The sequence below is a fragment of the Pandoraea anhela genome (genome assembly GCF_902459655.1).
Classification (GTDB): domain Bacteria; phylum Pseudomonadota; class Gammaproteobacteria; order Burkholderiales; family Burkholderiaceae; genus Pandoraea; species Pandoraea anhela.
The window spans coordinates 1-57,671 of sequence record NZ_CABPSB010000001.1 but is presented as its reverse complement, the minus strand read 5'-3'; the positions used below and the strand labels follow the sequence as shown (position 1 = coordinate 57,671).

Sequence of the window (57,671 nt, the reverse complement as noted above, 5' to 3'; positions counted from 1 at the left end):
ACGAGGCGTTTTATACGCCGGACGGCAAGGAAGTCTGGGTGACCGTTCGCGGCGAAAACTATGTCGCCGTGCTCGATGCGACGACCTTCGAGGAAAAAACGCGCATCGTCACGCCGGCCGGCCCGGGCATGCAGATTTTCTCGCCCGACGGCAAATACGGGTACATCTGCTCGTCCTTCAATCCGGAGACGAAAGTCGTCTCGGTCGCGGACCACCGCATCGTGGGCACGGTCAAACAGGAGAGTCCCTTCTGCCCGAATATCGCCGCCACGCCAGACGGCAAGCAAGTGTGGTTCACCCTCAAGGACGTGGGCCGCACGCAAGTGTTCGACGCGCGGCCGCCGTTCGCGCTCATCAAGACGATCGACACCGGCCCGATCACCAATCACGTGAACTTCGCGCATACGTCAGCAGGTACGCTGGCTTATGTGAGCATCGGCGGTCTCAATCAGGTCAAGGTCTTCCGCACGGACGACTTCTCGCAGATCGCGACCATCGATGTGGGCAATCTGCCGCATGGGGTCTGGCCGTCGGCGGACGGATCGCGCGTGTATGTGGGGCTAGAGAACGCCGATGCGCTGGCCGCCATCGATACGTCGTCGCAGCGTGTCGTCGCGACGATCCCCATCGGGCAGGCGCCGCAAGCCATTGCCTACGTGCCCAATGCGGTGCCGCAGGGCGATGGCCTGGAGAATTTGCAACCGCTCGGGGTCGCGGGCCGAGCCGCGCATCTGACGCTGGCGCCGGCGGGCGGTAACACGGCCCATGCGCCGACCAGCGTGACGCTGTTCGATCAGGGGCTGGTACAGGTGCTGCAAGCGTCCGTCACCGGCCTGACGCCCAAGTCGCCGTACGTGCTGGCGCTCTCGGAGAACGCCGACGGCAGCGGCGACTTGCAGGCGCTGGCGTCGTTCATGACGAACCCGGCAGGCTCGGCCATCGTGAACTCCATCGGTGCGATCCGTCAGGTGGTGTCGCCCGATGCGGGAGACGCGAAGCGCCCGACCGACAAGCGTCGCTATCTGGTCGTGGCGCCGCAAGTCGACGGCAAGCCGGGCGCGCCGGTGCAGGTGCAACGTCTGTAAGACGCACGTCCCGGTGCGCGCGCATGGGAGGCGGCGCAGGGGGGAAGAGGGCGGCCGAATCCGGGTCGCCATCTTCCGTCAGGCCGGCGCCGCGATATCGAGGTCCATCAAGGCGGAACTGAGCGATTTGCCATGCGCGTCGAGCGCGAGGGAGCGCGTCACACCGCCGCCGAGCGCCTTGCCCAGCACGAAATTGAAGGCGGCCAGATTCGGCAGTTCGTAACGCACGACCTCGCCGCGCACGACGTCGCCCAGAAACGCTTTGACGCGCTCGGGCGTCACTTCGTCGCGCAGGTGCGCATAGTGCCGCGCGTCGAAGCACACGAGCGAGACATTGAGCGTGTTGCCCTTATCACCGGTACGCGAATGCGCCAGTTCACGCAGCTTCATCTTGCGCCTCCACAAAAGTGAATGTTGGCCTGGCGTGCTCTCGCCCGAGCAGAACGGATTGAACGGCGAGCACTTCGCGCACCGATTTGGTCGCTCCGCCGCCGCCCGCCGGACCGTTCGTGTACAACGTCTCGACTTCGTTAACGATACGCATGGCCTCCTGTGCCGACGCGGTACGTCCGGCCACGCGCACCCGCACCTCGTAAGGTTCGGCGTGACGTGTCCCGGCCGTCTCGCCGTGCAGCGCGTTCATGCCGATCAGGTCGAAGCGAAGCTCGCTCGTCGCCACACCGGTGATTGCGAGGCGCTCGCGCACGATATCGGCGGCCAGGCGAGCGCGCGCCACGGCCCCCGGTCCCGCGTAGGCTATTTGCCCCTCGCCGATGAACCCGTCCACATACCCGACCGATACCTTGAGTGTGTCCGTGCGAGGCGCGCCGCGCCCGCCGACGACCTTGACGCGATCGGGGGCTTCCTCCTCCACGCCAACCTGCGAGAAATCTGCGACGACATCCGGCTGGAGATAGCGCTGAGGGTCGTGGATTTCGTACAGCAATTGTTCCTTGCATGTCGCAGGCGTCACCTGTCCGCCGGCCTGCGGGACTTTCGTGATGACGACCGCCCCGTCCGACGACACCTCGCCGATGGGGAATCCGAGCCTGGCGAGGTCCTTCACGTCCTTGTAGCCCGGATCGGCGAAGTAGCCGCCTGTGACTTGTCCCGCGCATTCCAGCAAGTGACCGACGACCGTCGCCTGACCCAGCGTGTCCCAGTCGTCCATGCGCCAGCCGAATTCGTGGATCAACGGCGCGGTGAACAAGGACGGATCGGCGACGCGCCCCGTCAAAACGATTTGCGCACCGGCAGCGAGCGCCTCGACGATCGCGCTCGCCCCCAGGTAGGCATTCGCAGACACGATGCGTTCGCGAAACGCGGCGACATGCTCGCCGGTCTCCTCGAACGTCGCGTCGGCCGCGAGCACGACATCGAGCACGTCGTCGCCCGTTACCGCAGCGATTCTGACGTTACCCAGTCCCAGCCGACGCGCGATCTCGGCCGTCTTGCGGGCCGCAGCAAGCGGATTGGCCGCGCCCATGTTGGAAATGATGCGCACACCGTTGCGCAGCGCGGCGGGTAGCACTGCCGTCATGCGCGCTTCAAGCAACGGATCGTAACCGTGCTCGGGCGATCGACGACGCGCCTGTTGGGCGATGGCGATGGTGCGCTCGGCGAGGCATTCGAAAACGAGATAGTCGAGCGCGCCGTGTTCGGCGAGTTCGACCGCCGGTTCGATGCGGTCGCCGGAGTAGCCGGCGCCCGCGCCGATCCTCACGGTGCGGCCCGACGGATAGCTTGGCTTGCCTGTCATGCGTTCAGGTCCATGGAAAAAGGGGGCGCGCACCCAGGGCGATGACTGCGCGTCGTGCAGGTGATATTCAAAGCGGAAACACGCCGAGCGCGACGCTGGCGATCGTCATGACGATGGACGCGCCGAACAACAGCGGGAACGTGAATTTCTGATGGTCCGCGAGATCGATGCGGCACAGACCGACCACGAGGAACGTCGCAGGGGTGAGCGGGCTCACCGGAAAGCCGGTCGTCATCTGCCCGAGCAGCGCAGCCTGACCGACATGCACCGCCGGCACGCCGAGTTGGCCGGCGACCTCCGCAATCACGGGCAGCACGCCGAAATAGAACGAGTCGGGATCGAACAACATGCTCAGCGGCATCGAGGCGAGGCCCAGCGCCACCGGAATGTGGCTGGCCATGCCCGGCGGCACGAAGCCTACGGCCGCCTGCGCCATCGCCTTGAGCATGCCGCTGCCCTGCATCACCCCGGTGAAGACACCGGCGGCGAGCAGGATACCCGCCATCATGAGCGCGGCGCGGGCATGGGCGTCAATGCGCTTGCGCTGCATCTCGACGTCCGGGTAGTTCACGAGCAGCGCCACGCACAGCCCGACCATGAACATGATGGCCGGCGGAATCTTCTCGCCCATCACCACCATGGTGCCGAGCACGATCAGCGTGAGCACGATGTTGAACCAGAACAGCCCGGGGCGGCGCAACGCTTGCGCCTCGGGCGAGAGTTCGCGCCTGGGCATCGGGATCGCGCCGCTCGCCGCCGTCAGCCCCAGACGCTTCTCTTCACGCCGGCCGAGCCAGTACGCCATGCCGAAGACGAAAACCAGCCCGATGGCCTGGACCGGGATCAGCGGATTGAAAAGACTCGAGACCGGCAGATGCAGCGACGCCGACGCGCGAATCATCGGCCCCGTCCACGGCAGAAAGTTGATGCCGGCGGCCATCGATACGGCCGCGGCCAGTACGCGACGATCCATGCCCAGACGGTCGTAGAGCGGCAGCATGGCGGGAATCGTCACGAGGAAACAGACGGCGCCGGACCCGTCGAGGTGAATCAGCAGGGCGAGCAGCGTCGTGCCCATGACGATGCGCGTCGGGCGAGTGCCGACGGCCTTGAGAATCCGGTCGATGATCGGGTCGAGCGTGCCGGCATCGGTGATCGTGCCGAAATACAGAATGGCGAAGACGAACATGCCGACGACGGGCGCGAGACTCTTCAGGCCGTCGAGCACGAACTTGCTCGTCTGGAAGCCGAAGCCGCCGACGAGCGACGCCACGATCGGCACGATGATGAGCGCCACGAGCGGCGACATGCGTTTCGACAGGATCGCGCCGAGCAGCACGACGATGGTAGCCAGCCCCAGTAACGGCAGCATGTGCTTGTCTCCAATGTTGTTTTTTAATGCGATGGAGCGTAAGTTGACGGCTTTGATAACGCAATTGAAATGATTTGATTGCAGCAATCACAAACCATAATTGATCTGAACCTGCGGGACATTCGGGCGTTTATCGCCGTGGCGCGGCACGGCAGCTTCACGCGTGCCGCCACGCAATTGCATTTGTCGCAACCGGCACTGACCGTCCAGATCCGGCGTCTGGAGGAGACGGTGGGCGTGCGTCTGTTCGACCGCAACAGTCGGAACGTGGCGCTCACCCCGACCGGACGCGAGCTGTTGCCCGTGCTGGCGAAGTCGCTGCACGACATGGAGCATGTGCTGATCGATGCCCGGGCGCTGGGCGACGGCGCCAGCGGCACGGTGCGCATGGCCTGTTTGCCGACGTTCGCCGCCAGTGAATTGCCCGAATTGATTCAGCAGATGAATGTGGCCGTGCCGCGCGCGGGCTTTTACATCCGGGACGCCGTCGCTGGCGTGGTCGAAGCGCTCGTGCGCGACGAAGACGTCGACATCGGCCTGACCGGCGGCGAGTGGAAAGACCCGGCCTTCGACGTGCTGTATGCGGGCGCCGATCATCTCGTTGCCGTGTTGCCGCCCGGACATGCACTCGCGCGGCGCAAACGCCTTGCGCTGGCGGATCTGGCCGCCGTGCCGCTGGTGCTCACGGCACAGGGCACCAGCGTGCGGGCCGTGGTGGACGGTGCGTTCGCCAGTGGCGGATGCGCACCGGCCATTGCCTGCGAGCCCACCTACATGATGACGGCCGTCGCCATGGTGCGCGCAGGGCTCGGTGTCACGATCCTGCCGGCGTCGGCGCGTGAAGTCAGAGCGGAACCGCAATTGCGGGTGCGTCCGATCGACCACGACGCGTTCTCGCGTCCCATCGCGCTGATCAAAAAACGGGGACGGACATTGCCGCCGGTCACACAAACGTTCGTGGGTATGGTGCTCGATCGGCTGGCCGCGTCAACCTTGGGAGGATCGCCAGGCGCGTCGCAGTGACCGCCGATAATGGAATCCTGCCTGGCGAATACGTATCCGACCCCCTTTCATCCTAGGGTTTCCACTTAGAGTTTTGTGAGTTTGCGTTACAATCCGCGCTTCGAAACGCTCGGCGTGTGAGATCTCCCAATTCGCCGATGTGCAGACATATTGCGTCTTTCGGGCTGCATCGACGCCGGCAAGCGCCGCGTCAGAGCGATCCGACGACGCCAGACGTTATTTTTGAGGGTGACTCCCATGACGCAAACGGACAACAAGACGGCGCCTGGTCGCGGCGGCAAGCCTTTCACCCGACGCAAGTTCCTCGCCGCGGCGGTCGGCGCGGCCGCCGTATGGGGCGGCTATTCGTACTTCTTCGGCAGCCAGTACCGTGCTGCGAAGGCGGACCGCAAGGTCGACGTGCTGCTCATTGGCGGCGGCATCATGAGCGCGACCCTCGGCGTCTATCTGAAGGAACTGCAACCGGACTGGACGTGTGAGGTTTTCGAGCGCCTGGACAAGGTCGCGGAAGAAAGCTCGAACGGCTGGAACAACGCCGGCACGGGCCATTCGGCGCTTTGCGAACTGAATTACACGCCGATGGACGATAAGGGCAACGTCCATATCACCCAGGCCATCAACATCAACGAGAACTTCCAGATTTCGCGCCAGTTCTGGTCGCATCAGGTGCGCCAGGGCGTGCTCGGCAATCCGCGCGAGTTCATCAATTCGACGCCGCATATGAACCTCGTGTTCGGCGAGGAAAACCGCGAGTTCATTCGCAAGCGCGTCGAGGCGCTGAAGGCGTCTGCGCTGTTCGCCGGCATGGAGATGACGACCGACCCGGCAAAGATCGCCGAATGGATTCCGATCATGATGGAAGGGCGCAAGCCCGACGAGGTGGTGACGGCCACGCGTTCGCCGCTCGGCACCGACGTGAATCTGGGCGAAATCACGCGCCAGTTCTATTCGCATCTGACCGCTAAGGCGGGCGTGAAGCTCACGACCGGCTACGAAGTTCGCTCCATCACGCGTAACGAGGACGGCACCTGGCGCGTGTCTGCGTTCGACATGAACGACAGCTCGAAGATCCAGACGGTCGACGCGCGCAACCTGTTCATCGGCGCGGGCGGCGCGGCCCTGCCGCTGCTCCAGTTGTCCGGGATTCCCGAAGCGAAGCAGTACGGCGGCTTTCCGGTCGGCGGCGAATTCCTCGTCACGGAAAAGCCCGAGATCGCATCGCGCCATCTCGCGAAGGTCTACGGTCTGGCCGATACCGGCTCGCCGCCGATGTCGGTGCCTCACCTCGATACGCGGGTGCTCGACGGCAAGAAGGTCATCCTGTTCGGACCGTTCGCCACGTGGTCGAGCAAGTTCCTGAAGAACGGCTCGTACTTCGATCTGGCCAAGGCGGCGACCCCGTCGAACATCGTTCCGCAGTTGCAGGTCGGCGTTCACGAGTTCGCACTGGTGAAGTACCTCGCCCAGCAGTTGGCGCTGTCGCACGAGGAAAAAATGGCGGCGTTGCGTCACTACATGCCGGAAGCGAAGGACGAAGACTGGCGTCTGTGGGAAGCCGGTCAGCGCGTGCAGATCATCAAGAACGATCCGGAGAAGGGCGGCGTGCTCAAGCTCGGCACGGAAGTCGTGGTGTCGGGCGACCGTTCGGTCTCCGCGCTGCTGGGCGCCTCGCCGGGCGGCTCGACCTCGCCGGCGATCATGCTGTCGCTGCTGGAGCGTGTTTTCCCCGAACAGATGAAAACGCCCGCGTGGCAGCAGAAGATTCGCGAAATCGTGCCGAGCTACGGCAAGAAACTCAACGAGCATCCCGATCTGCTCGCCACGGAATGGGCGACGACGGCACAAACGCTGCAACTGGCGATCGCGCCGCCGAGCCTCGACGGTGTCGCGCCGGCCGCCGCACCGATGGCGAACCCCGGGGTGGTGAAAAAAGTGCCGGATATGGCGCTGTGAGATCGGCGCGGCGCACGTGCTGACCCCCGGTGCGCCGCCGGATATTTCGCGAGAAAAGCAGGGCTACGAATTGTCTCGTAGCCCTTTTCGTTTGCATGATCGACGCGTTGACGAGACTGAAAAACGGGGAGTAACGCATGATATGAACGCGGTCGCCCCCCTTATGGCCGCGACCGGATCGAGAGATTGCAGGATCAGCCAATCCGCTGAAAAATCCGTAACGTCTTGAAGTCGCCGATCTCGACGAAGGTCGGATCTTTCGACCAGTTGGCGATGATCGGCATCGCCAACTGGTACGCCGACGATCCTTTGTAAAACAGCAAATGCCCGTGGGGCGCGATGTGGCGCGCAAAGAGATCGAGTAGCGATTCGTCCGTCATCGCGCCGTATCGGCTGTTCGACTCGTCGCGGAACTCACACAGGTGGAACAGGGTGACGACGTCGAACATGGGCAGCAGCGCCGGATGGCTCGTGTAAATGTCGCCGAAGTACGCGACGTAGGTCTTGCTGATCTCCGGTCGCCGCGTGACCAGATCGATGTACGACTTGTACTCCTTCGCAGACGCCGTGATGCCCAGCACGGTGTTGTTCAAGTGCGCCTGCGCGCACTCCACGCCGACGTGGTGATGGCCTCCGGTGCCGAAATGGTAGATTCGTGCGCCGCTCAGACCCACCGATTCCAGCCATTCGACAAAGTGCACGTCGCAGGGACACTCCCGGGTGCGCAAATCCCAATACTTCTTCCACGTATTCATCGGCATTCGATAGGCCTCGTAGATGCTTCACAGCGATAGGGGGCGCCGGATCGCCCCGGTTCGCAGGGCAAAACGGCGGCGAATCATGTTCGGCACGATACCGGCGGATTGCGCGCGGCACTGTCGAGATCTGTGCATCTTCGTGGCAATGTGTCGTGATCGCCCCTCCATGGCTGCGCCGCACGCCGACGGCTAAGGGTTTTCACTGGCCTAGTCAGGCTTGCTCTCGCGCATCAAATTTCTTGTTTGTGCGTGCCGGGAGGCATCGCAGATCATATTTCGAAAGGGAAGTCCACCACGATCCACTCGGATCGACGGGGCTTTCCGTCCACTCTGGGCACGACATCGAAATATGGATAACAGCAAGACAATCATCCGTGCGGGCGTCGATATCGGCGGAACGTTTACCGACGTTGCGCTCGAATGCGGCGCACACCTGTACACCGCCAAAGTCCTGACCGACTACACGCAGCCCGAGCGGGCCATCGTGGCAGGTCTGCAGGCCGCCGCACGCGAGGCGGGCATCGCCATGGCCGACATCGGCACCATCATTCACGGCACGACGCTCGCCACCAACGCCTTGATCGAGCGCCGTGGCGCGCGCACCGCCTTCGTCACCTCGACCGGCTTTCGCGATGTCATCGAAATGCGCACCGAAGGTCGCTTCGAGCAGTACGACCTGGGCATTGAACTGCCCCCGCCGCTGATCGCCCGTCAGGACCGCTTCACCGTGGCGGGCCGCCTGGACGCCAACGGCGACGAACTGGCGCCGCTGTCGATGACCGATGTCGATGCCGTGATCGAGCAGTTGCGGGATGGCCGGTTCGAGAGCGTTGCCATCGGACTGATGCACGCCTATCGCAACGGCGCGCATGAACGCGCCGTACGCGAGCGCATCGCGCAGGCGCTGCCTGACCTGTCGATCTCGCTGTCGTGCGAAGTCTCGCCCCAGATCCGCGAGTTCGAGCGTTTCAATACGGTGTGCGCCAACGCGTACGTCAAGCCGCTGATGTCGTCGTATCTGAACCGTCTGTCGGGCGCCTTGGCCGAGGCGGGCATGACATGCCCGCTATACCTCATCCACTCGGGCGGGGGGCTCATCTCGCTGGGCAGCGCCTCGGCGTTCCCGGTGCGCCTGCTCGAATCCGGCCCAGCAGGCGGCGCGATCTATGCGAGCGACGTCGCCGCACGCTACGGCGAGGAGAACGTGGTGTCGTTCGACATGGGGGGCACCACGGCCAAGATCTGCCTGATCGAACACCACACGCCGAAAACGGCGCGCGTCTTCGAGGTGGCCCGCACGTATCGCTTCAAGAAGGGCAGCGGCATGCCGATCTCGATTCCCGTGATCGAGATGGTGGAGATCGGCGCAGGCGGTGGCTCGATTGCCCATGTGGACAATCTGCGTCAGGTGCGTGTCGGACCGGAGAGCGCGGCATCGGAACCGGGACCGGCGTGTTACGGCCGGGGGGGACAACGCCCGACGGTGACAGACGCCGACCTGCTGCTGGGCAAACTCGATCCGGAACGTTTCGCCGGCGGCAGCATGCGCCTCGATCGCAATGCATCGGTCGCCGCGATGGCGCACGATGTGGCCGGCCCGCTGGGCGGTGACGCAGTGCAGGGCGCTTACGCCGTGGCCGAAGTCGTCGACGAGAACATGGCCAACGCCGCGCGCATGCATGCCGTGGAGAACGGCCGCGATCTCGCGCAGTACACGATGATCGCCTATGGCGGCGCGGCGCCGCTGCATGCCGTGCGGCTGTGCGAAAAACTCGGCATCCGCCGTCTGTTGGTCCCGGCAGGTGCGGGCGTGGGGTCGGCCATCGGGTTCCTGCGTGCGCCGTTCTCCTATGAGTCGTTGCGCAGCGCCGTGATGCGACTGGGCGAATTCCAGCCGGCAACGGTCAATGCGCTGCTCGACGAGATGGAAACGGAGGTCAGTGCGTTCCTGCGCGACGCGGGCCACGACGGCGACGTCGTTCATGAACTGCGCGCCTATATGCGCTACGCGGGGCAGGGGTGGGAGATCCCCATCGATGTCGCCGCACAGCGTTTCGACGCCACCAGTCCGGCGATGCTGCGCGAGCGCTTTGTCGCAGCCTACGTCGCCTTGTTCGGCCATGAGGTGGATGGGCTGGATGTCGAAGTGGTGAGCTGGTCGTTGTCGCTGCGCACGCCCATGCCGGCCGTGGTGGCCGCACCTGCCCCTACAGCGTCTACCGCCTCCACAGCCTCCGGCACCGCCAAAGCGCAAGTCGAGCCGCTGAGCTGGCGCGACGTGTTCGACGCGAAATCGGGGCGGCCCCATCGCTGCGCCATCCATTCGCGAGACACCTTGCCGCACGGGGTGGCCATCGACGGTCCACTGATCGTCGTCGAGCGCGAAACATCCACCTATGTCAGCCCGGATTACCGGGTCACCCGCCAACAGGACGATTGCCTGCTGGTCGAATGCCGCGAAGGCGCCCCCACCGGCGCGTTGCACGCCGTACGTGAAATCGAAGTCGAAGGAGCCGTGAAATGAGCCAGGCCATTGCCGTACATCACCAGATCATGTGGAACCGCCTGATCTCGGTCGTCGAAGAACAGGCCGTCACGCTGATGCGCACGGCATTTTGCACCAGCGTGCGCGAAGCCGGCGACCTGTCCGCCGGGGTCTTCGATCGCAAGGGCCGCATGATCGCGCAGGCGGTCACGGGCACGCCGGGGCACGTCAATTCCATGGCCGAGTCGGTGGGGCATTTCGTGCGCATCTTCGGCGAGTCAGGCGTGCAGGATGGCGACGTGCTCGTCACCAACGATCCCTGGATGGGCACAGGACACCTGCACGACATCACGGTCGTCACACCGGTGTTTCGGGCCGGGCGCCTGATCGGATACTTTGCGTCGACCGCGCACGTGGTCGACATCGGCGGGCGCGGCTTCGGCCCGGATGCGGGGGACGTGTTCGAAGAAGGTCTGTGCCTGCCGCCCATGAAACTGTACAAGCGTGGCGTACTCAACGAGGACCTCATCGCGATCTTGCGCACCAACGTACGTGAGCGCGATCAGGTTGTTGGCGACTTCCAGTCGCTGGCCGCGTGCAACGACACCGGACGCCGCCGGCTGCAATCGATGCTCGACGAGTTCGCGCTGGCCGATCTGGAAACGCTCGCCGAGTTCATCTTCGCGCACAGCGAACGGGCGACGCGCGAACGTATCGCCGCGATTCGCAACGCCGCGCAGCGCTACGAGATGACCGTCGATGGCTACGAAAGCCCGGTGACGATGCGTGTGTGCGTGCAAGCGGACGGCGACACGCTGCGTGCCGACTTCGCGGGCACGTCGGGAACCAGCCGCTATGGCATCAACGTGCCGCTGACCTATACCAAGGCGTATGCGTGCTACGCGCTCAAATGCGCCATTGCGCCGGAAATTCCAAACAATTGGGGCTCGCTGCTGCCGTTCGAGATCACCGCGCCCGAGGGTTGCATCCTCAATGCGCCGCGGCCGTGCCCGGTGTCCGTGCGTCACGTGCTCGGCCACCTGATTCCGGACGTCATTCTGGGCGCACTTCAGCCGCTATGCCCGGACGTGGTGCCGGCCGAAGGGGCCAGTGCACTGTGGAATTTGCAGATGCGCTTCGAAGGCGTGACCGACGAGACACGTCATCGCCAGTTCGAGGTGCTGATGTTCAACACCGGGGGCACGGGCGCGCGCCCGAATCGCGACGGCATGAGCGCGACGGCCTTCCCGAGCGGTGTGCATGCAATGTCGGTCGAGGTGACGGAAAGCGTCGGTCCCATCGTCATCTGGCGCAAGGAACTTCGCCCCGACTCGGCAGGCGTCGGGCGCTGGCGCGGCGGGCTCGGGCAGCACATCGAGATCGGCGCGCGCGAAGGCTACCGCTTCAGTCTCAATGCGATGTTCGATCGGGTGGACCATCCGGCACGCGGCCACAACGGCGGCGGCGCCGGCGCGGCTGGGCGTGTTGCGCTCGACGACGGCACGACGCTTCGCGGCAAGGGCAAGCAGCCGATGCCGGCGGGACGGCGTCTCGTTCTGGACTTGCCGGGCGGCGGCGGTAACGGCCAGGCGGCCGAGCGGGCAGAGGCGCTGGTTCGACGCGATGTGGCGGCCGGCTACCTCAGTCTGACGCAGGCGACGAAGGCATACCCCCATGCCTTCGACACGGCGGCAACCCCAACGCCAACCTCGACCTCGACCTCGACCGTCTGACCGACGGGAGGACGCCCCCGCGCGGGGGGCCGCATCGTACCGATGATGCAGCCCCCTCCGAGCGGCGCATTTCCCCCGACGGCCCACATCGACAACATGACGAGCCGACGCGCCATTTCGGATCTCGTCTCCCTTTCCCCACTGACGCTGGACACGCTACGACCATGGAAATCAATGCTCTGGCCCCTTCCGACGCGCTGCACGATCCGCGCCCGGCCAATCACGCACGCCCCGAGCCGCATGACAGCGGCATGCGCAAGGTGGGCGAAGGTGAACTCAATCGCGTCGTGCTGGCCTCGGTGGTCGGCAGCTTCGTCGAATGGTTCGAATTCTCCGTGTACGGCTATCTGGCCGCCGTGCTCGGCAAGGTGTTTTTCCCCACCGGCGACCCCAGCGTTCAACTGATCGCATCGCTGGCCGCATTCGCCATCGCGTTCTTCGCAAGGCCGTTCGGCGGCATCGTGTTCGGCTCGCTGGGCGATCGCTACGGCCGCAAACAAGTCCTCACCGTCACCATCGTGATGATGGCGTTCGCGACATTTGCCATCGGGCTCATTCCGTCCTACGGCACCATCGGTCTGGCTGCCCCCGTCTTGCTGGTACTGATGCGTCTCGCGCAAGGGATTTCCGCAGGCGGGGAGGCCAGCGGGGCGGCGATCTTCGTGGCGGAATACTGTCGCGACCGCAATCGCACGGCACTCACGAGCTGGATCGAAGTGGGCTGCATGGGCGGGTTTTTCTTCGGCGCGTCGATCTCGGCGGTGCTGGCTCTCTTTTTCACGGTCGACCAGATTCAGGGCTGGGCATGGCGGTTGCCTTTCCTGCTGGCGCTGCCGTTGGGCGCGATCGGGCTCTACATCCGGCATTACCTGGAAGAGACGCCCGCTTTCGAAGCGATGCGCCAGGCGCACGAGCATCGCGAGGTCGCCGGCTGGCGCGAATTGTTCGACACGCATGTGCCGGCGCTGCTGCAATCGAGCGGCATCATCATCGTAACCAACGTGACGTTGTTCGTCGTCGTGACCTACCTGCCGACGTATCTGGTCAGCGCGCTCAAACTCGACGTATCCACCGGCTTTCGCCTGACGCTCGGACCGCAGTTGTTCCTGATCTGCATGATCCCGATTCTGGGGGTGATCGCCGATCGCATCGGACGCAAACGCATGATGCTGATCGGCACGCTGCTCGTGGGCGTGTGCGCTGTGCCGTGCTTCCACATGCTGACCGACGGCACCGCCGGCACCCGCATTCTGGCGCTCGGTGTCCTCAACCTGAGTCTGGCCGCGCTGCTGTCGTGCGTCTACTCGAAGATCCCCGCGCTGTTCGACGCCAGCGTCCGCTTCAAGGGCATGGCGCTGAGCTACAACGTGTCGGTCGCCTTGTTCGCCGGCACCGCGCCGATGATCAACGCGTGGCTGATCCAGCGTACCGGCAGTAACTTCGTGCCGGCCTACTACCTGATCGCGGCGGCCGTGGTGGGTGCGCTGGCGCTCGTGACGAGTCCTGACCGCACCGGCGCGCCGATGCGCGGCGACTTGCCCAACTGAGCGCTGCCGCACGGGGACGGCGCCTGCGCCCGGCGCCGTCCCACCTAGTTTCTGCTGCTGTTTCTCCCCTCCCGCTTTAGCGTGATACGCACCCGCCCCATGATTTCGACCACAGACCCGCATATCAACCGCCGTCCTCGCAACCTGTCCGCCGAGGAATGGGACACGCGCGTTCAGGTTGCCGCAGCCTACCGCCTGGCGGCGCGTTTCGGCCTGACCGACCTGATCTACACCCACATCTCGGCGCGCGTGCCCGACACGACCGATCAGTTCCTCATCAATCCGCATGGCTGGTTCTTCGACGAGATCACGGCGTCGAGTCTGGTCAAGATCGACGTCGACGGGCGTGCGGTCGACGACGACCGTTTCGACGTCAACGCCGCAGGCTTCACGATCCACAGTGCGCTGCATATGGCGCGGCACGACGTGGAATGCGTGGTGCATCTGCATACCACGGCGGGAATGGCCGTCGCGGCAATGAAGTGCGGGCTGTTGCCGCTCAACCAGATCAGCATGCAGTTTCACAACCGCGTGGCGTATCACGATTACGAGGGTATCTCGCTCGAACTCGACGAGCGCGCCCGCATTGTGCAATCGATGGGGTCGCACGACTATCTGATCCTGCGCAACCATGGCCTGTTGACGACCGGCCGCTCGGTGGCCGAGGCCTTCACGCGCATGTTCTATCTGAACCGGGCGTGCGAAATTCAGGTCGCGACGCTGTCGGCAGGGCAGGCGCTCGTCATTCCGTCGCCCGAGGTGTGCGAGCATGCGGCACGCCAGCACGACGACTATGCCTGCCTGGATACGGTGCATCTCGATCGGGAGTGGACGGCATTGCTGCGCCTGCTGGAGCGCGATGGGGCGCAGTATCGATGCTGAACACCGGCGCCGAGTCGGGTTGAACACTATATTTACGGCGGTATTTCGGCTTGGTACAAGAAGGACTTGATCCGTGCCACGATGCCGCCCGGAACGGGTTGGCGCCCCATGTCGCGCGGACGGCGCTGCGGTGCGTCCGCCCGGTGTGCAGCGCACAACCCCGGGTTGCACACAATGCCAATGCGTTTTCGCCTGCCGCCTCTCAATACCCTCCGCATCTTCGAAGCCATCTACCGACGCGGATCGATCCGGCAAGCTGCCGACGAGCTGTGCCTGACGCCGCAGGCGGTCAGCCAGCAGCTCAAGATTCTGGAATCGTCGCTCGGCACCGAGCTGTTCGAGCGCACGGCGCGCAGCCTGGCCCCGACGGAGGCCGCCCGCCAGTTGTACGAGCCCATCGAGCGGGGCTTCGAGCAGTTCGCCGCCGGCATTAATGCGGTCAGACGCGAAGCCTCGCGCCAAAGCCTCTACTTGCATGTCAGCCCGTATTTCGCAACGCACTACCTCGTTCGCCACCTCGGCAACTTCACGGCGCAGTATCCGGATCTGGAACTGCGCATGTCGGTGGGCGTCGAGCTGGTCGATCTCGACGACCATCAGGGGGTCGATGCCGCCATTCATTGGGGCTACGGCGAGCAGGGCGAGCTCGAGGAAATTCCCTTGATCGAGGATCTGAAGGTACTGGTGGCGGCGCCCTCGCTGCTGGCGCGCCAGCCGATCGATGCCCCGGACGACCTGCTGCGCCATAGTCTTGTGCTGCCGCTCACGGACAATTCGCTGTGGCAGGACACCCTGGCGCTGCTTGGCCTGCCGTACACCGTGGCGCAGCCCGCCCTCAAGCTGCACACGCACGACGCCATGCTCGAAGCCGTGATGGCGGGTCTCGGGATCGGTTTTATCTCCTATCTCGACGCAATCGACCAGATCAAGGCAGGCAACCTCGTCGCACCGCTGGGCGTGAATCTGCTCAAAGGGCTGACGCTCGAGCGCAGCCCGCGCTTCTTTCTGTACTACAAGCGCGATCCGAAGAACGCGGAGATGCTGGAGCGCTTCAAGACCTGGGTGCTCGAATACATATGCCAGCCGGAGATCATCGGCTACACGTCGCGCACGACCGTCGCGCCGCGTGACGCGTAGCGAATGCCCGACTCTCCACCCCTTTCCCCGACTTTCACCACGGCGTAAGCCTTCGACGCTATCGAATCAGCGGTGCTGGGCGCCATCTCCCGCGAAGCGTTTGAGCGCTTCGGTGTAATACCCCGTGCGCCCGTGGTAGCCCATGCCGATGGGGGTGGCTTTCGGCTTTTGTTCGCCGTAGCGCAGGCCGTCCTGATCGTCCAGACCCAGCTTAAGCCGGACCAGCCCCGGCGAGTGGAAGCCCACCGTTTTCATTTTCGACATCAGGCCGCGCTGCGAATCTCTCGCGTAGTCCAGGGTGACGGCCACCCCGCGCGGGCTGGTGAAATCGACCGGACGCGTGCCGCCCTCGACCGCGAAACGCGCCTGCCGGTTATTGAGCAGAACGGGGTCGAGCAGCAACACGGCCGGCCGCGTGGCAAGTTCCAACCGGCTGTCGATCGCCGCCATGAAGACTTGCGCCGCGCCGCCGCCCATCGACAGCCCCGACACGGACATGAGGGTCGCATTGCCGTTCGGCGCCAGCATTCTGGACATCAGTTCGCCGATGCGGCGCGACGCGTGATCGATCTGACCGGTAAGGCCCATCGCCGTGCTGACGTCCTGCCGCACATCGCGAAAATTCCGCGTGCCGTCAAAGTGCATTTCCAGCATCGCATGAGGACCGCTTGGACCGTTGAACGAACGCGACTTGACGTAGACATGCGCAACGTCCAACAACTGCTTGAGTTCGTGCGCCTCGGCCGCGCTCAGCTTGCTCGTTATGGCGGGATGGTCGAGGAAGCTGTTGTTGTCGTGATCGATCAGGTGGTTGTCGAGATCGTTGGCGATGACGGCGATGCGCTGCCTGATCGCCATCGTGTTGGATGCCCGGTTCCCCGTTTCACCGGGTTTGACGAGTCCGAACGCGGCGCTAAGCTGATCGATGTCATGCGGGGCCAGCGAGTCGATCGTCTTGTGCGCATCGTGCGACGTATCGATTTTGGGACCCGACGGCAGCGTGTTGATCTTCGGGCGAGTCGTCACGTTCGAGGGATTTGCCGAACCCGTCGCCTTTGTGCTGGCCCTTGCCTGAATTCGCTTGTGCGCAGGCTGACCGGCGCCGGCGCGCGCTTCGCTCGCCGTATCGCCCCGTCCTCCCGCCCGCCCCATGGCTCGCAGATCATTGACGTACGCCGATCCCGGAGCGGGGGCATCCGGCAACTTCGCACGAGGATCCGCGCCCGGCGCGACGCCATCGGCGTGATGCCCCGGGGTACGCGTCGGAATGGCAAAAAGGGGATTGGGCGTCAGTTTCATGAGGCGGGCGGAGAGAGACGGGAGTCCGGTGAAGCGACCGATTCATTTCAACGCATCGGCGCTCGGGCAATAGCCGGTACGGGCAAAGCCGTGCATGCGCGCGCCAACGAGAGACCAGATGCGTCGATCTTAAGCATTCGACCGGTCGAGACACGACGACACCCCGAAGCAATTGCGCAGCTAACGATAATGCCCGCCGCCGTGGACACCCGCCAAATGCGATAGCGCGCCGTGCTTCGCTTGGCGAACGTCCGATTCGCCGGGTTGTCCGGCGAGCCGGCTTCGAAGCCTTAGACTCGGTGGTCGTGAGTCATAGTGCGACGACGTCGCTTGCCGGGCCGGATTTGGCCGCATGCTGCACGCGGGTGCGCACATGACCCATCGCTACTCATTCAGGAAGTTCAGGAAGTTCGACAATGCGCCTTCGTTCAAGTCCCTCAGATCAGGCCGCCTCGTCAGGCACCGCGCAAAATTCTTTGCAACCGGCCCAACCGGCCCAACCGACCCATTCTGCGCCCAGGCAGCAGGGCAGTCCCACGGTCCATGCTCAATCCGGTTCGCTAAGTGGTTTGTCGGCATTCGCCTCGCCCCGACAGCCAGCGCTTCGCAGCGCGGGCGCTTCACAGCAAGGCCCGAGTGCGGGTCAACTGCCGCAGGGAATGCCGCCACAAGCCACCGCGCTTCGCACGGCGACACTGAACCCACTGCTCGAGATGCCGCTGACCCATGCCGATGTCGCGCGGTTGGACAGCCGGCTGGGCACCGAGATGCACGGGCTGTCCACGCTTCAGAAAACGGCAGTGTGGTTCGGTCGGCTGAACACGCGCAACGACTATCCCCATTCGATGGTCGAAGAACTCAACGACGCGATGTCGAAGGGACTCTCCCATGTCGTGTGGGGATCCAAGCCGGCGCAATATCTGGAGCAGGGAGTCGAGGGCGGTATTTTTCCTCATGTCGCCAAGGTGCAGCAGGACTATGGCCTGAGCAGCAGATTCGTCCTGATCCCTGTCGCGCAGGCCGCCAGACAGGACAAGGGCATCACCTTCGAGGGGCCGAGCGGCTGGCTGATCAATCAGGAACAGATGCGCGCGACGATCGCGCGCGAAAAGCCATTGTTCACGCAATTCCTGCGGCTTCGTCCCGACGCCAGCGTCGAGGAGGTCTATCGTGCGGTGCTCGCCCACCTGCCCAATATGAGCTATCCGCGCCTGGACGCAAACATGGAAGTTGCGGCGACGCTGCTCGGCTTTGGACGGAGCAACGGGGCCGCGGCATCCCGCTCACGCCACCGCCATCAGTCGGAGATCAATTCGTTCAACACCCACGTCGACAACAAACTCAACGAAGCCTACGAGGCCGAGGCCGATAAGGGGATTGCCCGGTTTCCCCGACTTCCGCAGTTCACGAAATACAATTCGCCGGAAACAACCGCGTTGCTCAATACCTATATGGGGGAAAGCCGCAGAATTCACGCCGAACTCAGCCACACGATCAATGCATGCGACGCTATGGTGAGCGATGGAGAAAGCCTGGAGCGAATCGAAGTTGCAAGATTACTTGCAACGTTATCGAGCGACGCGCCGCTGACGAATGCGCCCCGGCACGCCGCTGCTACCCCCGCAGCCGGGCGCATGGCGTGAGCGCGACCCCGCAGTCAAGGGGTGAAGCGGTCTATCGTCTTCACGTACACACCGCCGCCCGGTCATTATTTCAGAAGAAAAAAATACATTTGCTTATTCAGAAAAATTAATTGGCAGACATCGCGTAACGAACCAAAACTTCGGGTCCCCCGGTTATCCCGTTCCGGCGAATGATGAAATCGCCTTACGTTGTTCGGATAACTTGATTTCTGTGTCCGGCAACTTCAATGGGTTTTCACTTGAGGATTTCCAGATGCAAAGTTTTTCCCGTCTAGTGCTGGTTCCGGTGGGTCTGCTGGCGAGCATGACCGTGCACGCGCAAAGCAGCGTGTCGCTGTATGGCGTGCTCGACGCAGGTGTCGCATATTTCAGAAACAGCGGCGGGGCGACCCCGACCACACTGACGAAGTTCAATAGCGGCAACCTCTCGGGTAGCCGTTGGGGGATCCGGGGCACCGACGCGCTCGGCGGCGGGCTCTCCGCCGTTTTCCAGTTGGAGAACGGCTTCAATCTCGGTACCGGCACCTTGGGACAAGGCAGCCGTGAGTTCGGCCGCAAGGCGGTCGTCGGACTGGCGGATCAACGCTGGGGGACGCTCACGATCGGACGTCAATACGATCCGGTGGTGGATCTGGTGCAGGGGCTGACGGAAGATGCCTATTTCGGCGGTTCCTTCGCCACGCCGGGCGATCTCGATAACTACGACAACAGCCTGCGCGTGAGCAACTCGATCAAGTACGTGAGTCCGCTGCTGTCGGGCTTCCAGTTCGAGGCGCTTTACGGCATCGGCGGGGTTGCGGGGGCGGGCGGCAATGGCCGCACGATCAGCTTCGGCGGGGCATACGCCAACGGACCGTTCGCCGTGGGCGCCGGTTACTTCTATGCCAACGGCGGCAACACGACGAATTCGGCAGGCGTGCGCACCTGGACAGGCAGTTCCGACACGATTTTCAACACGGCCATCAATCAGGGCTTCGGCAGCGCCAAGTCCATTCAGATTGCCCGGGCCGCCGCGCAGTACACGTTCGGCGCCGCAACCTTCGGCCTCGCATACTCGAACGCTCAGTACGGCGCCGATGCGTTTTCGGCCTTTCGCAGCACGGCCCGATTCAATGTCGGTTCCGCCTTCGTGAACTATCAACTGTCACCGACGCTGCGCACCGGCATCGGCTACAGCTACACCTCCCAGAGCGGACCCGCATCCGCTCACTACAACCAGATCAACCTCGGCGCCGACTACGCGCTCTCCAAGCGCACCGACGTGTACGCGCTGGCCGGCTACCAGATCGCCAGTGGCAACACCCTCAGTACCAACGGTGCGCTCACGAGCGCACAGGCGTCGATCGGGTCCTTCGGTGTGAGCGCAGGGGCGCCGCGACAGTTGCTGACGGCCGTTGGCATGCGGCACAAGTTCTGACGCAGACGGGGAGGGGACGCCATGGTCCGGCGTCCCCGATCAGTTCGCCCTGAAGACCACCGCATCGGCAAACACATAGACGAACACATCGCCGATCACATCGCGGAGCACGTGCACAAATACGCTGGCAAAGACGTTGGCGGATAGGTTGGCCGATACACAGAAGACGCAGAAGACTCAGAATACGCAGCCCCACAATCAGACCAGAAGACGGGATACGCCGTGGCTTTGAAATCCATCAATCAAACGTTGTCGAGCGCACTCCCGACGGCCTCCGCACAAGACAAAGCGACGCCGGACAGGTCAGCATCGTCGGCATCGTCGGGATCCGTCATGCCGGGCGACCCACCGGCATCCGAGTTCAACGGGCTGTCTGCGCGCGCCACGGCGTCGGCGGAACCGACCGGGAAGCCGCCCCTGAGCGCGCGCCTGAAAGCGGCAATCAGCCAGCGGCAAGTGGCCATCACACTCGGCGTGCCCGGGACCAGCCGCACCATCAACGGCCCCTTGCGCGCCGGCGTCCCCGGACAGCATCACGCGGGGGTCGCCGGGCCACCGGGCCCGCTGGGCGAGACGATCAAACCTGCGTCGGGCGGGGGCAGTAAGACTGCCGACCCCGTTCTCGACGAGGCACGCGAGTTGCTGCACCTGGCTGACACCATGGCGGTGAGCCTGAATACGCCGCACGTCATGGTCTACGACCGGCCTGCGACGTCCACGGCGCGGCGGTGGGCGACAACCGTCATTCCCTGGATGAAACCTACGTCGATTCAGGACATGGCGAGCTTCACCAACGGTCGGGGCGCAAAACTCACCGCGCCCGCGCCACGCAAACCTCCCGTCATTTCCCGGGATCGCGCGGAGAATCAGGCGCAGGCGCGCGCGCTGCTGGCAAACGTCGAGGCATGCCGGCAGGCGCTGGACGACGCCGTCGCGGAGCTGACGACCGCCCGTGCGCAATATACATCCGCCACTGCGGCTAAGGTTGACGGCACCGCCCATGACCAGCCGTTGAGCGATGCGACGACTCGCCTGCGCATTGCCGAGGCAAACCTGACGTGCGCGAGCGACGCCCTGCGCGAGGCCACACATGGCACGGACCTGCTGGAACTGATGAGCCTGAGCCATCTGTCCGATCAGGCCGACAAGCATCTGTCGTTCTCGATCGATCGACTGAACGACCTGAAGGACAAGATTTACGCCTTGCGCGCAGATGCAGGCAACCGGCGTGAGGCGACCCGGCTGGCGCTGGAGGTCCAGCAAAAGGAAGCCGAGGTATTACAGTCGTTCGACAACGATATGTCTGCAACGCAAGAAATTGCCGATCAGGCGCAGGCACGGCTCACACGACTCAAGGCCTCGCATGCGGCGATCCTCGCCAGCAGCCCCGAACTTACGCCGGAGATCCTCGCCAAGGCAGCGGTTTTCGAGCGTCGAATCGGGGCGACGAACGCGGTACTGACGCAGGCAACGGAGGCACTGGATCGATGCCAGACGCGCTTGCAGCGCTTCGCCGAACTGAACGACAGCATTGTGGCGTTGGCGAGCGAGTGCGAGCAGGCCGCGCGTCAGTGGCAAGCCGCGGACGATGCCCTGCCGTCGCTGCACAGCGCGTCGCTGCTGCTGGCCGAGCGAAAAGATCTAAAAGACCTTGGCGAGCAGGGTGAACCGGCCGGCAAGCAGGGCGAGCACGACGCGATCGACGCCGCGCGACAGGCCACCGTCGAGCAATGGATCGAGGCGGCGCACGTGTTCGGGCCTCAGGCGCCGTCTGAATTGCGCGCCGCGCTCAGGCAAGTGGCGTCTCGTCTGACCGGACCTACACCGCCGATTCCCGTGTTGCCGCAGCACATGCTGGAAATCGTCACGCAGGCACTGGCCGATGTCGGCGCCGATGCAAGCGAGGCTGCGCGCATGCTGGCGGCGCTCGCGCAGCATCCGGTAACGCATTGGACGACGCTTGCGGCCGAAATGCCCTCGGCGCGCGACGCCGGGCCTTCCGGCACGAGCGATGACAATACGCGAGTCGTCGCGCTTTGCCGCCTCATGGCCACGCTGCCTCGCGGCACGGACATGCTGCATGTCCTGTCGAGCGATGGTGCGACGGCCCCCGACGCCAAACGTTCGGAGGCGCTGCGGGTATTCTGGAACGCCGACGATGCCCAGCATACGGAAGTGTCGAAAGATCCTGGCGTCGCGGCCTGGCTCCAGCAAGCCAAGCAGGTTGCGCAGGCCGGTCTGACGTCCGCCACGATTGCGTTCGACGACGTCGATCACGCGGCCTACAACGCGGTGCGCAACGGCTATCTGAGTAATGCCCCGGGGTCGGCGTATGCGCGGCATAACGAGCGCCTCATGAAAGCCATGACGGAGTGGGTGATCCGGGCGGCAGCGTCAGCGTCGCCGAAAACCCCGGACAATCCCAAATCGTCGACGTCGATGACGTGGCGCCAACTGATGCCGCATGTGAACAAAACGCCGTTTCAAAAGCGCACGCTTGCACGCGCTTACGGGGTGAGCGAAAGCATGGGCATGCAGTCTCCCCGAATCAAGGTCGACGTTCATGTTCAGCGCCGGATGGCGGCGTTGGAACGCACGATTGCCGCATGCAGTGCGCCCGGCGCCACGCCGGAAATGCAGGCAGCGACGGCCGCCGCACAGGCGAGCGTGGCGCATTTGAAACAATTGCAACATCGCGGCGAGCATCTCTCGCAGATCAAGCTCGACCCCAAGGATCTTCACGCTATTCGCCGACGCATCGGCGAAGCAGGTGTGCGGCAGCGCGCCGCCGAGGCCCGCCAGTCCGGGACCCGCACGACAAGCGCCTCACGCCCGCCGAACCTGTTGCGCAAGGCGGCGCCGGTCAAACTCCCCGAGTTCTTCGAAGACGTATGCGGCAGCGGTTTGAGCGCATACGAAGCGATCAACCGGATCGACGCGCATCTTGAGGCATTGCTGCCGCCCGACTCGCGGAACGCAGGGGGTGCCGGAAGCGCTGATGACACCCCTCACGACGATGGCCTCGACGCCGCGATCCGGGTGTTGAAAGCGGAGCATTTCGGCAGCAAGGAGGACATCGTCACGTTCTTCCAGCCCTTCATTCTGAATAGCCGCTTGCGCGATCGCCTTCGTTTGGGCGGCGGCGGTTCGTTGGGCGTGAACTTGCCCACGTTGCCTTACAGCTCGCTGTCTCCCGTGGTGTCGCCGATCTTCACCGCGGAAAAATCGCTGACCGACGAGGCGTTCGTGCAGCTGTTCATGCCGATTCTCGGCATGGAGTTGCAGTTTGGCGCAGCCCATACCAAAGCGAAAGAGGCGACGATAGGGGTTGCAGTCGGGCCGAAGCCGGTCCACGGGGTCGCGGCGCAGGCGGCACTCAGCGTGCGCGCCGCCAGCCAGCAGACAGCGACGAATTCCACGTTGCTGCGCTTTTTCAGAAGTCGCCACAAGGATGTCGAGATGCGGGCCAACATGCTTAACGCGCTCGACAGTATGGTGCGATGGGATACGCTCGAACCGCAAAAAGGGCGGGCCTATCGGGACCCGCTCGAAGCCATTTTTGCGCGCAACCCGGCGGTGACCGTCACGCAACTCGAAGGTGCCACCGACACCAAGACCATCACGACGCGGTTGTCGGGGCGCGTCTCCGCAAGGTTCGCCGACCGGGGAGGTACCTCGCAGACGCTGGGGGTCGAAGCGCAGGCCTACGCCGAGATGGACCGCACACGCGACAAGCGCTTCGAGACCGGCGGGCAAGTGCGCGTCAACAACGCCAAAGGGGATAACGCGCAGCAGCGCGTGGGGGTCGCCCTGAACGCGAACTTCTCACCGCTGGCCACACCGTCGGTGACGGGCAAACATGGGGTGGTGCAACGTCAATCGGTGCCGATGCAACTCGGCATATCGCGCGATCTGGCGTGGTTCAAGGAGCAGCACGAGATCTCGCCATTTCTGATCGGCGACAAGCAGGATGGCGACCTCGACCGTCACTATTCGACGCCGACCGACATGCTCAAGGAAATCACGGCCAATCGAGAACACTGGCTCATGCGTTGCATCGAAACCCTCGATGTCGATCCCGCGACCGGGCAGAAGGACTCGCCGGACAATCGGATGCGGGCTGCGGAGCTACTCGAGAAGTTCGAGCAGGACATCCGGCAACTGGGCAAAACGAGCAAATATTGCCACTACAACGTCAATTACTCGATGCGCGGTGAGGCGTCGGCATGGATCGACGGCTATCGCGCGATGGAAAAGCTGGCTGCGCAGCGCGGCGATCACGAGGGTGTGCGCAAAGCACAGAATGCGATCGATGAAATTCTGTTGATGCGCGCGACGTGGCGACCGCTCATGCTGATCGTGCGCGAACGCACCCGAGATGCCACTTCGGTCGGATGGCGCAGCCTGCTGCGCTGGCAACGCAATGTCAGCGTCGAAGGCCAGCGGACTGCGGCGCAATTTCCGCCACCGTAGGCGGTAGGAGAGGCATGAGCGGCATGATCGGTACGACTGGTATGGACAGCCCGTCAGCGAACAGGCCGGTCACGACGTCGCCGATAATGCGTCGCCGCCCGCGCGCCATCGGGCAGCCTGCCGATCAGGCGGGCGCGCCGCGCCAGAAGGGATGGTTGAGGTCGGCACACATAAGCTCAAGGTTCTCGTGCCAGGCAAATGCCTGCTCGGCAAGCCGTTCGTCCTGCGTCTCGAAAAGAATATGGTTGCCCACATCTGTCGCGTATTCGGCGAGAAACGCCGACCTGACTGCATTGTTCGGAAGATAGGGAAGTACCGCCCGAACGGCATGCAGAAAGGCATTGCTGTGATTCGGCGGATCGAACATGACCTGATGCGTCTGCGTTTCATCCAGTTGTCGCGGCTGTAAGCCCTGGAGATATCGCGCATGGTCGTCGAGAAACGGTCGTGCATGCAGGAACACCTCATGGGTCAATGTCGCGGCGAACCTTCCCTGGCGTCCCGCTCGCGCCGCAGGGCCAGTGTCATGGCGATCCGGCATTTCCACAGCTACCGTGACCGCAGCAGTGGCCTGTTGCGGCCGGTAGGTCGTAAAGCCGTGATCCTGGTCCTCGCTGGTTCTGGGCGTCACATCGATGTGCACGCGATTCATCTGCGGCGGCAGGAACTGCTGGAATGCCGAAGCCAGCGCCGGCATGATCTCGTTGACTTCGGCGCTGTTCGTCGCGTTGCTCAGCGAGAAATTGGCAGGCAGCAACGGTGAGGCAGCCGTTGGCATCGCCGGCGGCAGGTGTGCGGGAACCGTGTGCGTCGGCCCCGGCGAGGTGCCGAACTGGAAGCGCCTGCCTGGCGGATTGAGCCTGATTTCCTGGAGCACGCCGCCCACGACGGTCGCCCGCACGGCCAGCGGCCGTGTCCGCGGGTTGACGGAAATCGTGAACTGATGCGTCACGGAACCATCGGCATGAGCATGCGACGACACGTTGCTTGTCTGGTATTGGCCTGCACGCAGTGCGATGCGCAACTGGCTCCGGTCAAGCTGAGACAGGTTGGTCGCTCTGATCGGCGGAATGTGCGCTGCCAGTTGCCGGCCGGCCACCATCCACGGCGAAGACGGCGCCATGGGCGCGGAAGCCGGCATGACTGCGTGATTGGCCGAAGACGAGGCGGTGGCCCCCATCGGCATGGTATGGGCGGAATAGGGGTGGGCACTGCCGCTATGCCAGCCCTGCATACCGCCCGGCAACCTTGCCTGCTCGGGGTGAACGCCCACGCGGGGTCCGGCGGTGCCATCGGGCTGGGTGGAATCGACGATGACGAGATTCGCGGTGGTTTCGTTTGTTTCGTGATTCTTGACGTCGAATCGACCATTGGCCGCCTTGACACCGGTCAGCTCGACGGCGACGCCGCTGCCGGGCGCCTGATACCGAATGACGTCATAGGGTGCGCCATTGGGCTGGCGGGGCACGGGAGCGCCGCTGCGATGCACAACGCTTTCGGTCAGACGAATACGGCTCGCAGTGTTGCCGGGACGTTCCCGGTTCTCCAGGGATATGGGGCGGCGTGGCAACCCGGGAGGCGGGTCATGCGCAACGCTCGCTTGCGAAACGGGTGGCTTGCCGGATGCTTCGGGGCTCGACGCCTGATCGGCACCGAACGATGCAGGAGATGAGGGCGATTTCGATATGGAAACCATGATTGGGACGTGTGTGGCAACGTACTGACGGCGAAGTTACGATGTTCACATGCGTCGTGGCAGTGCCTGCATGCACCGCGCGAAATCCTGCAAACCGGTGCGAATTCGCAACGTCAATGCACATCCGGGTCAGGGCGGTGCCCACCGGCGGAAATGTCGAGCCCCACACCCGGCAACGAAAGTTGGAACAGTGAAACATCCTGCATCCGGCCGTGCCTGAATCCCGCCGCGCGCAATGCGCCCACCGGCGAAAATCCGAAGCGCGCATGAAGCCGGCACACCGCCGGCGGCGCTTCTCCACACACCGCGGCAATCATCGATCGGAACCCGCTGCCGGTCGCCGCCTCGATGAGCGACTTCATCAGCCGCCCGCCAACGCCGCGCTTTCGAAACTCAGGAATGACATACATCGAGTAAACCAGGGCGTATCGATATCCTCCCTGTTTCCCGAACGGGTCGCTGAGCGCAAACCCGATGACGGTGCTGTCGTACACGGCCACGAGAAACGGCGCTTGAATTCGGCAAGCCTCGCCGTGGCGATGAAGCATCTCGTGGGTGGACGGCGTGGATGTTTCCAGCGCTGTCGTTTCCTGGGTGACAAAACACCCGTAGATTTTCGTGACTGCATCAATGTCCAGAACGCGCGCCGGTCGGATCCTGATCTTGTCAATATGGGCTTTCATTGCGTGCTCGCCGCCGACCGCTTGTCGATCCATGATGCGGCGAAACCCTCGACAAGTTTGCGCCGCACCAAGCCGTCAGACCTTCAGATGCGACCGTCGTACGATTTTCTCGGGATATGGCAACTGATGACCGAGAAGCATTCGGCAGCCAGACTCTCCTTGATGGCGTCCTCAAGCTGTTCGCGAGAGTGAACGTCGAATCCTTTGCCCCCGAGTGCGCGGCTTACCGCGGCAAAGTCGGTCGACGCGAAATCGACGCCCAGACTGGGTTGACCGCTCGCGCGCTGTTTGATCTCGATGAGCGAAAGCGACTCGTCGGCAAAAACGAACACGATCACCGGCGTTCCGGCATCTCGGGCAGTGGCGAATTCGCCCAACGTCATCTCCAGGCAGGCATCGCCGGTGAAAACCGCCACAGGGCGCGACGGGTTGGCCATCTTGGCGCCAATGCCCAGCGGCAACGAGCAACCCATCGTGCACAGCCCCGAGGACTGCATCAGTGCGCGCGGCTCATAGCATTTCCACGTCTGGCTCAACAGGATGCGATGCGCGCCGCTATCGACCGACGCCACGGTATCCTCCGGCAGCACCCGGCGAGCCACGTCGACGATGGCCGCCGGCCCCCAGGCTTCGTCAGTCCGATAAATCTGCTCGAGCTTGGCTTTGACATGTAGCGTCTCGACGTCACTCCACGTTGATGCGCGCGCAATGCCACGCCGAAATTCGGCAAGCCCCTCCTTAACCGACCCCACAAACGATAGTGCGGCCTGATGAACGTAATGGGTATTGCGCGTCGCGGAAAACTCCACGACCTTCTTGTCGTCCCCCCAGAGGTTGCGCCAGTTCACGCGCATCTCGATAGGATCGTAACCGGCCAACAGCACGAAATCCGCTTGTTCGATCAGGGGCAAGAGCACCTTGTCGGCCATCGGGGAGAGGCCCGCGCCGCCGAGCACCATCGAGTGACGCTCGTCCACGATGCCCTTCGCTTTGTAAGTGGTGATCAGCGGAATGCCCAGTTCTTCAACGATGGCGCGTACCTCGTCGTGAGCATCGTGATGCAGCACTTCGACGCCGGCGATCATGATCGGGCGCTTTGCTTCGGCGAGCCACTTGCGCGCTTGCGCGAACGCGGCAGAATGGGCCGGCACCGCCGGTGCGGGGCGTGTTCGCCTGGCGCCAACTGCGGTCGTCACGGTTTGCGTCGCCACGCTGATCGGGACATCGATATGGACGGGGCCCGGGGGATCGTCCATGGCGATGGCAATCGCTTTATCGATGATGACCTCCGCAGACTCCGCGGTCATACGCAGCGAGGCCTTCGTGATCGGGCGCATCAGTTGCGCGTGGTCGAATACCTGATGGGTGTAAGTTGCGGCCTCGCTCTCGTCGACGCAACCCGTCAGGAAGATCATGGGGACCCGGTCCTGCCAGGCATTGGCGACGACATTGATCGCATTGGCCACGCCCGGTCCCAGCGTGGCGACCAGCACCCCGGGGGCGCCGTCGCGGTGATGGACGCCTTCAGCCATGAATCCGCCGGCGTTCTCGTGCTTGACCAGCGTGAACGCGACGCCCGCTTCGTCAAGTCCGCGCATCACGGCAAGCACTTCTCCGCCTGGAATGCCGAACGAGTGGCGGCAACCTGCGTCATAGAGCCGCTTGCCGATGAGTGTAGATACGGTGGTCATTGTGATCTCCCAAGCCAGTCAACATTTCAAAAAGGTTTCGTCAACGCGATGCGCCGACCTAGCGCAAACGCGCAAAAGCATCGCGGATCCGAATGGCTGCCTCTTTCAGGCGCTCATCGGAGGTCGCGTAAGACAGGCGCATGAATCCCGGCATACCGAAGCCCGAACCCGGAACGACCGCGACACCGGCATTCAGCAGATAGATCGCCAAATCGACATCGGTGGAAATCAGACTGCCGTCTTCCTTCGTCTTCCCGATGAATCGACGCACATCCGGAAATACATAAAACGCGCCTTCCGGGCGGGGCGTGTGAAGACCCTCGATTTTGGCGAAGGCGTCAAGCAACAAGTCGCGTCGATGCTGAAAGATCCCGCAGCGTCGAACCACCTCGTCTTGCGGTCCGCTCAATGCGGCAACCGCCGCTGCCTGCGAAACGGACGACGTATGGCTGTTGACCTGCATCTGAATCTTCGTCATGGCATCGATTAGGGCCTTGGGACCGCAGGCATACCCGACTCGCCAGCCGGTCATCGAATAGGCTTTCGACACCCCATTGACCGTGAGAATGCGATCTTTCAGATCGGGGGCAACCCTCGCCAGGGAGTGAAATTTCCGCTCGTCGAAGAGGATGTGTTCGTAAATATCGTCGGCGAGAATAAAGAAGCGCTGATGACGACTGCGCCGGATGACATCGCAAAACGCTTCCAGTTGCGCCTGGGAATAGGCCGTGCCGCTGGGGTTGCTCGGCGAGTTCAGCACCAGCCACTTGGTGCGGCTCGTAATCGCGCGATCGAGGTCCTCGACCTGTAGCGCGTAGCCGGCTTCAGGGCGCGTCGCGATCGGCTTGAGAACACCGCCATTCATGCTGACGATGTCGCCGTACGACGACCAGTAGGGCGCGGGAATGAGGACTTCGTCCCCCGGATTCAGCGTCGCCAGCATGGCCTGATAGATAACCTGCTTTCCACCGCAACCGACGCTGATTTCCGCGAGAGATGTCTCGATGCCGTTATCGCGCGAGAACTTGTCGACGATGGCTTCGCGCAGACGAACCGAGCCGTTAATCGGTGTATATCGCGTCTGACCGTCCCCGATCGCCCGCACGGCGGCTTCCCCAATGTGATGAGGGGTGGGGAAATCCGGCTCCCCTAACGTCATGTCGACGATGTCCTGTCCCGACGCCGAGGCAACGCGGCTGCGCTCGGCCATTTGTTGAATCGGAGAGGGTCTGAGCGACTCCATCATTTTGGAAAACATGATTTCTACTGCCTCCATCGGAACGTTGCCGGGCCGAAATTTCATTGGCTGACCGGATAGAGCGGAGTCTATAATTCAATAAAATCACATTCAATTGAGAATAAACTCAATGACAGACATCACCCAATCAATGCCGACGCTTCGACAACTCGAGCTGTTTTTGGCGCTGGCAACGTCGGAAGGAATTGCAGTCGCGGGGGCGCGTGTCGGCATGACGCCGTCGGCGACCAGCCATGCGCTCAGGGCCCTGGAGACGGTGTTGGGGACTCCCATCGTGGACCGGGGCAGCCCGCATCTGGCATTGACGCACGCAGGCGAGTTGATACTGCCGCACGTGAGGGACGTGTTTTCGTCGCTGCACCTCATTCAAACGACGGCAGCAGCGAGCGCCGGTTTGAAGACCGGAAAGGTCAGGGTCGGGTCGTTTGGCCCCAGTTCGTCCCTTAACTTGCTCCCGCCCTTACTTGAGAAGTTCAAGGCTCGGCATCCGGGCATCGAAGTGCACGTTACGGAAAAGCCCGATGCGGAAATCGAGCAGGACTTGCAGGAACGTCGAATTGAAATTGGGGTCGTGACGTTGCCGAAACTCCAGTTCGACACGCATCCGCTGGCGATCGACGAGTTCGTTGCCGTCTTGCCGACAGGCCATCCGTTATCGAAGAGCCCAAACGTGTCTCTGCGGGATCTCGCGGGCTATCCGTTGGTGTTGACCCATGCAGGGTCACAGGAGCTGGTCAGCAAGCTGTTTTCGCGCTCGGACATCAAGCCGCGCGTGACGCACGAGCTCTCGCAATTGCTGTCGCTGCTGGAATTTGTGGCACGGGGGCAGGGCGTGTCCGTCATTGCGTCGCTCGCCGCTCCGGCAAACTTTCCCGGGGTGGTGTATCGCGGCTTGACACCCAAGGCCTCCCGACGCATCGGACTTGCATGTTTGCAGGAGCGAAAACTGTCTCCGGCAGCTCACGCCTTATGGCAATACGCCAAGAAAATGGCGGTACCGAAATCGTAGGCCATCAGTCGGCGTCCCGTCCCGCTCGGGAGCCGACCGTCGCGTCAGGCGGCTTTATTTGGACAAGTATCCGTCACGGGTTTGCGGGAGTTTCATGCCGAGAATCGTGCTGGCGACCTGAGTACGAAGAATCTGCGCAGTGCCGCCCGCAATCGTAAACATCCGTGCATCCCGAACATGACGCTCCATCGGGTTGTGACGACCATACCCCGACGAGCCGTAGATCTGCAGTGCATCATTGGTAATCTTGTTGGCGCTCTCCGCGGCAAAAATCTTCGCCCTTGCGGCCATCGCGATATCGGGGAACGACGCACCGCTACACGCTGCCGCATGAAGAAGTAGTCTGGCGGCCTCCAGTTGGATGGACATGTCGCTGAGCATCCACTGGATACCCTGGAACTCGCCGATCGGTCGGCCGAACTGGTTGCGCTGCTTCGCGTAAGTGACCGCCTCGTCAAAGGCGCCTTGCGCGATGCCCAGCGCCACCGTTCCGGCCCCCACGCGCTGAGCGTTGTATGCGCTCATGAGGGATGCAAAGCCCCGGCGAAGCCCCCCGGGCGGAATGACCAGCATGGACTTGTGGATCACCAGATCGTGAAATTCCACATGTGTCTCAGGAATTCCCCGAACGCCCATGGCATAAAGCCGGCGTCCAATGACCAGCCCCTGCGGCGACGCCCCTTCGCGCACGCAGATGAACGCGCCAATCCCCTGGTCGACGCCGTCGTCGAAGACGCGCGCGAAGATCAGGTGCAGACGCGACACGCCGCCTCCGGTAATCCAATACTTCTCACCGTTGAGAACGTAGTGCTCGCCTTTTCGGTCGGCGCGTGTCGTCATCTCGCTTGCCGCACTTCCTGCGTCCGGTTCCGAGATGCAAATGGCGGGCTTGTCGCCGCTCAGCACGACGTCGGCAGCCAACCGTTTCTGCGCCTCGGTTACGTACGCCATGATGGCGCCAATGGCGCCCATGTTCGCTTCGACGGTAATGCGTCCCATCGAGGCGCAGGCCTTCGCCATTTCCTCGATGACGATCGTGGCATCGTGGTAACTACGGCCCTGGCCGCCATACTCGGGTGGGATCGTCATTCCCATCAATCCGTGCTTGCATAGCAGTTCGACGTTGTCCCAGGGGTACGCTTCCGTTTGGTCGGTATCGGCAGCAGTCGGTGCAAACCGTTGCTGTGCGAGTTCTCGCGCTCGCAATTGCAGTTCGATCTGCGATGACGTCAGTGAGTACATGTTCTCTCCTGTGAGTGGTTCAGCGCTTCGTCCAAGTGTTCAATACATCGTCCCGATGTTCGTCGAGCCTCGGGGGAGGGCGCCGATAGGCCACCGGCGTCCCCGAAAGCTTGAGCGGGTTCGCCAGCAAAGTGACGTTGCCGGACTGTGCCCACGCGCATGGCACTTCGACGCTCGCGCCGCGGGCGCGAACATGCGGGTCATCGAACACCTGCTGAAGATTGTTGACGGGGCCGCAGGGCACGTCGGCGGCCTCAAGCGCCCGTAGCCAGTCCGATCGCGAGCGCGTCTTCAAGGCGACCGAAATGTGCTCGCACACCGCATCGCGATTGATGACGCGTTGCGGGTTCGTGCTGAACATCGGATCGCCGATCAAGTGATCGAGGCCCGCGATCTGGCAGAACTTCGCAAACTGGCGATCGTTGCCAACGGCCAGAATCATCGAATCGTCCGAGGTTTCGAAGACCTGGTAGGGAACGATATTGGGATGACCGTTGCCAAGCCGTTTGGGGAGTTGGCCATCCGTGAGGTAGTTCGCGGCGCCGTTCACCAGCCATGAGATTTGCGTATCGAGCAACGAGATGTCGATATGCTGGCCTTCACCGCATTGGTCACGATGCCGCAATGCGGCGAGAATGCCAACGACCGCGTACATCCCGGTCATCACGTCGGCAATACCGACGCCGACTTTCATCGGTTGACCGTCAGGCGCTCCGGTGAGGCTCATGATGCCGCCCATGCCCTGGATAAGGAAGTCGTAACCCGGACGCGACGCGTACGGTCCGGTCTGACCGAACCCGGTAATCGAGCAGTAAATCAGTCGTGGAAAGCGTGACTTGAGCTGCTCGTACGAAAGTCCGTACTGTGCCAGCCCACCCACTTTGTAGTTCTCGACGAGGACATCGGCATTCGCCAGGAGGTCAAAAATCAACGCTCGCCCATCTGCTGACGACAAATCGATGGCAATGGAACGCTTGTTACGATTCGCGCAAAGGTAATAAGCACTCTCGTTCGTCTCACTTCCCGATGCGTCGCGCACATACGGTGGCCCCCACTTTCGAGTGTCGTCCCCTGCGTCAGGACGCTCCACCTTCACCACATCCGCACCGAGATCTCCCAACAATTGGGTGGCGCTGGGGCCGGCCAGAATACGGGACAGATCCAGAACCTTCAGCCCCAGAAGGGCGGAGTTCTGTTCGTCACTCACCATACCTGCCTCGCGAAGCGGCGATCGTGGCAGTCCACGTGGTGTCGGGTGCCGTTCCCCGACCGTACGCGCCCGTAGGTTTCATCTGTGTCTCCCGGATGGCATTTGGGGACGATTTTATGAACGTCGGGACCTCAACTTCAATTGAATTGCAGCGCAAGCGGCAGGCAGGCCCGTCGAGCGAATTCAGCCCGCCGCAATCTTCCGTCCGCATGCTCGATTGGCACAACGCCCGAATCGCCTGACGGATGACCTTTTGCGACATTCAGACAGTGATTTTCTTGATTTTTTCTTTCAAAAAATTCCAACAGATCAACAAGAGCATTACTTCGGATTACATGATGATTTTTCAGGTCAATTGTGAATTGCGCCTCATCCATGTGATGTGATTGCGACGAAGTCACGAACAGCGGGGATCTGTCTGGGAACAGCGCTATCGAGCCGCGAGATGGTCGTGATTAAAAAACCATAAGACGCCCTAAAAGCATGGAAGAGACAGTAGGAAGCATTTCCCGATGGGCAAACGGGAAGGGCAAAGGTATCCAGACGCCTGGTGGATCATTTCACTGAATCAACCACATGAACTTCAAAACCGATTTTGACGCATCGAAAATCAATCATCGCTCGCATGCCGACTGGCAAGAGAGGGCATCATCTGCACGAGTGGCGTTTGCGCCGTTTGGAGGGGGTCCGTATTACGGATACCAGGTGGGTGTCATCGATGCCATGCACGAGCTGGGGGTGGTGCCGGACGCTTACCTGCCGGGGTGCATCGGAAACTTCCTTTCCATTTACCACATGATGGCCGTCACCGAGGACAAGCATCCGGCGTTCTACATCGATCAGTTCTCAGCCGGCGGATTGATGGCCGAGAAGGATTACCTGAAAGCGCCCATCCCGCCTCTTTTCCCGATGCGGATCACCGAGTGGATGCAAGCGAATTTCAATTACTTCGGCAATCCAGGAAACTATAAAGACCTGCTCGCGCCGGAACTGTTTCCGGCGGTTTATCAGTCGTGGTCGGATTTTCTCGCGCGTCCGACGAAAAGAAATTTCGGCATCTGGTGCCGCAACTTTCTCGTTTCCCATCCGCTTTATCGCTTGACGCTCGGCGCCTATTTCTTCTCTCCGATCGGCGCATTCGGGGAGCTCTACGATCATGAAAACACGGCGGAGTGGATTGAGCCGAAGGTGAATTGGGGCAACATTTATCGGCAAGGCTCGCCGGTCATGATGATGTCGATTTTGCCGGTGGGTAATGAGCATTGCCAGATAGCGACCAACTGCATCGGACATCCGTCATTTGCCCCCATCGATGGCAGGCGTCTCGCGTCGGCAAGCAACTTGCCGTGGCTGATCTCGGAGACGGAGATCGACGGCGTCTGGCATCGGGAGAGTGCAGTGCGTCATGCGGCGACCATCGTGCCGGCCGCATTGGACAGTCTTCCGAACCTCGAACTGATTATTGCCGTGAAAATCATGAGCAATTCGGCGGCCAATCGTCGAAGTTCAGAACAGGGCAACCACGACAACTATGCGCTTCAGGTGACGGAGATGATCTCAGGTATTGGCGAAGCGGATATCCAACTGGCGAAGCAGCATCTGAAAAGCAAGGGAAGGGAGGTCCAATGGATCGTGGTCGAATCCACATCGAACGCGAAGCCGCATTGGACGTTCGAGAATGTCCGCCAATGCCGGGAGGAGGGATATCGATTAGGGATGGAGAAGCTCAAGGAGAGCCGTTTTCTGACGGCGTCGGCGTGAGGCAACGGCGCTTGCCTCGATCACTTCACTAAATGCCGCATGACTTCGCACCCTCACCCTCGGCCTGACACCCGCCGCTGTACAAGAGGGGCATCAGGCACGAGACGCGCGATGGGCGTCTGCATCTGGACAACGGAGAAATAGGTGGAAGCGCAACAGTTGAACTTCGAACTCAGTCAGAAATTTTACTTTGAAGCGGCACATACGTTAGATCGCGAGATCGATGCCGAGGGGAGTCGTCGCATCCATGGGCATACCTATCACGCCCAGATCTTCGTGAGAGGCCGCCCCGACCCGGACACGCGCATGATGATCGATCTCGGACTATTTCGCAGAGAAATCGAGCGCGTGCGCGACCAGCTCGATCACCGCTTTCTCGACGAGGTGCCCGGCCTGGGTATTCCAACCCTCGAAGGGCTGTGCACATTCATCTACCAACGGCTGTCTGTCGCCTTACCCAACATATCCAAAGTTCGTGTGGAACGGCCGGCGAGCTGGGATTGCTGCGATCTGAATCCGGATCTGGCGCTGGCAGGCGCGTGACGCCTGCGATAGGATAGCGGGATTGTCTGCGGCATCGCCGGAATCTGCGCCAGCCACTCGGGCCCGTACGCGTCGATTGCGGAGGGGACTTTCTGCGCTTTCCCCGGGTCGTAGAACGAGTCATCAGCACATCGACCACGACCTGTGACAGATTCCATCAAACAAACGCTCGACGATACGTCGGCGAAATCAGGCGCTCAAGCATCGGGCCGTGCAAGCGGGCCGTTGTCGCCAAGATCGGATTCTCGCGTTATGGAGGTGCGGCAACGCTTGCGACATCAGCACCTCAAATTCCTTTCTATTGCAACAGAATTGAGCGCGCAGGTAGGGCAGCGAAAAATCCCCTCGATCTTTGATTCGCTACAGACAGATCGATTTCACATCGGGCAGCTCACGACGTGGAAGAGAGGCCGAGCGCTCACGAAAACCCTGAAATCGCTTAGCGCAGAATTGGCACTGCGGGACGCCATGGGCTCAGGGGAGGTGCCGTCTGATATCGATCGACTTGAAACCCCGGGCAACTTCGCCTTTGGTCTATGGATTGGCGACGGTGCCCCGCGTAAGCGACGGTATTTCGGCGCAAGTCCCAGAGCCCTCAAACTCATATCAAATTGGGCGACGGCGCCAAAGGATGAGCGCGAAGCACAGTTCAAAAGCAAGGGCACTCGACACTCTGAGTATGTCATTTTGAACAAGGTGGCACGGATTCACAAAAAGACTGCCTCGGGCACATTTTTCTTGTTCACGGAGCGGCTGCCATGCGATGAATGTGAGAAAGTCATCCAGCAGTTTCTCGAACATTTCACAAATGTTCGCCTATCAGTCGCCTACCTCACGGAGGGGCCTCGCGACGCAAAGGATGGTCGAGTTAAGCAAATCCAGGCACGGTTGAGACGTCACGGCAAGGGCCACCGGCTTTACCGTCTCAATGCTAGCCAACTTGCTAACCCGGGTGCTCGCCGCTGAGCCGGTGGCTGATGGGAATGCGATCGAATTTCCCCTGGCAACGATGCCGACGGATAGATGCCGCAGACCCCGGGAGGTCCGGGGTCTGCGCGTCTTCAGGCGGGGGTGCGGTTCAGATCGTATTTCATGATCCGGCCGTGTTTGCCATTCAGATCGCGCTCTGCGGTGTACACATCGCCGGACATCGGCAATCGCTCCGACAACACACGTTCGAGTGCCGCAAGATCGTCAGCGTCGAGCGGCGCATCAAGCACGCGCAGATGATCCGCAAGGTGATCCCCGCGACGGACGCCCACGATCACGCCGGCGACCTGGGGTTGTGCCAGCACCCAGCGCATGGCGATCGTGGGAATCGACAGGGCATGACGGTCGGCAATTCGCTTGAGGGTCGCGAGCAGAAGCTGAAACAAATCCCATCCTCCGAAGTCCTCGATGATCAGCTTGTATTTCACCAGCGACCGGTTCTCCAGTTCCCCGATGGGTTCGGCGACACCGAGCCAACGCTCCGACAGGAATCCTCCCGCGACCGCCCCGTAACACAACAGCTTCATGCCCGTCTGTTCACAAAGGGAGGCGAGCGACAGGCTAGGGCGCTGATCGAGTAGCGAATACTGGACCTGCATGCTGAGCAAAGGCGTGCCGGCGTCGATCAGTTCGCGGGCGCGCACCGTATCGAAGTTGGTGCCACCGAGATGCTCGATTTTGCCTGCGTGCTGCATTTCCTTGAGCCAATACATCGCGTCAAGGTAGCCCGGCACATCGTAGTCCCACCAGTGAAGCTGGACCAGATCGAGACGCTCGACACCGAGCCGCTTCAGCGACCGGTCGATGGATTGCACGACGAGTTGCCGGTTGACCTGGGCGAGACTGCCAAGATCGGGAACGAACTTCGTGTGAACGCGCAGTTTCGACAGACTATCCGCGCCGCGCGTGTTCGTGTAATGACGACGAAACTCACCGATGAGTGCTTCGACGCCGGTATAGATGTCTGCGCAATCGAACGTCGTAATGCCGGCATCGTAGTACGCCGTCATATCGTCGATCGCCGCAGCGTAATCCACGTCGCCATGACCGCCGGCCAGTTGCCATCCCCCTTTGAGCAGTCGAGAGATCGAATAATGTGGCGCGAGATTGGTTTGGTACGACAACGTCATCGATCAGTTCTCCGTGGAGGGATGTTTCACCGCCGTGGTCTCGGCATGCTTGAATGCCCGCGTGTTCGTGCGTGTAATCCGAAAGCGCGACGCACAGTTCGGATCGGGACAAGCGACGTCCGAGTCGGTACTCATCCAGTCGTTGGGATCAGTGACACGTTGTTTGGCGGCGAGCAACGGCAACACCGCCGACAGGGAGTAGATCGAGAAACCTTGTCCGTCAGGCAAGTGGAGCATTTCTCCGCGAAGCTCGAAGTAGTCGCCGACTTTGGCGCCGCAGTACAGCCGGGCGCCTTCCGGGGCAACCACTTCCACGCGCAGATCGTGCAGCGAGAACCCGAGATCCGGATCGCTGCCTTGGGCAGGGGTGAGACTCATGCATTCCTCCAGTGAAAAGTAGGGATGCGATGCGCCGCATCCCCTTAGAGGTTTGGCGGCGTCACCGACAAGATAATTTCGGTCGGAACCTGGGAGGCGTTTAGGTACCGATGCGGCAAACGTGCGTCGAACGAGAGACTGTCGCCGGCGCCGATCACGTACTCGAGGCCTGCGATCTGCGCGACGAGTTCTCCATGAATCACGTAGACGCATTCCGCCGCCGCATGACCTCGCGGCTCCTCGATCGATACCTGACCGGGTTCGAGAACCGCGCGAAGCACTTCCAGTTGACCAATGCCGTTGGTCAACCGCTCGTAACTCACCTGACCTTTCGGTGCAGTGAGCGTCGCGCGTTCGCCGGGGCGGGTCACGCAGACGGACAGGTCGGCGGGCTCGGCGAACAGCGAAACCACCGATTCGCCGAACACCGCCGCGAGACGTCGCATCGTCTCGAGACTGGGGTCCGTCACCGACCGCTCGATCTGACTGAGCAATGTCGCCGAGACCCCTGCCTGACCTGCCAGCTCTCGCAGCGACAAACCACGCGCGCTGCGCAATTCCTTTAATCGTTCTCCGATCACTTTTTCAGACCTCGTTGGTGTGCTGCCAACCTGATCTGTGCAGCACAATTTATACAGTGATACTGCACATGTCAAGCAACGCAATGGGGAAACAACTTGAGTATTTTAATGGGGAACACCGCCTTTATCCACAGGAATATAGGGGAAACCATGTACGGCTCCGCGAGGCATTTTATTTTTTCCACCCTTGAGTTCTTGTGCATCTTAGATACACACTTCACTCATTCTTTGTGCAGCCAAACTATACAGGAGTTGTCATGCCGCACACTGCTTCGAAGCCCGGGTCGCCCCGGAGTCACCGGTACCGCTGGTTGCTTGTCGTTCCGTTTCTCTGGCAGGCCTGCCTGGCACCTGTCGTGAACGATATTTCGTGGACACCGTTCGGCATTCCGTTTCCGATGTTCTGGCAAATGGCGGGCATCGTGGTGGCAAGCCTGCTGATCGGGCTCGTGTTCCGGCTCGACAAGCTTGCGGGCGTCGAAGCGGAGGAGGCGGCGTTTTTGCTGGCCACGTCGCAATGTGCGGGAGAACGTCAATGAAACTCTCGATCGTTCTCATCATTCTGTTGTCGACGGTGGTCGGCGCGATTTGTTACGGCCGTCGCACGCGACGTGGGCCGGCACTTGCGGAATGGGCCGTCGGCGGCCGCAGTCTGGGCACCCTGATCTTTTGGTTTATCAATGCCGGAGAGGTGTACACGACGTTTGCCGTTCTCGGCATTTCCGGTTACGCCTGGGCATTGGGCGCGCCGGCCTATCTCGCGTTCTGCTCCGTGTCGTTGAGTTATGCCGTCGGCTACTGGCTGATGCCGAAGATTTGGAGAGCAGGGCGTCTCGGCAGACTGGTCACGCAAGCCGATTATTTCGCTTCGCGCTATGACGCTCGCTGGCTTGGCGTGCTAACCGGCCTGATCGGCATCGCGTCGCTGATCGTCTACGTCGAGATACAGATGGTCGGACTGGGGCTGATCGTGCAACTGGCGCTGGGTGGCGTGATCTCGACTGCGGCGTCCATCGTGGTGGCGGGGCTGTTGATGATCGCCTTCGTGTTCGTTGCCGGTCTGCGTTCCGCAGCGTTCGCCGCCGGGGTGAAGGATGTATTGATGGTCGTTGTCGTGGTGCTGCTCAGTGCGACAGTGGCAAGCAAAGTCGGCGCGGCGTCGCTACTCGATCTGTTCGGCATGGCCGAAGCGCGACACCCGGGCATCGGCAAGTTTCCGGGTATCGATCCGGCGTCTCCCACGACGGCCATCTGGCTGATGACGTCCGCCATCAATCTCGCGCTGGGGAATTGGGTCTTTCCGCACCTGTTCCAGATCTCGTACTCGGCGCATACGGCGACGGCAATTCGACGCAATGCGATCTGGCAACCGCTTTATTCGCTCGCTTATTTCTTCATCATTCTCTTGGGCATCGGCGCGCTGCTCGCGAACACGCAGCCGCCGGGCGGCAATCTGAACGGCGCATTGCTGCAATTCGTCTCGGAGCGATATCCGGCATGGATGGTTGGGCTGGTGGCTGGCACCGGATCGTTGCTGGCGCTCGCGCCTGGGGCGCTGTTGCTGCTCACCGCGGGTTCCGTGTTCACGCGAAACATCGTGCAGCCATTCCGACCGAATCTCTCCGAACGCACCGCGTTGATTCTCTCCCGTGGCTCGCTGATCGCATTTACGGCTTGCGCCGTCTACCTGTCGATCAGTCAGAAGGGGTCTTTGGTATCGATTTTGTTCGCCGCCTATTCGGCGATCGGCATGCTCGCACCGGCGGTGTTCTTCGGCTTTCTATGGAAACGCACGACCGCTGTCGGCGTGCTCGCGGGGCTGATCACTGGCTTCACTGCACTGCTCGCACCGTTTGCCGCGCACTACTGGGCTGCCGTGCTGCCCCAGTGGGAGCCGGGACTCATCGCCATGGCGATCAACGCGTGCACGGTGATCGCGGTCAGTCTCGTGACACCGGCGCCTTCACCTAACGCCGTGTCGTTTGGCTTGCTCAAGGCCAGCGAGACGCTCATGCCCGCTGCGTCCGGCCGAAAACTCAACGCCTGATCCGGCGCGCAGCACTGCTAGCTCAACTGTCTGATATCTGCGGCGAAGGACGACATGTCCCGCTGCGGCTCGTTGTCGCCTTCCGGCGGCTTTTGATGGAGTCAAAAAGTGAAAAAAAGCTGTATTTGCGTCGCACTTCTCGCGCTGTTTCCGGTATTCGCGTTCGCTCAAAACAGCGTGACGCTTTACGGCATGCTAGACGCAGGGCTCACGCTGGTGAACAACACGGGCAAGGGGCGCGTCATTCAGACCGATGTGTGCGGCCCGCCCGGATGCAATCGCTGGGGACTCAAGGGGTCGGAGGATTTGGGTGGCGGGACGTCTGCGATCTTCACACTGGAGAATGGCTTCAACATTCAAAGCGGTCGCCTCGGTCAGGGCGGGACGATGTTCGGCCGTCAGGCTTTCGTCGGCCTCGCTAATGCGCGATACGGCACGTTGACCTTGGGGCGGCAATACGATTCGCTGTCAGAGACGGTTGGGTATTTTCCATCGAGCAACAACTTCGCGACGGGCTACGGCTCGCATTTCGGTGATCTCGACAACCTGAATCAATCGATTCGCATCAATAACACGATCAAGTATGTGAGCCCGGTCTGGAGCGGACTGCAAGTCAACGGCATGTTGAGTCTGGGCGGGCAGGCGGGCAACTTCTCCACGAATCGGACGGTGGCGCTTGGCGCGCTCTACGCGAACGGGCCGCTCTCCATGGCGGTGGGGTATCTTGGCATCAACAATCCGGCAACGAAGCCGGACGGCACCGGTGGCGTGTACGCGTCCAATGGCAACTATGTCGGGGCGCTGAACCAATACGTCGGCTTGCAGAATGCTGACGTCATGAAGGTTTTCGCGGCCGGCGGATCCTACGCCGTCGGTCCGGCGCAAATCCGGCTCGTCTACTCACACACCGCACTGAAGAACAGCCAGTATTTCGTAACGAATGGATTTGCGGGAGCAGGGGCCGGCAGCAACTTCAATCTCGATAGTTACGAAGTCGCTCTGACGTATAACGTGACCCCGGCGCTGATGGTCGGCGCGGCGTACATCTACAACGCGGGCAAGGCGGATTATCAGGGGCTCAAACCGCAATGGCAGCAAGTCAACCTCGGTGCCACCTATGCCGTGTCGAAGCGAACGAGTTTCTACGGTGTCGCGATGTATCAGAAGGCCGGCGGCGACGGCATCGCACCGGTGCTCGACGCAAACGGGGGTGTGATCGGGCGAGCGGCCATCGCCGAGATTCCCGGGGCGGGGTACGATTCGAGCAATAGCAAGCAGATGCTTCTTTCCGTCGGCATCACGCATCGGTTCTGAGATCAGGACGCCGGGCGCTGCCGCACCGTCGCGCCCGGCGTCGATCGCTCCGGCCTGAAAATGAGCGCAATAAATGTTCGTTTTTCTGGCCTCGACTTCGGCGATTGTGAACCATTTTTTTGGCTGAGACTTAAGTTTTCTGGAGAGTAACCACGGACAAATCCAATGAAAGCCTCATTTCCAGCAACATCGACTCGCTCTGCCGAGACGGGAAACACTTCGTCTTCCCAAAATAGCGGTACTCATCAGGCAGAAACGCAGAACGCGCAGCAATCGCGTGCGAACTCATCCGGCCCCCTCTCCGGACTCTCGAGTTTTTTTCAATCCAAGCGGACGGTAGCCAGGACGGTTTACGAAGAACAGCGTCTTTTTCACGGCACAACACAATCGAACAGAGACGCGCTGGCAAGAGACGGGTTCGACGTGTCCAAGAAAACAGATGGCGCAATGCAGGGACATGGTGGGCTCGAATTTCGGTCGGAAGATGAACTGCAGGCCACAAAGACACACCACTACCTGACATCGGACAAGAGAGCGGCCAAATACTATGCGGGTCTCGCTTCAGAAGCCCATGAGACTACGCGCCAGGAGGGCGGACGTAATTATGTGCACGTCCCCAAGGGCGCCGAACCCTCGATCGCTCGCGTCTTGAGCATCGACAGTCCGGGCAGGAAACTGCTTGAGAACGATCCGCATTCGGGCCAGCAAGGCGGCCACAACTACAAGACCAGCTTCAGAACCAAGGCCAATATCCCGCCTCAGTACGTTCTTGGCAAAAAGAACAGCCCGCCGGGTGCCGACGCCGAGGTCTTCCAGCAAAAACTTGCCAATGCAGGCCTCAAAGTCAAGCTGACTAAGGCGGGTGAATTACTTCGCGAGGTGCAATCCGACGACGAAGGCGACTTCAAGTAGAAAGGCGGCCTCAATGCTCGACTCGAATGCGTTGGCGGCCGGAGAGCCCCGCGCTGAGAAAAAGACGTGGTGGATTACGTAATCAGCAATTGCGACTGACGCCCGCCAAGGAGACGGCATTTACGGCTTGGACCATGCCCCAGCCGCCAGATCGAATTGCCCGGCTCGATTCACCTCGTCGCCCCACAAAACGATCGCCATTCGATGCCGTGCCGTAACCATCCCGGCCCGGCGCGCTCGCGATATCGAACCAAATCCAGGTAATTGGATCGGATAGTCGTCCTCACCCCCAAATAGGACTTTCGATGTCACTATCCAGATCAACCTCATCGAAGAGGTTCATTGTCGTTGTCTTGCTCGTTTTTTCAGCCCTATCCGTGAGCGGACGCGCCGTTGCCGTACAGAACTTTATCTATACCAGCTCTGGTGATCTGGAACAGATTGACGCGGCGATCAGACGGCCGGATATCCGGGGCGTCCAGATCGTGTACACCTGGAAAGCGCTCGAAAAAGGGAAAGGGGAGTACGACTTCTCACAAATCGAACGGGATCTGGCTCACCTCAATCGTTTGAACAAGCAACTATTTGTTCAGATTCAGGATCGATTCTTTGAGCCGACGGCCCGGAACATACCGGCGTACCTGTTGCAAGATCCCATATATCATGGTGGACTCGTGCCGCAGTACGACAACCCTGGGGAAAACCGCCCAATCGGGCACGGCTGGGTTGCACAACAATGGAACCCGGCGGTACAGGAGCGATATCAGCAACTCCTGGCCGCGTTGGCGAAAGAATTCGATGGACGCGTATTGGGTATCAATCTGCCGGAGACGGCCATCGATATCGACATAAAACGAGACAAGACCGGGTTCACTTGTGACAAGTATTTCGATGCGACGCTGAAGAATCTTGAGTTTGCACGGAAGGCATTCCGCAAATCTTATGTGGTGCAGTATGTTAATTTCTGGCCGTGCGAATGGAACAACGATCATCGATATATGTCCCGGCTTTTTTTGTTCGCGAGCGAGAACAATATCGGCCTCGGCGGGCCGGATATCGTGCCCTGGAAGAAGGGGCAGATGAAAAACGCCTATCCGTTCTTCCACGAGTACAAGGGTAAGCTCGCCTTGGTCGCAATGGCGGTTCAGGAGCCGACGTTGACCTACACGAATCCCCGGACACGCAAACCTTTCACGCGCGACGAATTCACCAAGTTTGCAGAAGACTATCTTGGCGCCGACGTTATCTTCTGGAGTGTAGAGTCGCCATGGCTGAAACAGAAGTAAGCGTTGCTTTGCCGATCGCTCGTCTACGGCTGTCGTGCGAGGCTGACGAGCGTGAGCGCCTTATCGTTAGCAGTGCCGCCCCATCGATTCACCTTCGTTGACACGCCAACGGTAAACGACTCAACGTTGTCGTCCAACTCCATTCGGTTGTGCCGCAGACGGCCACCAGCGAACAGCTACCAGCGACCAAAGAGACGAGCATGGGAACTTACGCGGATCAGGCAAAACATGACACCGAAACGTCTCGCACGAATGGCGCTCCCGACGCTCGACATCTCCTGAACGCCGCCGCGCAGCTGCTCGACAATCGGGTGCACGCCACGGCCCAGCGGAAACTTTCGGACATCGCGTCCCGCAGTCCGCAGGCCCGGCAGCTCAGCGCCTTCAAATCGATGGCCGACAATCGCCCGGAGTCCGAACGAATCACGCAGCTTCAAGCCGTTGCGCACGCGTCATCACCCGCGCGCCAATCGATCAACGGCACAGGTTTGCCCGACACACTCAAGCACGGCATCGAAAGCCTGTCCGGCATGTCGATGAGCGACGTCAAAGTCCATTACAACTCTGACAAACCCGCGCAGTTGCAAGCGTTTGCGTACGCGCAGGGGACGGACATCCATGTCGGTCCGGGACAGGAGCGCCATCTGCCGCACGAAGCCTGGCACGTCGTCCAACAACGGCAAGGCAGGGTGCGTGCAACCATTCAGGCCAAAGGTGTCGGCATCAACGACGACACCGACCTCGAACGCGAAGCCGATGTCATGGGCGCCAGGGCGCTGACGCTTGGAGACTCAGGCTCGGACGAGCCGCTTGTCCAGCGCGCCTCGAGCGGCAGCAGCGGTCGTCATGCACCGGTACAAAGACTGGCGTACTACCACGGTGGAGGCAAAGCCTTCGTGAACTCGGCAATTGCCGGAGCGCACACATCCAAGGCGTCTGAAGGTGAACTCGGCAGCACGGGCATGTACTACTGGAAGGACGACGAAAACGCGGCACTGGTGTCGGCGGTTATCTACAACCCATCAACAGACTGGGCCGTGATGAAAATCGATATCGATCCGGAGGTGTTGAAGACCCACAGTGGCGCGACCCGCACGCTGAAATTTCCAAGTGCTGACGTGGCGCCGATCACGCTCGACGGTGGCAAGGTGCAGACAGTGTATGGTGTGCACTATCGATTCATCCAGAACAATCTCGGCACCAAGCTTGGCGAGGCGTCTAAAGATGAATCGATCGAAGGCGACCTGGCACCTAAGTATGCCGCCATGACGGGGCGGCAGTTTCTGGACAGCTTCGATGTCGTACAGGCGCCCACCAAGGCCAACAATTACGGATACACCACGCTGCGTCAGGTGCGTGCGAACGACAGGGGCCTGACTAACATCATCTATGGGACTGCGACCGACGGCAGCAGAAACACCTTCTCCAAAACCTGGGAAGGAAAAATCGCCGACGCAGGCCAGCAAGCGACCATCGCCAACATGGGACTGGACAAGAAGCAGGAAGTCCCGGCCGTGCTGCGTGGGATGAACGGGCAGAAGGGAACCGTCATCACTGAAACGTAGACGCGTAGACGCGTCGATATGCCGACGCCCCCTGTATGAATACCAGGGGAGAATGGTGTTGGGTGCGCCGTTCCATGGTGTCGCCAACAGTCGGAATCCGCGCCAGATGTTCGCAACATGACAGCCCATTACCGCATTTGCTATCTACGATGTTGTGGCAAGCCACAACCGGAAGATACCGCATGAAAAGCACAAGATTGACGCAAGGTCAGAGTACCGGCACACATCTGGACGCTGGCCAGACACACAGCAACACGCCCCATCAGGCGAGCACGTCTGCGTCAACGACGTCACACCCCGTCAGCCCGGAATTCGAAGGGTTGAAACGTATCGCCAAGAAGGTCTACAAAGAGGAACGCAAGTTTCACGGCACCGATAGCAAAGGCAAGGCGAGTATTCGCAGTGATGGCTTTCAGATGAGCAAGAAGGACAACACCAATGCCTGGGCCACCGACAAACGTCACTATCTGGCACCACAAAAGATGACCGCGATGCTCTACGCCAAGCAGGAAGACCCCGCTATCGTGCGTACGCTCGGTGCTCATACAAATAAGAACAGGGCGTCGAGCTTCGAAGCCTCCACCAACGAGCCTGGTGCTTACGTAGAGTGGATACGTACGTCGAAGGACATCAAGGCCAAACACGTCCTCGGCAGCAAGCGCAGCGCCGCGGGCCCCGATGCAGAGGTCTTCCGGGAGCGGATGGAGCGCGCAGGGCACAAGATCGACACGGCCACGGCAGGGCGGTTGCTACGGGACGTGCAATCCGATTCCGAGCATGATTTCTCCGACAGGGAGTAATACCTTCTGGCAATCGCAGCGGAGGAGGAGGGGGCCGAGTAGTGCTGCGCGCGCTTTCCTCTACCGCACCAGACCATCGACAAAATCGAGGCATCAATATAAGCGTTTTCGCCGGGACGTGGTGACGCGCGGGATCTCGGAACGAACACAGCAATCACATGCCTCGACACAAGCCTCGACGCTAGCGCAGTCGGAAAGGCTATCGCTGGAATGCACCGCGTCTCGATTCTCGATGCCGTTCGGTAATGATCATGCCGATCATTTCCCCGCGGGGGCTTACGATCCCGGCGGCAGTCCAGTCACGCCCTGAAAATGTCTCAAAAAGTGGCAGCGTTGTCGGTTACGTCACGCCACGTCCGCACTAGAATCCCTCCAGCTGGTAGAAAGCAAGACTGTCGAGGTGCGCCTCGCACTTGCCATTGCCGCCGCTAACCACCCCCTGTTCAAAATCGGTTACGTCTGTTGAAGACATCGTGAGCATCGCCATTGCGGACTCAAACGCACGAGCACGGTAACGACCTCGTGACATTGGCAATCTCATGAAACCAGCACCGGCGGTATCTTGCCTTGACGGTCCGTTAGGGCGTGCAAGGAATCCCCGCTGGCATTTGCCGATTACCGATTTGCAAACGATCTTTCAAGCAAGGAGTCAGTGGATGACCCGTTTTCCTAATTCCGACAAGCCAGCGGTTTGCGAGGCTAAGTGGGGAATTTTTTCCAGAGTTGGCATTTCCATGGTAGCGGCCGTAGTAATGGCCGCAGCTTCGGCACAAGTTCAGGCAGAAGACAGAGGGAAAGTGTTGGTGATCATGTCCAGTGCTCACCAGCTCGAATTGCGCGATGGAAAGACGTATGAAACAGGCTATTACCTGGACGAACTTGAAATCCCGCTTCGCAAGATGCTCGACGCTGGATACACCGCGGTGTTCGCGAGTCCGGATGGCAAAGCGCCGTCGTATGACAAGGTGTCGTACGATAAGATGTTCTTTGGTGGAAGCGAGCAGGCTCTCAAAAAGGCTGTCGAACTTGTGACGAGCGACAAGGGGCCTGTGCATCCGAAGAAGCTCTCGACAATCCTTGCTGAGGGCATCAACGACTACGTCGGCGTTTTCATTCCAGGCGGTCACGCCCCTATGCAGGATCTGTCGCAGGACAAGGATCTCGGAAAGATCCTGCTTACGTTTCATGAAACCCGGCGACCAACTGGCGTCATCTGCCATGGACCGACAGCGCTCCTTTCGACGCTGAGCGACCCGGTTGCCTTCCGTAAGGCGATCATTGCCGGCGACACCAACGCGACGAGCCAGATTGCGAAGGGGTGGCCGTACGCCGGATATCGCCTCACGACCTTCTCGTCAGGAGAGGAAAAGTTTATCGAAGGGCCGGGCGCGCAACTCGGTGGATCGGTTCAGTTTTACGCGGCCGACGCGTTAGCCGAGGCGGGCGCACATGTGGATCGCGTCGCTGCCTGGCAGCCGAACGTCGTGGAGGATCGTGAACTGGTGAGTGGACAACAGCCGTTTTCCTCTGAAGCATTCGGCGATGCATTCGTAGCAAAACTGAAAACCGCCTCGAAGGCAAAGTAACCGGCACCACGCCCCCTCGCTACTGTTACCGCCGACGAGTCGCGTTCGGTTTCGGTTTCGGTTTCGGTTTCGGTTTCGGTAGCGAGGCAGCCGGGGGACGATTGTTCGATGTTCAGTCGAGCAATCCTCCATGCCCATTGCGCTAATGGGTCAACGGGCCAATGTCCGAGCGCTAATTCCGAAATCTGCCACGAGATCCGATAGCGAAAAAGCCGATAATGTGTTGACTCGGCCCTTAGGGCCGCCCTCATGCTGACTGCTCCTGGTCAACACAAGGACGGTGAACTTATGAATTCTTCCCATTCGTGGCTGAGCGCATCGGAAGCCGCCAAACGGCTTGGCGTATCGAGCAAGGCTTTGCGCCTGTACGAGCAGAAGGGCTTGATAAATCCTGGGCGAACACCGGCAGGGTATCGGGCGTATCGACCTGGCGATATCGTCCGAGCTGGCGAGGTTGTGGCGCTGCGCACGCTAGGACTCAGTCTGGCTCAAGTCGCGCGCGTGCTGGACGGTGACCCCGAAAGTCTCAACGCGGCGTTGTCGACACACGAAACAGTACTCGACAACGCGTTCCAGGAGATTCTCCGTAAACTGGACAAGCTTCGAAGTATCCGGGCGGATCTGGCTCGCGGAAGGATGCCAGCCGACGGAGAATTGACCTCCTTGCTCAATCGATCGACCGAAATCACGACGGCGTTTGAGCTCCCATGGCCTTGGGGCAGGGAGTGGTTCGAAGTTCGAGAGGTTCGCCCTTTGAACTACATCATCGGCTCGCTAGGCAGCGGAAAGACCCGGCTGGCCCATCGTCTCGCGCAGACGCTGCCAAACGCAGCCTTCGTTGGCCTAGATCGGCTCGACAATGGATGCGTCGCAGCAAAGACCATGCTGGAAACTGATCCTGCGCTCAGATCGCGCACTACCCAGACCATGGCGTGGCTCGTTGAAGCGGGGGCAACAGAATCCGACGCGCTGACGGCACTGCTCGTTGCGCTCGAAACCGAAGGCCCCGCCGTATTGGTGATCGATATGGTCGAACAGGGTCTCGACCAGTCGTCTCAGGAAGCCCTGATGATCCACCTTCGTCAGCGTGCGAAGATGGGAGGAAGGCCACTTTTCTTGATGACACGCTCGTCAGCAATCTTGGACCTTGCGGCCGTTGGACCGGATGAGGCGATCCTGCTTTGCCCCGCAAATCACAGTCCTCCGAGCAGAGTAGTACCGTACCCCGGTGCGCCAGGGTACGAGGCTGTCGCGACATGCCTGGCATCGCCGGAAGTACGTGAGCGGATAGCGAGGTGCCCCGAAGCGGCCTAATCGCGCGCGAGTAACCCCGCAATTCGGCTAGACCAACGGCTGTTGCCCGTACCTCCAAATCGAGAAAGGCCACAAAGATACTCCCCGAAGGGCGGAAGAAGACGGGGTTAGTCGTTTCCCGGGTGTAGCGATTCGCTTGGTGTTTATGGGTGACGCGTCAATAATTGGGACATGCAGAGGTCCGGAGGCTCAGCGTGAAGAAAACCACCTTGGGAAAAGCAAACTTGGATGAAAATCGTTCGGGACAACTGACACGGTCATTTGCAGTGATCCGGGCACTTGCTCAAGGCAATGACGATGCGCGGAGAGTCATTGACATCGCCCGGAGCGTAGGCCTGCCAGAGTCGACTACGCATCGAATTTTAGGTGGGCTAATCGCGGAAGGGGTTGTAGAGCAGTGCCGGAAAACTAGAGGTTACCGGCTGAGCGTTGAGTTCTTTTCGCTCGGGACTATGGCCCGCGAGCCGTACACGCATGATGGCTTTATCGGAGATGTTTTGGAATCGCTCTGCGCGGACCTCGGGGATTCCACTTTTTTTCTGGTCAGGCGAGGTTTCGACGCGATCTGCATGGACATGTGCGAGGGCCCGGTCCCAGTGCGCTCATATACCGGCAGGATTGGTGGGCGTATGCCACTCGGAACCGGCGAGGGCGGATTGGCTATCCTCGCGTTTCTTCCTGAGGCAGAGCGTGAGGAGATTATTCGCGCCAATTGGGCGATAAGACAGGAACACTCCGAGATCGCCGATGACGAACAGACGTTGCGAGCTCGCATTCATCTTGCACAAAAGCTTGGATACGTAACACGCGACCGAGGAATCATAGACGCAATGACGGGTGTCTCCGTCCCAATTCTCGACCGCCTCGGATCAGCCGTCGCGGCCCTTAGCGTCGGTGCCCTTGCGCAAAGATTTCAAGCCGGCCGATTGGAACTGGTTGTCCAGCGCCTGAAACTTGCGGCGGATGCGATCGCACCATCCGTCGACAGGTACCGCATGCGAATCCCCAACCCTTATATGGCAAACGCCACGGCGTGAGCGCGGCGTCGATCTACGCTTGGCACAAGCGCGTTGGTGAAATGGTCAGCGATGACGTCAAGCGCCTCAAGCACTTGGAGCAGAGAACGTCAGACTGAAGAAGGTGGTAGCCGACCGTGACCTAGATATCCAAGTTCTGAAGGGGATCGGCGCAAAAGTCAGGTCGCCGATGCTCAGCGTACCTCGGATGACACCGGTGTCACGTGCTCAAGCAGTAGCCGCGTTAACGCCTTTACCAGCGGTAATCTTACAGATGATCGCAGTTTGAGCATGCCCACTGAGCGCGCGGGCGCAGGAAATGGGAGCGCCCATCGACGCACACTCGTGTCGTGAAAACCGATCGGTGGACAGTTGGGGACAATCGATACGCCGAGTCCTTCCGACACGAACTTCGATATCTCTTCGATGCCATCGAGTTCGAATTGTTCGTTTGGTCTGATACTGTGATGAACTAGAAAATCGTCTGCCAGTTTGCCCGCGACTACCGTTCGGTCAAAACGGATGAATGGCTCGCGAGCGATCGTCTCCAGCGGGTCCTTCACGACCATTGTCGCCGGCGTCAGCAGCACCAGCGACTCCTTCCTGAGAGGCACCCAATCACAAGATTTGGGCAATGCAAACAATGGATGCACTATCAGTGCCGCGTCCAGCTCGCCGTCGGCCACCTTATCAATCAAGGGCATGGAGTTGCCCGGCTCGATGAAAATCTTTATGCCCGCGTAACGACGATTCCACTCGCGCAACGCCGGCGGCAAGAGCCCCATGAGTGCCGAGTGGACTGCGCCCAGTCTTAACGGTCCCGCCGGCAACTCGTCGCCCAGGGCTTGTGAGCGCATATCGCGTGTTTCGCGCACAACCGCGCGAGCCCCCTGCAGTATCCGATATCCCGCCTCGGTCGGTTTGACCGTCTGCCCGGCGCGCGCCAGCAGCCGACATCCGATCTCTTTCTCGAGAGCTTTGATTTGCTGGGCGACAGTGGTCGACGGCAGATCTAACTGCCTTGCTGCTTCCGCGATAGAACCCGCAGCGACGATGGCCAGGTACGTTTCGAGAAATTTGCTTTCCATAAACGTATTTTACGTTTATTGAGTGCGCAAAAACACGCTTTTTTAAAGATATTGTCGACCCGATACTACCGCCCGTCATGTGGGTAACTAATCGGAGGAGACGAGGATGAAAAAGCGATTGATGATGGCCGTCATGCCCGTAATGCTCGCCAGCAGTGTTTGGGCTGTGCACGCTGGCGCCGACACGCTGGCGAAGATCAAGGCCACGGGAACGATTACCGAGGGAGTCCGCGAGTCTTCCGGTCTGGCTTATACACTGGGCAACGGGAAATACACGGGATTCCATTACGATGTCTGCGCAAACATTATTGCCGACGTTAAAAAACACCTTGGCCTGGCAACGCTGGAGACGAGATACCAGCCGGTCACGTCGCAGAATCGCGTGGCGCTGGTGCAGAACGGCACGGTCGACCTGGAATGCGGCTCAACAACGAACAACCGCGCCCGTGCTCGCGACGTGGACTTTGCGATCACCACGTTCGTGGAAGAGGTCCGGATGGCCGTCAAGGCGAATTCGGGCATTCGCGAACTCAAGGATCTGAACGGCAAGACTGTGGTGACCACCACGGGATCGACGTCGGTGCAGACCCTGCGACGAGATCAACGTGCGCAGAGCATTAGCATCAAGGAAGTTTACGGAAAGGACCACGCCGACAGTTTCCTTATGGTCGAGTCGGGCAGGGCGGACGCGTTTGTCATGGATGGGTCGATCCTGGCGGCCAGCATTGCGAAGTCCAGGAGCCCAAAGGACTTCAGGATCGTCGGCGAGGTACTGTCGGTCGAACCCATTGCCATCATGCTGCCCAAAGGCGATGCCGCGTTCAAAAGCGTTGTCGATGACAGCATCAGAAATCAGATCAAATCCGGCGAGTTAGGCCGACTCTACGACAAGTGGTTCATGCACCCGATTCCCCCATCGGGTGTGACGATCGGCCTGCCGGTATCGAGCGCGACAAAGAACGCCTGGGACCATCCGAACGATCGCCCCGCCGAAGACTATTCGCGGAGATAAGTCATGCGGCTAGATTGGACATTTTTTGCCGATGACCCGGGCGGCCAGTTCTCCACCTATTGGGCCTGGTTGCTATCCGCCTGGGGATGGACCCTCACGGTATCCGTGCTGTCGTTTGTCGTCGCATTGATCGTAGGGGGCGTGATCGGAACGCTGCGGACGATACCGGGGCGGCCGACTGTCGTGAGACTTTGTGACGCCTATGTCGAGATGTTTCGCGACATCCCACTTCTGGTGCAGGTGTTTCTTTGGTATCACGTGGCCCCGGCCTTCGTGCCCCCGCTGAAACTGGTTCCGAGCGCTGCGCCGGTCATCGTTGCGCTCGGCCTGTTCACTTCGGCGCGCATCGCCGAACAACTGCGTGCCGGCATTCAGGCATTGCCACGCGGACAACGAGATGCCGGTAAGGCGTTGGGCTTCACAACGTTCCAGACCTACTGTTACGTCATCCTGCCGATGGCTGTGCGCCTGATCATTCCACCATTGACGAGCGAGTCGATGAACATCGTCAAGAATTCATCGGTCGCGTTTGCGGTTTCGATACCGGAACTGACCATGTACGCCATGCAGGTACAGGAGGAAACCTCCCGGGGCATCGAAGTTTATCTCGCTGTGACGGCGCTCTACGCGTTGTCTGCGTTCTCGATCAACAGACTCATGACGATGGTCGAGCAACGCCTTCGTCTTCCGGGATTTGCGCCCAGTCGTCAATTGGGAGGGCATTGAACGTGTTGCTTGATTTCTCCTCCTTCAACTGGTCGTCTGTCGCGCAGTCGGTGCTGAACGGTCTGGCGTTCAGCATCATGCTAACGGTTGCCGCTACGGCCGGCGGTGTGGTACTCGGCATCTTTCTGGCGCTCGCGCGGCTGTCGGGAATCCGGGTGCTGAAAGTGCCCGCCACGGCGTACGTCAACACAATGCGAAGCATACCGCTCGTGATGGTGATTCTCTGGTTCTTCCTGCTGGTGCCCGCCGGACTTTACGAGGCGATTGCCGGCGAGTTCGGCCGAAACCATCGATCGGAAATCTCGGCGATCCTGACCTTCGTCGCGTTCGAGGCGGCGTATTTTTGCGAAATCGTGCGGGCGGGGATTCTGTCGATCCCACGTGGGCAAAGCTCGGCGGCACATGCCATCGGTATGTCCTATGCACAGAATCTGCGATTCATCGTTCTGCCGCAGGCGTTGCGAAACATGAGCGTCGTTCTCTCCAACGATCAGACGATTGGATAAACGTAATGACAGACATACGTGAAACCGTTGTAGCCCCTCCACCTCCCTACGCTGCCAGTCGGCGTGTCGGCAAGTTCGTGCTGACGGCAGGACAGGTCCCCAGAAATGCGGCACGCGAAGTAATGGGCGACTCGATTGAGGCGCAAACCGTTGCCGTTTTCGACAATCTTCGCCGGGCGTTGGCAGACTCGGCAGCCAATATGTCCGACGTGGTAAAGATCAACGTCTATCTGGCGGATATCTCCGAGTGGTCGAGATTCAACGTCGAGTATTGCCGTCAGATGGGAGATCTTCGTCCCGTACGCACAACGATCGGATGCGCCTTGAACGGCGTGAAGATCGAAGTCGACGCAATCGCCTATTTGGGCGATGAACCGCAGATGCAGACCATCGGGGCTTTGCTGTGAGCGCGGCGCTGCCACTCGCCATGAAAGACATCCAGGAGGCCGCCGGCCGGTTGAGTGCCCATGCGGTGCGCACGCCACTCCTGAAGTTTCAGGCACTCAACGAGCAGTGCAACGGGCGCGTGCTGATCAAGCCGGAAATGCTTCAGCGCACGGGATCATTCAAGTTTCGTGGCGCATATAACAAGATCGCCAGTCTGACGGAGGACGAGTGCCGTCGAGGCGTGATGGCGGCGTCGTCCGGTAATCACGCACAGGGAGTGGCGAGCTCGGCGCAAATTTTCGGCTTGAAGGCGACCATCCTGATGCCCGAGGATGCACCGGAAATCAAGATCCGACGAACTCGGGACTATGGGGCCGACGTCGTGCTTTACGATCGCTACAGCGAGGATCAAGCATCGCTGATGCAGGCGTTGCAGGCCCGCACTGGTGCAGTCGTGATTGCCCCGTTCGATGATCCGTTGATCATGGCGGGACAAGGCACTGTTGGACTGGAGATCGCACAGGATCTGGCGCAGCAGGACATTGCCATCGATGTCGCTCTCGTGCCTTGCGGTGGCGGCGGGTTGATCGCGGGTGTTGGCACAGCCATGCGGGCAAGTATCGGCAAGATCGCGCTCTATTGCGTCGAACCGGAGCACTTTGACGATACGGCGCGGTCTCTCGATCTGAGCGAGCGCGTCGCCCGAGTATCACGCGCGCGGGACCATCGCTGGGAATTTCCTCGGCCGACAGATAGTGACTGACCGGAGGGGCGAGTTCCCGATCTTCGGGCAGTGCGACCCACAACTGAAAACCTTTCACCGGTGGCTCCACATGGCCCGTGTGCCAGGCGCCGCGGCCGGACGACATCCACTCGATGTCACCGGGTTCCAGATATCCCGTTCGGTTGCCGGATTCTGCGTAGTGGAGGCGCCCCTCCATCAGCAGCGTCAATGTGGCGATCCCGGAGTGTGGATGCCAGTCGTAACCGGGCTGGCCGATCGCCGCCTGTGAGTCGATGAGATCCAGGAACACAAAGGGCTTAATCATCTGGCCAACATCCGAGGGGCTGGCCATTCGAACGATCGGACCGTGTGCGCGGCCCCTCGTACGAAAGATGACGTGACGGCGTGGGCGAATTCGGGGGGGAATGTTCATGGGGCTCTCCATCAATTGACCATGCCAACCCGTTCTCGAATGTACGCGGCCGAGCAGGCAGGGCCATTATCCGAATCGCCCGATAACAGCGCCAGACGGGAAATCGGATTTCATCCGTGCATGCATGGCATAAAGGGATAGCTTGGCGCGCCGCAACGGCAGAACCCGCCGACGCTACTGTCTGGAGGGCCTTTTACCCGTCACCTTCTTTTGCGCCTGTCCCACTGGGCGGACAATGGCTTCGCGCACCATGACATTTTCCGCGAAATCGGCAAAGGCCCGGACAGATCGGGGAATGTGCCGGTTGCTGGGATAGACAAAATGGACATCGACCTCGCGCTGGCTGTAATCGGGAAGGACGCGCTCAAGTGCGCCGCCCTCCAATCCCGCGCGTGTCATGAGTTCGGGGAGCAGTGCGATGCCGAGGCCAGCGATAGCGGCGTCCAGTTGTACACGGGCCGAGTTCGCGGAGAACTTTCCTCCGACGGCCACCTCGCTCTCGGCCGAGTTTCCGTCGAGACGCCAGATCGCGGCTCTGGATTCGCTGCCGGTCGGCAAAATACAATCTGCGTTTGCGAGATCCTCTGGCGTGGAAATGCGTTCGATCGTCTGCAAGTACCGCGGACTGGCGACGAGCATTGACCGCGTGGCGCCGATCCGTCGAACCACAACCGTCGGCTCCGCGACGTGGCCGGCCCGGATCGCAAGGTCAATTCCATCTCGCAACAGATCCACGCGTGCATCGTTCAAAACAAAATCCAGACGAATCTTCGGATACGACTCAAGAAATGTCGTCACCTCAGCGAGAGGAAACCAGTTGAAGAAGTCCGCAGGGGCTGCGACGCGCACTCGTCCGCGAGGCTCTGCGCTCTGGTCTGCGATTTGGCGATAGGACTCGAAAAGCGAGTCAACCTGGCCGACGCATTCCGCGTAGAACGCCTCCCCGGCTTCAGTCAGCACTAGCCTTCGCGTCGAGCGTTGCAGCAGACGTACGCCCACTTGTTTTTCCAGCATCTGTATTCGTCTGCTTCCCGTGCTTGGAGGAATGCCGAGTTGCTGCCCGCCACGTACAAAACTGCCCGCCTTCACAACGTGAACGAACAAGGCGATGTCGTTGAAATCGATGCCCATTGTTAATTTCCACCATCGGAATAATAAATCCCACTCTACCATCTACGGATGGAATTGGATTACCAATAGGATGCTCGTGACCTTACTGATCGCTGCGCCGAGAGTGCAGCAGAAATTTTATGTTCAGGACCATGGAGCAAAGCATGAGCGAGATTTATCCAGAAGGCGTGGCTGTTGTAGCAGGGGGGAGCGGCGGCCTCGGTGCGGCCATTGCATTTGCGCTGGCTGCTGATGGATCCATCGAGGTGCTGGGCCGGCAGGCGAGCGCGAAGAACGAAGGGCAGTTCGGCATTCGGTCGAACTGCGTGGCGCCAGGCTGCATCGATGCAGGGAGTTGCATCGTTGCAAAGGTAAAGGCTGATGTCCCGGTGAGCTTGCGGTGCCGTCATATAACCTGTGTTCGGCACCATTGCGCCATTGAGGGCGACCGCGCTGCTCGTACGCCATGTCGAGCGCCTGCGCCACCAGGTCCGCGTCCAGTCGTGTCGAGAATTCCCAGGCCTACGACGCGACAACGGCAGCGCAGTCACCACCGTAACGGATGAGGTAGCCCCCCTAAACGGCGGCAGGCCGCCGACATCGATAGGGAATTCGGAACAAGGTCCAGATTATCCAGCGTTGCAGGTCCAGGAGCGACTATTTTGTGGGCAAGGACAAGGGAATACCTTCTGCGCCAGTGTATTGACCTAGCAAAACCTGCACAGGTTAAGCGGCTAAAGCGAATGCCTCGGCCGGGGTCTTCATCTTTAGCGCCTGATGGGGCCGTCGATGGTTGTAGAACTGAATCCAGTCCGAGATTGCACGGCTGGCGTGTTGCAACGTTTCGAAGCGATGCCGGTGCACGCATTGCTCCTTCAACGTACGAATAACTCGCTCGACCATGCCGTTTTGCTGCGGGCAATGCGGGGTGATGAACTCCTGGCGCAATCCGTAGCTACGCACCAGCGCCGTGTAACGACGGCTCGTGAAGACCAGGCCATTGTCGCTTCTGAGCAGAAATGGCTCGGCAACTCGCCCCAAGGTGCCAAAACGTGCGATCAGCGCATGTTCCAAGGCGCTTGAGGGCGTGCTGGCACGACCGCTACG

At 61.0% G+C, this 57,671-nt stretch carries 47 protein-coding genes and 2 pseudogenes (1 of these 49 running past the window's edge); 30 read left to right on the top strand and 19 right to left on the bottom strand.

Going from position 1 to position 57,671, the window contains the following annotated elements; translation table 11 throughout:
• Positions 1-1,085, top strand: partial view of a YncE family protein gene (locus PAN31108_RS00250; protein WP_150666916.1) — the 3' portion only. 430 nt of this gene lie to the left of the window's left edge; the window shows 1,085 of its 1,515 coding nt (coding positions 431-1,515); its start codon lies beyond the left edge, outside the window; it ends in the stop codon at positions 1,083-1,085.
• A gap of 78 nt (positions 1,086-1,163) precedes the next feature.
• On the opposite strand, the gene PAN31108_RS00245 is transcribed toward PAN31108_RS00250, so the two are convergent.
• The 3 genes from PAN31108_RS00245 to PAN31108_RS00235 form a co-directional block, all read right to left on the bottom strand.
• Positions 1,164-1,475: an AtuA-related protein gene (locus PAN31108_RS00245; protein WP_150666915.1), complete on the bottom strand. Its 312-nt coding sequence runs from the start codon at positions 1,473-1,475 to the stop codon at positions 1,164-1,166.
• Positions 1,462-2,844 (bottom strand): acyclic terpene utilization AtuA family protein, encoded by a 1,383-nt coding sequence (locus PAN31108_RS00240; RefSeq protein WP_150666914.1) that lies wholly within the window; start codon positions 2,842-2,844, stop codon positions 1,462-1,464. Before PAN31108_RS00240 ends, PAN31108_RS00245 begins: the two co-directional genes overlap by 14 nt.
• Before the next feature lie 67 nt (positions 2,845-2,911).
• The gene (locus PAN31108_RS00235; RefSeq protein WP_150666913.1) at positions 2,912-4,216 is read right to left on the bottom strand and encodes a CitMHS family transporter; all 1,305 of its coding nucleotides are present in this window, start codon (positions 4,214-4,216) and stop codon (positions 2,912-2,914) included.
• Between the two features lie 99 nt (positions 4,217-4,315).
• Between PAN31108_RS00235 and PAN31108_RS00230 the strand changes: the two genes are divergently transcribed.
• Together PAN31108_RS00230 and mqo are read left to right on the top strand one after the other, a co-directional pair.
• The gene (locus PAN31108_RS00230) at positions 4,316-5,239 is read left to right on the top strand and encodes a LysR family transcriptional regulator (protein ID WP_150667392.1); all 924 of its coding nucleotides are present in this window, start codon (positions 4,316-4,318) and stop codon (positions 5,237-5,239) included.
• Positions 5,240-5,476: 237 nt separating this feature from the next.
• Entirely contained in the window at positions 5,477-7,192 is a 1,716-nt protein-coding gene (gene mqo, locus PAN31108_RS00225) for a malate dehydrogenase (quinone) (protein ID WP_150666912.1), read from the top strand.
• A 194-nt stretch (positions 7,193-7,386) separates the two neighbouring features.
• On the opposite strand, the gene PAN31108_RS00220 is transcribed toward mqo, so the two are convergent.
• Positions 7,387-7,947, bottom strand: a complete 561-nt coding sequence (locus PAN31108_RS00220) for a hypothetical protein (RefSeq protein WP_150666911.1) — start codon at positions 7,945-7,947, stop codon at positions 7,387-7,389.
• A gap of 352 nt (positions 7,948-8,299) precedes the next feature.
• Here PAN31108_RS00220 and PAN31108_RS00215 point away from each other — a divergent pair, with 352 nt between their 5' ends.
• The 5 genes from PAN31108_RS00215 (at position 8,300) to PAN31108_RS00195 (ending at position 15,734) form a co-directional block, all read left to right on the top strand.
• The gene (locus tag PAN31108_RS00215; protein WP_150666910.1) at positions 8,300-10,474 is read left to right on the top strand and encodes a hydantoinase/oxoprolinase family protein; all 2,175 of its coding nucleotides are present in this window, start codon (positions 8,300-8,302) and stop codon (positions 10,472-10,474) included.
• A complete protein-coding gene (locus PAN31108_RS00210; RefSeq protein ID WP_150666909.1) occupies positions 10,471-12,168 on the top strand; it encodes a hydantoinase B/oxoprolinase family protein in 1,698 nt (565 codons plus the stop codon). Before PAN31108_RS00215 ends, PAN31108_RS00210 begins: the two co-directional genes overlap by 4 nt.
• A gap of 164 nt (positions 12,169-12,332) precedes the next feature.
• Complete coding sequence (locus PAN31108_RS00205; protein ID WP_150666908.1) at positions 12,333-13,715, top strand: MFS transporter; 1,383 nt, start codon at positions 12,333-12,335, stop codon at positions 13,713-13,715.
• 99 nt (positions 13,716-13,814) lie between these two features.
• Positions 13,815-14,597, top strand: a complete 783-nt coding sequence (locus tag PAN31108_RS00200) for a class II aldolase/adducin family protein (RefSeq protein ID WP_150666907.1) — start codon at positions 13,815-13,817, stop codon at positions 14,595-14,597.
• Positions 14,598-14,771: 174 nt separating this feature from the next.
• On the top strand, positions 14,772-15,734 hold the full coding sequence (locus PAN31108_RS00195; RefSeq protein WP_174994784.1) for a LysR substrate-binding domain-containing protein: 963 nt from the start codon (positions 14,772-14,774) through the stop codon (positions 15,732-15,734).
• A 66-nt stretch (positions 15,735-15,800) separates the two neighbouring features.
• Here PAN31108_RS00195 and PAN31108_RS00190 read toward each other — a convergent pair whose 3' ends face one another.
• Entirely contained in the window at positions 15,801-17,033 is a 1,233-nt protein-coding gene (locus PAN31108_RS00190) for a hypothetical protein (RefSeq protein ID WP_150666905.1), read from the bottom strand.
• A 659-nt stretch (positions 17,034-17,692) separates the two neighbouring features.
• Here PAN31108_RS00190 and PAN31108_RS00185 point away from each other — a divergent pair.
• The 3 genes from PAN31108_RS00185 (at position 17,693) to PAN31108_RS00175 (ending at position 24,566) form a co-directional block, all read left to right on the top strand.
• On the top strand, positions 17,693-18,676 hold the full coding sequence (locus PAN31108_RS00185; protein WP_150666904.1) for a hypothetical protein: 984 nt from the start codon (positions 17,693-17,695) through the stop codon (positions 18,674-18,676).
• Positions 18,677-18,929: 253 nt separating this feature from the next.
• Complete coding sequence (locus tag PAN31108_RS00180) at positions 18,930-20,093, top strand: porin (RefSeq protein WP_150666903.1); 1,164 nt, start codon at positions 18,930-18,932, stop codon at positions 20,091-20,093.
• Positions 20,094-20,426: 333 nt separating this feature from the next.
• A complete protein-coding gene (locus tag PAN31108_RS00175) occupies positions 20,427-24,566 on the top strand; it encodes a coiled-coil domain-containing protein (RefSeq protein WP_150666902.1) in 4,140 nt (1,379 codons plus the stop codon).
• Between the two features lie 124 nt (positions 24,567-24,690).
• Here PAN31108_RS00175 and PAN31108_RS00170 read toward each other — a convergent pair whose 3' ends face one another.
• The 4 genes from PAN31108_RS00170 to PAN31108_RS00155 all read right to left on the bottom strand — a co-directional run bounded on the left by PAN31108_RS00170 (position 24,691) and on the right by PAN31108_RS00155 (position 29,894).
• Positions 24,691-26,262 carry a hypothetical protein gene (locus tag PAN31108_RS00170; protein ID WP_150666901.1) on the bottom strand — a complete coding sequence of 524 codons (1,572 nt, stop codon included), beginning with the start codon at positions 26,260-26,262 and terminating at the stop codon, positions 24,691-24,693.
• A 113-nt stretch (positions 26,263-26,375) separates the two neighbouring features.
• Positions 26,376-26,978, bottom strand: coding sequence for a GNAT family N-acetyltransferase (locus PAN31108_RS00165; RefSeq protein WP_150666900.1), 603 nt, complete (start codon positions 26,976-26,978; stop codon positions 26,376-26,378).
• A 50-nt stretch (positions 26,979-27,028) separates the two neighbouring features.
• Positions 27,029-28,636 carry a thiamine pyrophosphate-binding protein gene (locus tag PAN31108_RS00160; RefSeq protein WP_150666899.1) on the bottom strand — a complete coding sequence of 536 codons (1,608 nt, stop codon included), beginning with the start codon at positions 28,634-28,636 and terminating at the stop codon, positions 27,029-27,031.
• A gap of 58 nt (positions 28,637-28,694) precedes the next feature.
• Positions 28,695-29,894 carry a pyridoxal phosphate-dependent aminotransferase gene (locus PAN31108_RS00155; protein WP_150666898.1) on the bottom strand — a complete coding sequence of 400 codons (1,200 nt, stop codon included), beginning with the start codon at positions 29,892-29,894 and terminating at the stop codon, positions 28,695-28,697.
• A 109-nt stretch (positions 29,895-30,003) separates the two neighbouring features.
• Between PAN31108_RS00155 and PAN31108_RS00150 the strand changes: the two genes are divergently transcribed.
• Complete coding sequence (locus tag PAN31108_RS00150; RefSeq protein WP_150666897.1) at positions 30,004-30,903, top strand: LysR family transcriptional regulator; 900 nt, start codon at positions 30,004-30,006, stop codon at positions 30,901-30,903.
• A gap of 54 nt (positions 30,904-30,957) precedes the next feature.
• On the opposite strand, the gene acdA is transcribed toward PAN31108_RS00150, so the two are convergent.
• From acdA to PAN31108_RS00135, 3 genes are all read right to left on the bottom strand, one after another.
• A complete protein-coding gene (gene acdA, locus PAN31108_RS00145) occupies positions 30,958-32,145 on the bottom strand; it encodes a 3-sulfinopropanoyl-CoA desulfinase (protein WP_150666896.1) in 1,188 nt (395 codons plus the stop codon).
• Positions 32,146-32,164: 19 nt separating this feature from the next.
• Complete coding sequence (locus tag PAN31108_RS00140; RefSeq protein WP_150666895.1) at positions 32,165-33,355, bottom strand: CaiB/BaiF CoA transferase family protein; 1,191 nt, start codon at positions 33,353-33,355, stop codon at positions 32,165-32,167.
• Between the two features lie 137 nt (positions 33,356-33,492).
• Entirely contained in the window at positions 33,493-33,732 is a 240-nt protein-coding gene (locus PAN31108_RS00135; protein ID WP_150666894.1) for a hypothetical protein, read from the bottom strand.
• Positions 33,733-33,931: 199 nt separating this feature from the next.
• Here PAN31108_RS00135 and PAN31108_RS00130 point away from each other — a divergent pair, with 199 nt between their 5' ends.
• From PAN31108_RS00130 to PAN31108_RS00120, 3 genes are all read left to right on the top strand, one after another.
• Positions 33,932-35,116 carry an alpha/beta hydrolase gene (locus PAN31108_RS00130; RefSeq protein ID WP_150666893.1) on the top strand — a complete coding sequence of 395 codons (1,185 nt, stop codon included), beginning with the start codon at positions 33,932-33,934 and terminating at the stop codon, positions 35,114-35,116.
• A 159-nt stretch (positions 35,117-35,275) separates the two neighbouring features.
• Positions 35,276-35,659, top strand: coding sequence for a 6-pyruvoyl trahydropterin synthase family protein (locus tag PAN31108_RS00125; RefSeq protein ID WP_150667391.1), 384 nt, complete (start codon positions 35,276-35,278; stop codon positions 35,657-35,659).
• A 144-nt stretch (positions 35,660-35,803) separates the two neighbouring features.
• Positions 35,804-36,625, top strand: coding sequence for a deaminase domain-containing protein (locus PAN31108_RS00120; protein ID WP_150666892.1), 822 nt, complete (start codon positions 35,804-35,806; stop codon positions 36,623-36,625).
• Between the two features lie 95 nt (positions 36,626-36,720).
• Here PAN31108_RS00120 and PAN31108_RS00115 read toward each other — a convergent pair whose 3' ends face one another.
• From PAN31108_RS00115 to PAN31108_RS00105, 3 genes are read right to left on the bottom strand one after another with little or no spacing between them, the layout of a single operon-like run.
• Complete coding sequence (locus PAN31108_RS00115; RefSeq protein ID WP_150666891.1) at positions 36,721-37,779, bottom strand: aldo/keto reductase; 1,059 nt, start codon at positions 37,777-37,779, stop codon at positions 36,721-36,723.
• A gap of 3 nt (positions 37,780-37,782) precedes the next feature.
• Entirely contained in the window at positions 37,783-38,157 is a 375-nt protein-coding gene (locus PAN31108_RS00110; RefSeq protein WP_150666890.1) for a TIGR04076 family protein, read from the bottom strand.
• A gap of 44 nt (positions 38,158-38,201) precedes the next feature.
• Positions 38,202-38,738 carry a cupin domain-containing protein gene (locus PAN31108_RS00105; protein ID WP_150666889.1) on the bottom strand — a complete coding sequence of 179 codons (537 nt, stop codon included), beginning with the start codon at positions 38,736-38,738 and terminating at the stop codon, positions 38,202-38,204.
• 257 nt (positions 38,739-38,995) lie between these two features.
• Between PAN31108_RS00105 and PAN31108_RS00100 the strand changes: the two genes are divergently transcribed.
• The 10 genes from PAN31108_RS00100 (at position 38,996) to PAN31108_RS00055 (ending at position 50,599) form a co-directional block, all read left to right on the top strand.
• Positions 38,996-39,277: a DUF3311 domain-containing protein gene (locus PAN31108_RS00100; RefSeq protein ID WP_150666888.1), complete on the top strand. Its 282-nt coding sequence runs from the start codon at positions 38,996-38,998 to the stop codon at positions 39,275-39,277.
• Positions 39,274-40,785 (top strand): sodium:solute symporter family protein, encoded by a 1,512-nt coding sequence (locus PAN31108_RS00095; protein ID WP_150666887.1) that lies wholly within the window; start codon positions 39,274-39,276, stop codon positions 40,783-40,785. The genes PAN31108_RS00100 and PAN31108_RS00095 overlap by 4 nt, the downstream gene beginning before the upstream one ends.
• Before the next feature lie 108 nt (positions 40,786-40,893).
• Positions 40,894-42,099: a porin gene (locus PAN31108_RS00090; protein ID WP_150666886.1), complete on the top strand. Its 1,206-nt coding sequence runs from the start codon at positions 40,894-40,896 to the stop codon at positions 42,097-42,099.
• Between the two features lie 165 nt (positions 42,100-42,264).
• A complete protein-coding gene (locus PAN31108_RS00085) occupies positions 42,265-43,011 on the top strand; it encodes a hypothetical protein (RefSeq protein WP_150666885.1) in 747 nt (248 codons plus the stop codon).
• A 377-nt stretch (positions 43,012-43,388) separates the two neighbouring features.
• Positions 43,389-44,297: a hypothetical protein gene (locus PAN31108_RS00080; RefSeq protein WP_246183698.1), complete on the top strand. Its 909-nt coding sequence runs from the start codon at positions 43,389-43,391 to the stop codon at positions 44,295-44,297.
• A 200-nt stretch (positions 44,298-44,497) separates the two neighbouring features.
• Positions 44,498-45,862: an eCIS core domain-containing protein gene (locus PAN31108_RS00075; protein ID WP_150666884.1), complete on the top strand. Its 1,365-nt coding sequence runs from the start codon at positions 44,498-44,500 to the stop codon at positions 45,860-45,862.
• A gap of 182 nt (positions 45,863-46,044) precedes the next feature.
• Positions 46,045-46,662, top strand: a complete 618-nt coding sequence (locus PAN31108_RS00070) for a hypothetical protein (RefSeq protein WP_150666883.1) — start codon at positions 46,045-46,047, stop codon at positions 46,660-46,662.
• Between the two features lie 656 nt (positions 46,663-47,318).
• Positions 47,319-48,248: a type 1 glutamine amidotransferase domain-containing protein gene (locus PAN31108_RS00065; protein ID WP_174994783.1), complete on the top strand. Its 930-nt coding sequence runs from the start codon at positions 47,319-47,321 to the stop codon at positions 48,246-48,248.
• Between the two features lie 288 nt (positions 48,249-48,536).
• Positions 48,537-49,562 (top strand): MerR family transcriptional regulator, encoded by a 1,026-nt coding sequence (locus PAN31108_RS00060; RefSeq protein WP_150666881.1) that lies wholly within the window; start codon positions 48,537-48,539, stop codon positions 49,560-49,562.
• Between the two features lie 194 nt (positions 49,563-49,756).
• The gene (locus tag PAN31108_RS00055) at positions 49,757-50,599 is read left to right on the top strand and encodes an IclR family transcriptional regulator (protein WP_174994782.1); all 843 of its coding nucleotides are present in this window, start codon (positions 49,757-49,759) and stop codon (positions 50,597-50,599) included.
• Positions 50,600-50,772: 173 nt separating this feature from the next.
• Here the strand turns inward: PAN31108_RS00055 and PAN31108_RS00050 are convergent, their stop codons facing one another.
• Positions 50,773-51,666, bottom strand: a complete 894-nt coding sequence (locus PAN31108_RS00050; protein ID WP_150666879.1) for a LysR family transcriptional regulator — start codon at positions 51,664-51,666, stop codon at positions 50,773-50,775.
• A 106-nt stretch (positions 51,667-51,772) separates the two neighbouring features.
• Here PAN31108_RS00050 and PAN31108_RS00045 point away from each other — a divergent pair, with 106 nt between their 5' ends.
• From PAN31108_RS00045 to PAN31108_RS00025, 5 genes and pseudogenes are all read left to right on the top strand, one after another.
• The gene (locus PAN31108_RS00045; protein ID WP_150666878.1) at positions 51,773-52,678 is read left to right on the top strand and encodes an amino acid ABC transporter substrate-binding protein; all 906 of its coding nucleotides are present in this window, start codon (positions 51,773-51,775) and stop codon (positions 52,676-52,678) included.
• 3 nt (positions 52,679-52,681) lie between these two features.
• On the top strand, positions 52,682-53,404 hold the full coding sequence (locus tag PAN31108_RS00040) for an amino acid ABC transporter permease (protein WP_150666877.1): 723 nt from the start codon (positions 52,682-52,684) through the stop codon (positions 53,402-53,404).
• Between the two features lie 2 nt (positions 53,405-53,406).
• Positions 53,407-53,886, top strand: a pseudogene (locus PAN31108_RS00035) (amino acid ABC transporter permease); the annotation flags it as partial.
• 29 nt (positions 53,887-53,915) lie between these two features.
• Positions 53,916-54,317 (top strand): RidA family protein, encoded by a 402-nt coding sequence (locus PAN31108_RS00030; RefSeq protein ID WP_150666876.1) that lies wholly within the window; start codon positions 53,916-53,918, stop codon positions 54,315-54,317.
• Between the two features lie 20 nt (positions 54,318-54,337).
• Entirely contained in the window at positions 54,338-55,060 is a 723-nt protein-coding gene (locus PAN31108_RS00025; RefSeq protein WP_150666875.1) for a threonine ammonia-lyase, read from the top strand.
• 46 nt (positions 55,061-55,106) lie between these two features.
• On the opposite strand, the pseudogene PAN31108_RS26650 reads toward PAN31108_RS00025, so the two are convergent.
• From PAN31108_RS26650 to PAN31108_RS00005, 3 genes and pseudogenes are all read right to left on the bottom strand, one after another.
• Positions 55,107-55,346: pseudogene (locus PAN31108_RS26650) on the bottom strand (pirin family protein); the annotation flags it as partial.
• A gap of 282 nt (positions 55,347-55,628) precedes the next feature.
• Positions 55,629-56,585, bottom strand: coding sequence for a LysR family transcriptional regulator (locus PAN31108_RS00015; RefSeq protein ID WP_150666874.1), 957 nt, complete (start codon positions 56,583-56,585; stop codon positions 55,629-55,631).
• 705 nt (positions 56,586-57,290) lie between these two features.
• On the bottom strand, positions 57,291-57,671 hold a 381-nt coding region (locus PAN31108_RS00005), incomplete at its 5' end, for an integrase core domain-containing protein (RefSeq protein WP_150666873.1).

Bases quoted from the DNA above. Each gene is read 5' to 3' on its own strand.
- PAN31108_RS00245 (WP_150666915.1), bottom strand. From the start codon at position 1,475: ATGAAGCTGCGTGAACTGGCGCATTCGCGTACCGGTGATAAGGGCAAC.
- PAN31108_RS00240 (WP_150666914.1), bottom strand. From the start codon at position 2,844: ATGACAGGCAAGCCAAGCTATCCGTCGGGCCGCACCGTGAGGATCGGC.
- PAN31108_RS00235 (WP_150666913.1), bottom strand. From the start codon at position 4,216: ATGCTGCCGTTACTGGGGCTGGCTACCATCGTCGTGCTGCTCGGCGCG.
- mqo (WP_150666912.1), top strand. From the start codon at position 5,477: ATGACGCAAACGGACAACAAGACGGCGCCTGGTCGCGGCGGCAAGCCT.
- PAN31108_RS00220 (WP_150666911.1), bottom strand. From the start codon at position 7,947: ATGAATACGTGGAAGAAGTATTGGGATTTGCGCACCCGGGAGTGTCCC.
- PAN31108_RS00215 (WP_150666910.1), top strand. From the start codon at position 8,300: ATGGATAACAGCAAGACAATCATCCGTGCGGGCGTCGATATCGGCGGA.
- PAN31108_RS00210 (WP_150666909.1), top strand. From the start codon at position 10,471: ATGAGCCAGGCCATTGCCGTACATCACCAGATCATGTGGAACCGCCTG.
- PAN31108_RS00205 (WP_150666908.1), top strand. From the start codon at position 12,333: ATGGAAATCAATGCTCTGGCCCCTTCCGACGCGCTGCACGATCCGCGC.
- PAN31108_RS00200 (WP_150666907.1), top strand. From the start codon at position 13,815: ATGATTTCGACCACAGACCCGCATATCAACCGCCGTCCTCGCAACCTG.
- PAN31108_RS00195 (WP_174994784.1), top strand. From the start codon at position 14,772: ATGCCAATGCGTTTTCGCCTGCCGCCTCTCAATACCCTCCGCATCTTC.
- PAN31108_RS00190 (WP_150666905.1), bottom strand. From the start codon at position 17,033: ATGAAACTGACGCCCAATCCCCTTTTTGCCATTCCGACGCGTACCCCG.
- PAN31108_RS00185 (WP_150666904.1), top strand. From the start codon at position 17,693: ATGCCGCCACAAGCCACCGCGCTTCGCACGGCGACACTGAACCCACTG.
- PAN31108_RS00180 (WP_150666903.1), top strand. From the start codon at position 18,930: ATGCAAAGTTTTTCCCGTCTAGTGCTGGTTCCGGTGGGTCTGCTGGCG.
- PAN31108_RS00175 (WP_150666902.1), top strand. From the start codon at position 20,427: ATGCCGGGCGACCCACCGGCATCCGAGTTCAACGGGCTGTCTGCGCGC.
- PAN31108_RS00170 (WP_150666901.1), bottom strand. From the start codon at position 26,262: ATGGTTTCCATATCGAAATCGCCCTCATCTCCTGCATCGTTCGGTGCC.
- PAN31108_RS00165 (WP_150666900.1), bottom strand. From the start codon at position 26,978: ATGGATCGACAAGCGGTCGGCGGCGAGCACGCAATGAAAGCCCATATT.
- PAN31108_RS00160 (WP_150666899.1), bottom strand. From the start codon at position 28,636: ATGACCACCGTATCTACACTCATCGGCAAGCGGCTCTATGACGCAGGT.
- PAN31108_RS00155 (WP_150666898.1), bottom strand. From the start codon at position 29,894: ATGTTTTCCAAAATGATGGAGTCGCTCAGACCCTCTCCGATTCAACAA.
- PAN31108_RS00150 (WP_150666897.1), top strand. From the start codon at position 30,004: ATGACAGACATCACCCAATCAATGCCGACGCTTCGACAACTCGAGCTG.
- acdA (WP_150666896.1), bottom strand. From the start codon at position 32,145: ATGTACTCACTGACGTCATCGCAGATCGAACTGCAATTGCGAGCGCGA.
- PAN31108_RS00140 (WP_150666895.1), bottom strand. From the start codon at position 33,355: ATGGTGAGTGACGAACAGAACTCCGCCCTTCTGGGGCTGAAGGTTCTG.
- PAN31108_RS00135 (WP_150666894.1), bottom strand. From the start codon at position 33,732: ATGGATGAGGCGCAATTCACAATTGACCTGAAAAATCATCATGTAATC.
- PAN31108_RS00130 (WP_150666893.1), top strand. From the start codon at position 33,932: ATGAACTTCAAAACCGATTTTGACGCATCGAAAATCAATCATCGCTCG.
- PAN31108_RS00115 (WP_150666891.1), bottom strand. From the start codon at position 37,779: ATGACGTTGTCGTACCAAACCAATCTCGCGCCACATTATTCGATCTCT.
- PAN31108_RS00110 (WP_150666890.1), bottom strand. From the start codon at position 38,157: ATGAGTCTCACCCCTGCCCAAGGCAGCGATCCGGATCTCGGGTTCTCG.
- PAN31108_RS00100 (WP_150666888.1), top strand. From the start codon at position 38,996: ATGCCGCACACTGCTTCGAAGCCCGGGTCGCCCCGGAGTCACCGGTAC.
- PAN31108_RS00095 (WP_150666887.1), top strand. From the start codon at position 39,274: ATGAAACTCTCGATCGTTCTCATCATTCTGTTGTCGACGGTGGTCGGC.
- PAN31108_RS00085 (WP_150666885.1), top strand. From the start codon at position 42,265: ATGAAAGCCTCATTTCCAGCAACATCGACTCGCTCTGCCGAGACGGGA.
- PAN31108_RS00075 (WP_150666884.1), top strand. From the start codon at position 44,498: ATGGGAACTTACGCGGATCAGGCAAAACATGACACCGAAACGTCTCGC.
- PAN31108_RS00070 (WP_150666883.1), top strand. From the start codon at position 46,045: ATGAAAAGCACAAGATTGACGCAAGGTCAGAGTACCGGCACACATCTG.
- PAN31108_RS00065 (WP_174994783.1), top strand. From the start codon at position 47,319: ATGACCCGTTTTCCTAATTCCGACAAGCCAGCGGTTTGCGAGGCTAAG.
- PAN31108_RS00060 (WP_150666881.1), top strand. From the start codon at position 48,537: ATGAATTCTTCCCATTCGTGGCTGAGCGCATCGGAAGCCGCCAAACGG.
- PAN31108_RS00050 (WP_150666879.1), bottom strand. From the start codon at position 51,666: ATGGAAAGCAAATTTCTCGAAACGTACCTGGCCATCGTCGCTGCGGGT.
- PAN31108_RS00045 (WP_150666878.1), top strand. From the start codon at position 51,773: ATGAAAAAGCGATTGATGATGGCCGTCATGCCCGTAATGCTCGCCAGC.
- PAN31108_RS00040 (WP_150666877.1), top strand. From the start codon at position 52,682: ATGCGGCTAGATTGGACATTTTTTGCCGATGACCCGGGCGGCCAGTTC.
- PAN31108_RS00030 (WP_150666876.1), top strand. From the start codon at position 53,916: ATGACAGACATACGTGAAACCGTTGTAGCCCCTCCACCTCCCTACGCT.
- PAN31108_RS00025 (WP_150666875.1), top strand. From the start codon at position 54,338: ATGAAAGACATCCAGGAGGCCGCCGGCCGGTTGAGTGCCCATGCGGTG.
- PAN31108_RS00015 (WP_150666874.1), bottom strand. From the start codon at position 56,585: ATGGGCATCGATTTCAACGACATCGCCTTGTTCGTTCACGTTGTGAAG.